The following is a 54,436-nucleotide window of genomic DNA, read 5'->3' on the forward strand; positions in this document are numbered from 1 at the left end:
CGCGGGGCCAGAACGACAGGTCCACCTGGAGCGACGAGTCGAGCAGGAACACCCGATAGCGCACGCCCTCGCGCGAGATCACGTCGAGAGTGTCGGCGACCCCGAACCTGTCGTCGAGCAATCGAGTCCACCGCGCGACGACCGCGGGCTCGTCCACGTCGTCGGTGAGCTGGAGGACGAGATCGAGGTCCGACCAGCGGTCCTCGACGCCGCGAGCAGTCGATCCGACAAGCGCGGCGCCGACGATGTCCACGTCACGGTGGGCCGCGGCGATCAGTTCGTCACGCACTCGGGCGCGTTCCTCGACGTCGAACATCAATCTCCCTGTACCTACTAGTATGTACGGCATGCATGCGATGCAGTACGAAATCACCCTCCCAGCCGACTACGACATGGGCATCATCCACGAGCGCGTCGCCACGCGCGGGCATCTGCTGGACGACTTCGGCGGTCTCGGGCTGAAGGTCTACGGGATCCGTGAACGCGGCGTCGACGGCTCGACGCTGAACCAGTACTCGCCGTTCTACCTGTGGCACGACGAGGCCGGGATGAACGCGTTCCTGTTCGGCGGCCCGTTCAGCGGCATCGTCGAATCGTTCGGGCGTCCCGCCGTGCAGCACTGGACCGTGCTCGGCTTCGAGGAAGGGCCCGCGTTCGGCACTCCTCCGGTCGCGGCGGGAAAGGACGTCGTGACGATCCCCGCGGAGACCGACCCGGTCGCCTTCCTCGGCGAAGCTCTCGATGGGCTTCGCGAGCATCTACGACAGGACGGCGCGCATTCGGGCGCGCTCGCCGTCGATCCGCGAACCTGGCAGGTGGTCCGCTACAGCCTGTGGGCCGGCGAGGCTCCGGAGTCGGACGAGGTCCGGTACCGGATCCTCCACCTGTCCTCGCCGCAGCTGGCCGAGCTGCGGCGAGGACGGCAGTGGGATCAGCCGAGCAGTGCGGCGAACAACGCGCCCGGATCGGCTTCGGGCGGCCCGGCGGGCCACTGATCCCGGTACGGGTACCAGAGCCCGTCCTTGCCCAGCCGCACCTGCACCCCGGTCCCGTGGACGGTGCAGTGGTTGCGTTCGACGTCCAGGCCCTGGCCGGGATCGTCCACCACCTCGGTGAACGCGGCCCGCGCGCGGCCCATCGCCTGCGACGGCGGTGTCCACGCGGTCTCCAGCACCTCGAGCCCGGCCCGGCCGCCGTGCCGCCAGGCGAGCACCGCGCGGTCGAAGTCCGCACCGTTCTCGGCCGGGCGCAGCCTGTCGGCGACCTCCGGACGAGTGGCGGCGAGGCGGACGGCGTCCTGTTTGCGGGTGAGCTTCGGCTGTGACGTCAGCAGCGCACCAGCCGCCTGTCCCGCGTTGGCGACCAGCAAGGCGAAGGTCTCCGACGGGATATCGGGCGCGCCGGGCACGGTCGGGCCTCCGGCGGGAACGAACGCGGCGAGGTCCGGCAACGGTCCCGGCTCGTCGGCGTAGGCCTGCTCGGCCGGGACGCCGTCGTCCCCGGTTCGCACGAACCGGGGAGCGTTGCGCCGCTGGAGCTCGTCGAGCAGTTCCCGCTCCCCCTTGCCGCGCATCAGCAGCAGCACGAAGGGATCCGCGTCGAGCAGCCACGATGCCTGGAACGACAGCGCCGCGGCATGGCGGCACGGCAGCTCCCAGCCGGGGCAGTCGCAGTCCGGGTCCAGGTCGCCGATGCCGGGCAGGAGATGCACCCCGGCGTCGTCGGCGGCCTCGACGAGGTCGTGCGGCATGTCCCGGTCCAGCAGCGCGGCGAGATGCCCGGCACGGGAGGCGACCCGGTCGAGGAACCGGTCCCATTCGTCCTCGGTCAGTTCCGCGAGGCGGACCTCGGTGCGGTACTGGCCTTCCTGGTCGTCGACCACGGCGGCGATCCGGCCGGGGCTGACCGTGATCGGGCCGACCCGGCCCCCCGCGGCGTACTTGCGACCTTGTTTGAGCTGCCGCAGGTCCAGCGCGGTGTCCTCCATCGCGTTGATCCACGCGCGGCCCCACCACGAGCGGGCGAACTGGCCGTGGCCGCCCTGCCGCCCGAAGGCGGGGAAGCCGCGGACGCGATCGTCGGGCGTACTCATCGGCGACTCCTCAACTCGACCAGATCGGCCAGTTCCGCGTCGGTCAATTCGGTCAGGGCGGCCTCGCCGCCGGCGAGCACCGCGTCGGCGAGCGCGCGTTTCTCCCGCAGCATCGCCGCGATCCGGTCCTCGACCGTGCCCTCGGCGATGAGCCGGTGCACCTGCACCGGCCTGGTCTGCCCGATCCGGTACGCGCGGTCGGTCGCCTGATCCTCCACCGCGGGATTCCACCAGCGGTCGTAGTGCACGACGTGATCGGCGCGGGTGAGGTTGAGCCCGGTCCCCGCAGCCTTGAGCGACAGCAGGAACACTGGCACCTCACCGGCCTGGAACCGGCGCACGAGATCCTCGCGTTTGGGCACCGGTGTGCCGCCGTGCAGCAGCTGCGTGCCGATCCCGCGCTGCGCGAGATGACGTTCCAGCAGCCGCGCCATCGCCACGTACTGCGTGAACACCAGCACCGCGCCGTCCTCGGCGAGGATCGTGCCCAGCAGTTCGTCGAGCAGTTCGAGCTTGCCCGACCGGCCGTCCAGCACCGCGTCGGACGGTTCCTTGAGGTACTGCGCGGGGTGGTTGCAGATCTGCTTGAGCCCGGTGAGCAGCTTGACGATCCGGCCGCGGCGCGCGATGCCCTCGCTGCCGGCGATGTCGGCCATCAGTTCGCGCACCGTCGCCTCGTACAGGGCCGCCTGCTCGGCCGTGAGCGTCACCGGCCGGTCGGTCTCGGTCTTGGCAGGCAGCTCCGGCGCGATCCCCGGATCGGATTTGCGGCGACGCAACAGGAACGGGCGGACCAGCCGGGACAGCCGCTCCGCGGCCTCGGGGTCCTTTCCGGACTCGACCGGTTTCGCCCACACACGGCGGAAATCGGCCATGGTGCCGAGCAGCCCCGGCGTCGTCCAGTCCAGGATCGCCCACAGTTCGGAGAGGTTGTTCTCCACCGGTGTGCCCGTCAGCGCCACCCGCGCCGACGACGTCAGCGTCCGCAACGCCTTCGCCGTGCCGGAGCGGTGATTCTTGACGTGCTGGGCCTCGTCGGCGACCAGCAATCCCCACTGGACACCGCCAAGGGGTTCCGGGTCGACGCGCAGGGTGCCGTAGGTCGTGAGCACGAAGCCGTTCCCGAGTTCGTCGAGCGAGCGTTCGGTGCCGTGGAACCGGCGCACCGGGACGCCGGGGGCGAACCGGGTGATCTCGCGTTCCCAGTTCCCCAGCAGCGAGGCCGGGCAGACGACCAGCGTCGGGCCGTCCGCGCGATGCAGGTGGAGCGAGATCAGCGTGATCGTCTTGCCGAGCCCCATGTCGTCGGCGAGACAGCCGCCGAGCCCGATCGACGTCATCGCGGTGAGCCACTGCAGGCCGCGCATCTGGTAGTCGCGCAAAGTCGCGGCCAGGCCTCGCGGCGGTGCCTGCGGTTCGGGCGGCGCGAGCAGCCGCTCCCGCAACGCGGCGAGCCAGCCGTCGGTGAGGACGTCCACGCGTTCACCGTCGACCTCGGCCGTCCCGCTCAAGGCGGCGCCGAGCGCGTCGATCGGTGTCAGCGGTTTCAGGGCACGCTCCCGTGCCTTCGCCGCCAGCGCCGGATCGACCAGCACCCACTGATCACGCAGCCGCACGACGGGACGGTGTGCCTCGGCCAGCGCGTCCATCTCGGCCGCGGTGAGCAGCGCGCCACCGAGCGCGAGCTGCCAGTCGAACTGCAGCAGCGTTCCCCCGGCGAAGAAGGACGGCAGGTCGTCCGGCGGCGCGGCACCGCCGCCGACGACGGCCTTCGCGCTCAGATCGCGGACGAGACCGGCGGGCCAGTGCACCTCGATACCCGCCGTGGCCAGCAGGGGCGCGGCCGTGGTGAGCAGTTCGGTGATGTCGGTGTCGCCGAGCACGACCTCATCGGGCACCGCGGCGCCGAGCAGGGGTTCCAGCGGTGGCCACAGTTGCGCGGCGCGGCGCAGAGTCAGCATGACGTCGATCCGCGCCCGCGGACCGAACCGGTCGTCACCCGACCAGAGCGCGGCGGCGTCGATCAGGACGCCGGGGTCGGCGAGGCTGTGCACCTGGACGACCCCGCTGAAGCGGCCGGTCGTGAAGTCGTCGCCCGGTGCCTCGATCCGCACCGAGACCCGGACCCCGGAGTCCAGCCCGGCCGCGACCTCGGCCGCCCAGTCCCGCAGCTGCGGGAGACGGTGCGAGGGTGCGGCGGCGAACGCCTTGACGCCCGCCGCCTGCGCGGCCGCGGCCGTGCGGGGAAGGGTGTCGGCCACGGCGTCGAGGAACGCGCGCAGCAACGGATACCGCGCGGGGAGCAGATTTCCCTCGCCCGGGATCGCTCGTGCCCGCGCCGGCATCGCTTCGGACAGCTCGCGCAGCCAGGCGGCGTCGGCGGGTTCCAGCGGGCCCGCGCGCCAGGCGTCCACATCGGACTCCGTGAGCCCGGGAAGCAGCCTGCCTGCCTCGGCGAGCTTCAACGCCGCCGTGGCCGCTGTGCTCCAAAAGCGCGCGGAGGGATCGTCGCTCTCACGAAGCCGCAGCAGCGCGGGGAGCGCCTCGGCCATCGGGAGCCGAACGCACGGCACCGTGACGATCTCGGGGAGGGCGACTGTCACCTCCCCTGCCCCCGACATGTTCCCATCGGCGTTCCAGAAGACGAATCCGCTGGTCCGAGGGGGATTCTTCGGTTCGAAAACAACACTGCCGAAACCGTCGTGAGACGCCACTCAACCCCAATCTCTGTACGGTGTACAGTTCAGGATAACACAACTCTGTACACCGTAGAGAGAACGTGATGACAGACGCGGACCACACCGGCACGGGCGATCCACGGCGGACCATCGAACTGCTCTGGGGTGTGCGCGAGAAGCCCCGTCGCGGCCCCAAACCGAAGCTCACCGTCGACGAGATCGTCACCACCGCGATCGAACTCGCCGACACCGAGGGCATCACCGCGCTCTCGGTACGCCGGGGCGCGGAGAGGCTCGGCGTCTCCCCCATGACGATCTACACCTACATCCCCGGCCGCGCCGAACTGCTCGACCTGATGATCGACCGGGTCCACGGCGAACTGACCGATCCGCCGGAGAGCCACGACTGGCGGGTCACGATGACGATCCTCGCCGAGGACGCCTGGGAGCTGTACCACCGGCATCCGTGGATGCTCCAGCTCACCACCGGCCGTCTCCCCCTCGGCCCGCACACCTTCGCCAAACACGAACGCGAACTGAAGGCCGTCGACGCGATCGGGCTCACCGACCTGGAGATGGACGCCGTGGTGGCGATGGTCAACGGATTCGTCCAGGGCATCGCGCGCGGCTCGGTCGAATCGGCGAGTCTCGTACGGCGATCCGGGCTGACCGACATGGAGTGGTGGACGGCCAGCGCGCCCGTACTGGCGGAGATCCCCGAAGCCGACGCCGGGCTGTTCCCGCTCGCGGCGCGGATCGGGCAGGCGGCCGGGGAGACACACGGTGCGGCGAGCGCGCCGCTGCACACCTTCCGGTTCGGGCTGGCGCGGATCTTGGACGGGGTCGAGCAGCTGGTGAACGGCGGCTCCGGCACCTCAGGGACCGAACTGCCGTCCTGAGCGCGTGAAGGTCACTCCCTCGGCTCGGACCTGCCGGGCCGAGCTCACTTGCCACGTCGTCGCAGCGACCGGTACAGCAGCCACAGTCCCAGCGCGACCGGGGTCAGGACCGCCGTGAACAGGATTCCCGCGAACATCCCGTAGCCATGCGGATCGGAGGCCAAGCCGGTCGCGCTGAGCACCGCACGGCCGACGAGCAGCACGATCACCGCGGCGACGCAGGCGAACGCGCCGAGCACGAAGCGTCGGAGCACTGTCCGCGATGTACTTTCCTGCGTGCCCATGTTCGCAACGTCACTTCGGGTCGGGAGTGCAGACGGTCAGGAACGACTTTCCGTTCTCACGTTGGACGTCGGCCGCGTCCATCCAGCCGCTCCGGCCGAACAGGTAGCTCCCGGACGGATGCTGGGCCGACTCGCGCAGCACCTGGGCGACGTCGGCCTTGGCGCCGTTCGCTTTCGGGCCGTCGACGGCGACGCTGACCGAGCCCGCCTTGGTCCAGTCGTACCCCGCGGGCAGCGGCGTCCGCACCTGGAGCGGGCCACCGGTGTCCGGGACAGATTCCCCGGCGGCTTTCAGCAGGTCCAGGTGCTCGACCCGCACTCCCGGCCGCGGCGCGGCCCACATCTGTTCCGTGCTCGCCTGGGTGCCGGAGTCGAACGTCAGCCTCAGGCCGGTGACACCCTCACACGGGGTGCCCGTCCACAGTTTCAGGACACCGTCGTCGACGCGGAGCCCGGCCTCCGGCGGCAGTGACGGCGCGAACTGTGCCTTGGTGTCGCACGCCGCGGTCACCGCCAGCATGAGCATGGCGGCGCAGGCGACGCGCGAACCCCTAGTGATATCCGCCATCGGTGAGTCCCGCGTCTTCCTCGGTTTCGTTGCCACCGGTGACCTTCTCCCACGCGTAGGAGGCGAGGAAGCCGGCATAGCCTTCGCGCGCCCATTGCTGGGAGTGGCGCTCCTCGTGGTGCAGCAACCGGTCCAAGTCGAGCGAACCCTGGGACGCGCCGTTGTCGCCCTCGTACCAGGCGTGGCCCGACTTCGCGACCTCTCGGAGTTGCTGCGCCGGATCCTTCGGGTCGTCGATGTTCAGCATGAACGTGTCGCCCCAGGCGGTTCCGCCTTGCTGACTGAACTGGTCCTGGATGAGGTTCCCGCCGAGGCCCATCATCATGCCGTTCGGGGTGGTCGCCAGCCGTCCGCCGTTGCCGTGCACGAAGCCCACGTCGTCGTAGCTCCAGGAGTTCTCCCGTTGCCGGTCGGTGATCCGCCGCAGTTCCTCGGATCCATACGGGGTCGGCGCGAAGTCGGTCTTCTCGCCTTCGGTGCCGTAGTCGGTGCCCGCGTTCATGATGTAGGTCATCCGCACCGCCTTGGCGGCGTCGTCCCCGGAGATGTCGGTCGGCATCAGGAAGTACGACTTGAAGGTCCCGTCGCCGTCCTCGTCCTCGCGGATCTCTTCCATGCCGTCGAGGACCTTGAAGTCCTCGGGCGTGATGTCGTGCTCGTCGGCGATCTTCTTGATGGTGTCGATCGAGACGCCCCGGCGTACGGCGTTCTCGAGCCACTGCCGGTAGTGGCCGGACGCGGGCGGCCCGCTCAGCAGACCTGCTTCGCGCAGGGACTGCTCCATCTCGACCACTTTGGCGTCGATCTCCCCGCCCTTTTTTGCGCCGGCCAGGGTCGTCGCTCCGTGGTCGCTGATCTCGCCGTCCTGCGCGAGCCGCATCACCCTGGCGAGGGCGGCGTCGATGTTGTTCGCCGCCGTGAGGATCGCCTTGGTTTCCTGCTCCAGCTGCTTCTTGATGGTTTCGCGGTGCCGTCGGGCCTCGGCGTACTCTTCGGCCTCGAACCGGGACTTCGGCGGCGGGTCGGCGGGTTTGTCGTCCACGATCGCGCCGTCGGCGGCGATGCGGAACTGGTAGGTGCCGGCGAGGGAGTCGTTGTTGGCGACCCTGGTCTTGAGCGCGGACACCTCGTCCGACGCGGTCTGCAGGGCGTTTTCGACGGCGGACAGTCCAGCGATCAGGATCTCGGCCTTGTTCCGCGTATCGCCCAGCGAACCGCGTGCGCGTTCACCGGCGGGGCCGTGCCAATCGGGTAGTTTCCTGGCGTCGTCGAGTTCGTCCTGCAGGCCGATGAGTTTGTCCCGCCGCCCACTCAGGTTGGTGGCCGTCGCCTCGAGCGCATCTGCGTCCCATTTGCGGACGTCGTCGTAGCCGACCGTCATCCCCCGAAAGCCTCCTCCGCGGACTTCTCGTTCTCGGAGTACGTGTTCGCGGCCGTCGTGATCGATTCGCTCCAGCGGTCGATCTCGCCGGCCCATCCCTTCGCGCGGTCGGTGAACGTCGACGCCAGCGTGGGCGCGTTCTTCGCGGCCTCGCCCCCTGGCAATGCCGTCGCGATCGCGTCCAGGCCGCTGCCCGGTTCCACGGCTCTGGCCTGGTCCGCGGCGGATCCCGCTGCCTTGGCCGCAGTCCGCAGCTGACCGATCTCGACCTCGTATCCGCTCACAGCCCGTGGCCCCCAACCCTGGATAGGTAGCGGACTCTACTTGAGCTCGGACGCCTCCACAGGCGATTCGCGCGAAGGAGCGGCCGCTTCTTCGACGACCGGAGGCCGGGCGAGCTCGGCCAGCTGACGGACGACGTCGTCGTACCGCGTCTGATCCGCGGCGGCACGGGCCTGTGCGCGCTCCAGTTCCTCGGCCAGCGCCGCCGCCCGGGCTTCGGCGAGGCTGCGGGCCGTGTGCTCCTGAGCGAGCTCGGCGCGGACGCGGTCCAGATCTCCACGCAGAGCGGCGGATTCCTCGCGTGCGGCGGCACAGTCCTTTTCGGACACCGTCGCCCTGGCCTTCGCCTCGTCGAGCCGGTCCAGCAAGGATTCGAGTTCGGCCACCGCCCGCGCCAGCGCCGTGTCCCGCTCGCCGAGCTCGGCTGTCAGCCGGGTTTTCTCCGCCCGCACGGCCGTGAAGTCCTCGCGCAGCGTCCGGAGATCGGAGACCAGCGCGTCGCGGGCGCGTTCGGCCGCCACGGTCGCGGCTTCCGCGGCGCCCCGGGCACGTTCGTGGGCGGCGACCTCGGTCCACGAACGCTGGCGGGTCTCCTCCGCGTCCTTCAGGGCCTGTTCGGCGGCGCGTTCCGCTTTGGCCTTCGCCATCTTGTCGTCCCGGGACGCGGCCAGCGCGGTCGCGCGCGCCGTGTCGGCCTTCGCCGCCGCCTGCTGCGCGTCTTCGGCCTCGCGGCGGGCCGTGGCCGCGTCGGTTTCGGCTTCGGTGACCCGCCCCAGGGCCGCCTCGGCGGCGTTGTCGAACCGCGAGCGCATCGCGTCCAGCAGTTCCACGAGCGACGCCGCGGCAGGGGTGAACTCGTCGGCGATCCGGCGGACCTCGAGCAGCGGGTCGGCCACGCTCGCCACCGCGGCCGCCCGCCGGGCGCGCGACGCGGCGTCGGCGTGCGTCTTACTGCAGTAGGCGGAGGGCCTGCCGCCCTTGCGTTTCCCTTCGGCGTCCACCGCGGGCGGGGGCAGAGGGTTCTCGCAGCCTTCCAGCGCGCACAGCCGGACCTCGTCGGCGTCCGTATCGATCACCGCAGCAGGGTAGCGCTGCCCCGCCGGGCGGGAAGCGAGGCAACGCCGGGAAAACCGTTGGTCCCGCCGATTAGGGTCGACCGCATGCGTGTCCTGTTCACCTTCGTGGGCGGCAACGGTCACTTCCGGCCGCTCCTGCCGATCGCCCGCGCGCTCGCCGACGCGGGCCACACAATCGTGTTCACCGGCGAGCCTTTGATGGTCCCGATCGTCGAGGCGGCCGGTTTCACCGCGTTCCCGTCGGGCCCGGACTTCGGCAGCGACGGCTCCCGTCGCCCGTTGCTCCCCGTCGACAGGGACCGTGAGGACGCCGACCTGCGCGACGGTTTCGTCCGCCGCGCCGCACCCCTGCGTGCGGCCGACGTCCTGGCGCTCTGCGCGGACTGGGCACCGGATCTGCTCGTCTGCGACGAAGCCGATCACGGTGCGATGATCGCCGCCGAGAAGCTCGGTCTCCCGCACGCGACCGTCCTGGTCATGGCGGCGGGCGTCCTCATCCGCCCCGACCTGGTCGACGACGCGCTCAACGAGGTCCGGGCCGCCCACGGGCTTTCCCCGCAGCGGAACCTCGAAATGGCCTATCGCCATCTCGTGCTCTCACCGTTCCCCGCGAGCTTCCGCGATCCCCGGTTCCCGCTCCCGCCGACCGCACAGCCCTTCCACAGTCCCGTACCCGGTCGTGGTCCGGCGCCGGACTGGCACGTCGGGGGCCGCCCGGCGCTCTACTTCACCCTCGGCACGATCTTCAACACCGAATCCGGCGACCTGTTCGCCCGGGCGCTGGCCGGGCTGCGGGAGGTCGAGGCGACGTGTGTGGTGACCGTCGGGAACCTCATCGACCCCGCCGAGTTCGGCCGCCAGCCGGAGCACATCCACCTCGCGAAGTACCTGCCGCAGGACGACGTCCTCCCGTACTGCGACGCGGCGCTCACCCACGGCGGCTCGGGCAGCCTGCTGGGCGCGATCGCCCACGGGCTCCCGATGGTGGTGCTGCCGATGGGCGCCGACCAGCCCCACAACGCCGACCGTGTCGCCGAACTCGGGCTCGGCACGGTCCTCGACGTCATCGCCGCGACGCCGGAGGACATCCGCGACGCCGTGACCACGGTGCTGCGGGAGCCGTCCTATCGGGACACGGCCGCGCGGTTGCGGGACGAGGTGACCGCGTACCCGCCGCCGGAGAAGGTCGTTCCGCTGCTGGAAGGGCTGCTCCGGTGACCACCGACCTCGGCGCCGCGATCACCCGGGCGTTCCGTGATGAGTCGGGGCAGGTGATCGCCACCCTGATCCGGGTCACCGGCGACTGGGATCTGGCCGAGGAATGTGTCCAGGAGGCGTTCGCGCTCGCGTTGCGCACCTGGCCCCGCGACGGTGTCCCGGCGAAACCCGGCGCCTGGCTCACCACGGCGGCGCGTAACCGAGCCACCGACCGGATCCGGCGAGAGGCGGTCGGCGTGGAGAAACTGCGGGAAGCCGCCGAACTGAACGCGCCCCCGGAGCCGGAATGGGACGAGAGCGGCGTCCACGACGACAGGCTCCGGCTGATCTTCACCTGCTGCCACCCGGCGCTGCCGATGGAGGGCCAGGTCGCGCTCGCGTTGCGGACCCTGGCCGGGCTCAGCACCGCCGAGATCGCCCGCGCCTTCCTCGTGTCCGAGGCGACGATGTCGCAGCGCCTGGTCCGGGTGAAACGGAAGATCCGCACCGCGGGCATCCCGTACCGGGTCCCGCCCGCGGAACTGCTGCCCGAACGCACGGCCGCGGTGCTGGGGATGCTGTACCTGCTGTTCAACGAGGGCTACTCGGCCAGCGCCGGCACCGATCTGCTGCGGCCCGACCTGTCCGCGGAGGCGATTCGGCTCGCGCGGCTCCTCGCCGGTCTGATGCCCGGCGAGCCGGAGGTCCTCGGCCTGCTGGCCTTGCTGCTCCTGCACGATGCCCGCCGGGCCACGCGGGTCGACAGTGCAGGCACTCTCGTCTCGCTCGAAGACCAGGACCGCGGCCGCTGGAACTCCGCCGAGATCGCCGAGGGCACCGAACTGCTGGAAACCGCGCTCCGCCGCAGCATCCCGGGGCAGTACCAGATCCAGGCCGCCATCGCCGCCTGTCACGCGACGGCGGCCCGCGCCTCCGACACCGACTGGGCGCAGATCGCGGGCCTCTACCGGGAACTGACGCGTTTCGTGCCCTCGCCGGTCGTCGAGCTCAACCGGGCGGTGGCCGTCGCGATGGCCGAAGGTCCGGAGGCCGGCCTCGAACTGGTCGAGAAGCTCACCGGCAGTCTCCCTGGTTACCACCTGCTTCCCGCGACCCGCGCGGATCTCCTCCGGCGTCTGGACCGGTTCGGGGAGGCCGCCGTCGCCTACCGCGAGGCGCTCGCGCTCGCCGCCACCGACGCCGAGCGCGCCTATCTCTCGGGGAAACTCGCCGAAATCTCCTGACTCCGGGTTGTCTGTCCCCGGCGACGCCATTCGTCGGTGGGGTGACAAGTCCCGAAAGAGGAAGGGGCCACCTCATGGCCGTTCTCGACGTCCCCGGCGCCCGGCTCCACCACACCGTCACCGGCAGCGGCCCCGCGCTGCTGTGCATTCCCGGTGGTGCCGCGGATTCCGCCATGTTCGCGCCGATCGCCGTCCTGCTCGCCGAGCACTACACGGTGATCACCTACGACCCGCGCGGGATCTCCCGCAGCATCCTCGACGATCCCGGCGAGGAGCAGCGGATCGAGGTCCACGCCGACGACGCGCTGCGCCTGCTCGACAGCGTGAGCGAGGAACCCGCGGCGATCTTCGCGTCCAGCGGCGGTTGCATGCAGGCGTTCGAACTCGTCACCCGCCATCCAGGTCGGGTGCGTACGCTCGTGGCGCACGAACCGCCGCTCACGGGACTGCTGGACGAGCAGCCCGGCGTCACCACCGACGAGCTGCTGCGCATCCACCGCGAGCACGGCATCGAGGCAGCGATGGGGAAGTTCATGGCCGATGCCGGGTTCGAGGCCGACGGAGAGGTTCTCCCGCCGGAGATGCGGAAGAACATGGAGTTCTTCGTCGTGCACCTGATGAAGATGATCGGCGACTTCACGCCGGACTACGCGGCGCTGAAGGCGTCGGGGACCCGGATCGTCGTCGGTGTCGGCAAGGAATCCGCCGGGCAGCCCGCACACGAGGCCGCGGTGCTCGCCGCCGGCCGTCTCGGGGTGGAACCGGCCTACTTCCCCGGTGACCACGGTGGTTTCGCCGCCGAGGCCGCCGCGTTCGCTCCGCTGCTCCGGCACGTCCTCGGCGTCTGAGGGCGGCCCTGCTGCGCTGCGAAGGACCCCTTCACATAAGGGTGCCGGATACGTGGCCGGGTAGTGAGTGACCGCGGTTTGCCACTTACGACCACTCTGGCCCACCGCGTCCCCTCCAGGACCCCGACACCCGGGCCGAAACGCTGCTATGAACGGTCCTTTACTTGCAAATTTTGCAAGTAAAGGACCGTTCATAGCGCGCCGCGAGGCGGATCAGGCGCGGACGTGCACGATAAGCCCGCCGACCAGAGCACCGAAGCCACCGATCGCGGCCAAGGTCCGGACCAGGTTCCAGCGTTCCCAGACACCCTCGAACTTGGCCCGCAACGCCTCGAAGTCGGTGTTGTCGCCGTCGAAACCGGCTTCGAGCGCGTTGTTCAGCGGCACGTTGACCGCCATGGTCACGATCAGCATCACCAGCAGCAGGACGAATCCCGCGATGATCCATGGCAGCGCGGACCGCAGTTCCGACCGGAAGTGCAGCGCCGCCGCCACCGCGGCGAGCAGCGGCGCGCCGCCGAAACTCAGCGCGAACCAGCCGTTGAGGATCGCGACGTTGATCTCCCGCATCCCGGTCACGTACGTCCGGGCGTCGGCCCGCGCCAGCCCCGGCATCACCGAGCACGTGTAGGCGTAGAACAAACCCGCGATCAACCCCGCCGTGATGACGGCCGCGATCAGGACGATCTCGCTCAGCGTCGCCATTCCTGTCGCCTCCCTTCCGATTCCCGCTCGTCTCATCGATTCCAGATCCCGGTGGCCGCGGCTTTCGCGGCGTAGTCGGAGAAGTCCCTCGCGGGCCTGCCCAGCACCTTCTCGACGTCACCGGTGAGTGACTCGTTGCGGCCGTCGAGGACTCGGGTGAACAGGTCGGTCAGGCCTCCGATCTCCTCCTCCGGCACGCCCTGTTCGGCCGCTCCCGCGGCGAACTCCGCGGCGGAAACCGGAATGTACTGGACCTCTCGCCCCGAAGCCTTGCCGATTTCCGCCGCCGCGTCCGCGAAACCGAGCAACCGGGGCCCGGTCAGCTCGTACACCCGGCCGCTGTGCCCGTCGGTGGTCAGCGCCGCCACGACGACGTCGACGATGTCCTCGACGTCGATGAACGGTTCGGTCACCTGGCCCGCGGGGAGCACGATCTCGCCGGCGAGCACCGGTTCCAGCAGGAAGTGCTCGCTGAAGTTCTGTGCGAACCAGCTGGACCGCACGACCGTCCACTCGGCACCGGAGTCGCGCACACCCTGTTCGCTGACCACGGCTTCCTCTTCGCCACGGCCGGACAGCAGGACCAGCCGCCGGACGCCGTGGTCCACGGCCAGCTTCGAGAAGTCGCGGATCGCCTCGGCGGCACCGGGGAAGGCGAGGTCGGGGTAGTAGGTGAGGTAGGCCGCGCCGATTCCGGTGACCGCCGCGGTCCAGGTCGATCGGTCATCCCAGTCGAAGGTCGGCCGCGAGGCCTTCCGGACCTCGATCCCCCGCTCGGTCAGCTGCTGCGCGACGCGGCTCCCGGTCTTGCCGGTAGCGCCGAGGACCAGGACCGTCTCGTTGTTCTTCGTCTCTGTCATGCCCTTAGTCAAGCGGCTCAGGATGAGACGGAACATAGTTCAAAGGCTCTCTTCCATGTTTCATCGTCTACACTTCTCGGCATGGATCCCCTCGCTGGTCTGCTCGACGGACCTCGTGCCCGCGGCGCTTTCCTGCTGAAGTCGGTCATGACCCCGCCGTGGTCGCTGCGCGTCGAGGACGAGGCGCCGCTGACGGTGATGGCGCAGGTTCGCGGCGACTCCTGGGTCGTTCCCGATCACGGCGACGCCGTCCGCCTCGGCACCGGCGACGTCGCCATCGCCCGTGGCCCGGACCCGTATCTCGTCGCGGACGACCCGGCGACGCTGCCGCAGGCGATGATCCTGCCGGGGCAGGAATGCCTGACCCCGGACGGACAGCACCTCACCGGGCTGTCCGATCTCGGCGTCCGCACCTGGGGCAGCGACCCGGACGGTCCTGTCGTGCTGCTCACCGGCACTTATCCGCTGGAAGGCGAGATCAGCAAACGGCTCCTCAACGCGCTGCCGTCCTTGCTGGTCGTGCGGGACGAGGAGTGGGACAACCCGCTCGTGCCGCTGCTCGCCGGGGAGATCGTCAAGGACACGCCCGGTCAGGAAGCCGTCCTGGACCGGGTGCTCGACCTGCTCCTGGTCGCCGCGCTGCGGACCTGGTTCGACCGGCCCGGCGCCGCAGCGCCCGCCTGGTATCGCGCGCACAGCGATCCCGTCGTCGGGCGGGCGCTGAAACTGTTGCAGCACAAGCCTTCCGAGCCGTGGACCGTGGCGAGTCTCGCCGCCGACACCGGAGTCTCCCGGGCCGCGTTCGCCCGCCGGTTCACCGCCGCCGTGGGCGAACCGCCGATGACCTACCTCGCGAGCTGGCGGATCGCGCTCGCCGCGGATCTCCTGCGCCAGCACCCCGACGTCACGATCGGCGCGGTAGCCCGGCAGGTCGGCTATGGCAGTTCGTTCGCGCTCAGCGCCGCGTTCAAACGCGAACACGGTGTCAGCCCGCAGGGTTACCGCACCGGGGCGGCGTAGCGCTCGACCAGTTCCGCGCCGATCCGAGCGAGTTCCTCCTGGACCGACGGCGGGCCCAGCACTTCGATCATCGAGCCCCAGCCCGCGAGCTGCTGGGCGATCATCCACGCCACCGGCGCCGACACCGTCACCCGCACGCGCCCGTCGTCGAGCGTCTCCTCGACGCGGGCCTGCCGTCCGAAGTGGTCCTGGAGGATCGGCAGATGCCGCTCGGCGATGAGCACGGTCGCGTCCAGCCCCGAACGCCGTTGCTCGACCCGGTCGACGATTTGCTCCCATGCGCGGGAAAGTTCGAAGTCGTCCGGGCGCCCGGCAGGCAGATCGCTGACCTCGGCGGCGGAGATGCGGTCGACGCGGAAGGTGCGCTGGCCCTTCTCGGTGCCGGCGATGAGGTACCAGATGTCGTCCTTGTCCACGAGCCCCCACGGATCGACGACCCGCTCGACCGGTTCCGCACCTTTTTTCGCGTAGCCGAACCGGACTTTGCGGCGCCGGACGATCCCGGCCTGCAGCACGGTGAGCAGTTCGGGCCGTTCCTTCTCGCGCTCACCCCACCGAGACGGGTCGATGACGACCGCGTCCGCGGCGGCCTGCGCGTCGGCGCGGAAAGTGTCGGGCAGGGCCCGGACCAGCTTCCGCAGCGCGGATTTGACCTCGGGCGAGATCGACGCGGCCGGACCGGCGAGCAGGAACAACGCCTGCGCCTCCGACGCGGACAGTCCACTGAGGTCGGTCCGCGCGCCGCCGATCAGCGACCAGCCGCCGCCCCGGCCGGGTTGCGGATACACCGGCACGCCCGCCGCGGACAGCGCTTCGAGGTCACGCCGGGCGGTGGCGACCGAGATTTCGAGCTCGTCCGCCAGTTCGGAAGCCGTGACGCGGCCACGGGCCTGCATCAGCAGGAGGGTGGCCACCAGGCGATCGGCACGCATGGGCCCAGTCTCGCAGGCAAACCGCTCACCCGATGCGCACTTTGTCCCCTTCGCGTTTCGTCATCTGGATGCGGTAGTTCGCGTCGCATCCAGATGACGAAACGCGAGGTCACCAGTGCGCGGGGTGGAAGAGCGACTCCGGCAGCTTCGTCGTTGAGTCGCCCTTCGCCGCGTCCAGTTGGGACTGGATGAGGAAGAGGGTGTCGCGGAAGTCCGCGCCGCGGATGTCGGCGTCGCGCAGGTCCGCCCCGGTGACGTCGGCCTGCCGGAGATCGGCTCCCCGCAGGTCCGCGCCGATCAGGTACGCGCCGCGCAGCAGCGCGCCACGCAGGTTCGCGCCCTTGAGCTTCGCACCGATGAGGTCGGCACCGCGCCGGTCCTTCTTCTTGCCCGGCGCCTCGGCGCGGGCGAGTTCGCTCGCGCGCACCAGCAGTCCGTTCACCGCGCCCCGATGCGTCTGGACGTCCAGTGTCCGCAGCACCCCGGGCGTCTCCAGCGTCATCCGCTCCGTCCGGTCGATCATCTCGGCCAGGTCGTCACGGATCGGCGCGGACGTCGGCAGGGAGGCCGCCTCGGTGAGGTAGTAGAGCAGTTCCTGCAGATCCCGCACGACCGGGAAGACCGCGAACATCGTCCTCGCCGTCTTCGGCGCTTTCCGCCAGTCCTCGCCGTCGAAGGTGACCTGGGAGACCTTCTGGCCCGCGCCGAAGCAGTCGTAGACCGTACAGCCGGTGAAGCCCTTCTTGCGGAGCTTGTCGTGGATGCCGCACCGGGAATCCTCACGCAGGTTCGGGCACGCCTGTCCCGCCGGTTTGGTGATCGCGAAGTCGGCCGACGCCGCGAAGGCCGGGACGACACAGCACAGGCCGAAGCAGTTCTCGCAGTCGGCTCGCAGGCTGGAAAGGGCTGGCACGGTGGTTCGGACTCCAGATGCTCGGCAGGGTGTTCCATCCCAGGGTACGGCGGGGCCGAGATGCACTTTCCGTGCAGGGCACCCGCCGCAAATGGCCGCCAGACGAAGGTGGGGTGCTGCCCCGTTCAGTCGATATCGGGCCTGTCAAGCGCTCAATAACCTCGATTTTCGTGGGCTTCGGCAGGTGCCGTCCCATGCGGTCGAGCTGGACCGTTTCCGCCGCTGTGGTCTTGACCGGCCGGTCCCCTGCGAACGACAGGACGAACATGCGAGAGACGAGACAAGCGCGTTGGCTGTCCCGTGCCGGAATGGCGAGCGCGGTCGCGGTGGCGATCAGCGTGACCGCCGCTCCCGCGCAAGCCGCCGAAGGACAGATCCTCGCCGCCGGATCCGCCGAAGCGATCCCGAACAGCTACATCGTCACCCTCAAGGACACCGGCGTCGTGGGCGCGCTGGCGAACCGCTTCGGCGCGAAGGTGGAGCAGGTCTACAGCAGCTCGCTCAACGGTTTCTCCGCGACGCTGTCGGAGCGGCAGGCCAAGCGGCTCGCCGCCGACCCCTCGGTGGCGTCCGTCGAGCAGAACCAGGTCGTCCGCGCGGACGCGACCCAGACCAACCCGCCGTCCTGGGGACTCGACCGCGTCGACCAGCGCAACCTCCCCCTCGACAAAAAATACAGCTACACCAGCACCGGCGCGGGCGTGAACGTCTACGTCATCGACACCGGCGTGCGGATCAGCCACCAGACCTTCGGCGGCCGCGCCCGCAACGGCTACGACTTCGTCGACAACGACGCCGTCGCGCAGGACGGCAACGGTCACGGCACCCACGTCGCCGGCACCATCGCCGGTTCGCAGTACGGCATCGCCAAGGCCGCCAGGGTCTACGGCGTCCGCGTGCTCAACAACTCCGGCAGCGGCACCACCGCCGGCGTCATCGCGGGCATCGACTGGGTCACCAAGAACCACGTCAAACCCGCCGCGGCCAACATGAGCCTCGGCGGCGGCGCCTCCACCACCCTCGACGACGCCGTCCGCCGGTCGATCGCCGCGGGCGTCACCTACGGCGTGGCCGCCGGGAATTCCAACTCGGACGCCTCGGGCTTCTCCCCCGCCCGCGTGACCCAGGCGATCACCGTCGGCTCGGCGACCAACACCGACGCGCGCGCCAACTCCTCCAACTACGGCAGCCTGGTGGACATCTTCGCGCCGGGTACCGGCATCACGTCGTCGTGGCACACCAGCGACACCGCGACCAGCACGATCAGCGGCACTTCGATGGCGACCCCGCACGTGGTCGGCGTCGCGGCCCGCTTCCTGCAGAACAACAAGACCGCCACCCCCGCGCAGGTGGCCACCGCGCTGATCAACGCGGCGACTCCCGGCAAGGTGACCAACCCGGGCTCCGGTTCCCCGAACCGGCTCCTGTACTGGGCGCCGACCGCCTGATCACCCTCCCCCCCCCCCCCCCGGAGCGCTAGGAAAGGACCTTTCCTTGCAAAATTTGCAAGGAAAGGTCCTTTCCTAGCGTCGGCGGCGGCTACAGCACCTTGCGAATGCTCGGCACCACGGCCGCGAGTCCGGCGGCGTTCGGGTGCAGCGGGGCGAAGCTGTTGTTCACCACCGAAGGGATGAGCCCTTCGATCCATTTGACGCCGATCGGCTGGCACGCGTCGTGACCGATGCTCGGCGTCCGGATGTCGACGTACTTCGCGCCGTGCGCGGCGGACTGCTCGGCCATCCGCGCGTTGAGCCGGTCGATGTTGGCCTGGATGTAGTCGGCGTCCTGCGGCAGGACCGGGACCAGCGGCCAGCAGCCGCCGGATTTGATCCCGGTCGGGTAGCCGACCATGACGATCTCGGCCCGCGGCGCGCGCTGGCGGATCTGCTCGATGACCGTGCCGTAGGTCGCGGCGAAGGCGTCGATCTTGGTCGCGTACTTGTCCACCCCGCCCGTGGTGTTGGCGGCCTTGCACGAGGCGCCCACGGGAAGCAGGTTCACGCACGACGTCGCGAGCCCGACCAGCCCGATGTCGTTGCCGCCGATCCCGACGGTCACCAGTGTCGTGTCGGCCGAGAGCGCGTCGTACTGCGGCGGGTTGGTGCCGGAGATGATGCCCTTCTGCGGGTTGGTGAAATGGGTCGTGGTCGCGGCGCCGCAGGTGACGTCACGGAGTTCGTCGACGTCGATCTGCTTCGCCAGCAGACCGGCGTAGTTGATCGCGGACCGGGCGCAGGTGAGCAGATCGGACTGTGGCAGGACCACGGAGCCCGCCGAGAACGAGTCGCCCATCGCGACGTACACCTGGCGTTCCGCCGCGGCGAGTGCCGGTGTCCCGATTCCGACGAGGGTCAGTGCGGTGCCCGCCACCGCGGCGATCCGGGCGAGTCTTCCCCAGCGCGTACGTGTCACTGCCGCCTCCTGCATGCGTCGTCGAATGCTGCTGGTCAGCGTCCGCTGAACAGAGGAAGACCACTAGAACGGAGGCGCGCGTTCCTGATCGGAGTTTTGTAGGTTCCCTCTATGACGAAGGCGTCGGCACAGCCATGGCGCAGGCTGGACGCTTCGGTGCTGACCCGGCTGGAGCCGGACACCGCCGCGATCGCGTCCGCCGCGATGGATCAGGTCCGCGCCGGGCTGCGCACCCCGCTGGACGACCGGACGGCGGCGAACCTCCAAGTCACCCTCGACGTCGCCCTGCACGCCTTCTTCAGCGAGATCGGCCATCCCGACATCACCACCGACCGCCAGGTCTACCGGGCGCAGGGCCGGGCCCAGCACACCGCCGGCCGCAGCCTCGAGGAGATGCTCGGCTTCTACCAGTCGGCGGCGCTGGGGGTCTGGCGGCAGCTCACCTCGGCGGCACCGGCCGTGGACCTGCCGACCCAGGCGATCGTCGAACTCGGCGAGGCGCTTTTCGCCTTCATCGCGGAACTCTCGGCCGCGGCCGCCGACGGGTACGCCGAAGCGCGGTCACAGGCGGCGCGGGCCGGGCAGGCGCGTCGGGACCGGCTCCTCGGTCTCCTCCTCGCCGAACCGGCCGCCGCCAGGGAGGTGCTCGACGACGCCGCGAGCCAGGCCGCGTGGATACTGCCCAGCCGTCTCGTCGTCGCCGTCACCAGCGCTGATGCCGCCCCGCAACTGCTGGACCGGATGCCGGGACGGGTGCTGATCGGCCGTCACCACGACCTGACCGCCGTGGTCATGCCCGCCGACCGGCTCGAGTGGTATCTCGGCCGGTTGCGGGACCTGCTCGGCGAAGACCAGGCCGGGGTGGGGCCGGTCGTGCCGCTCCACTCGGCCGCGCTCAGCGCCCGCCGGGCGAGCGCGTTGTGGCGGCTGACCCGCACCGGCGCCCTCGGCGGCGACCCCCTCGTCCACACCACCGATCACCGCATCGACCTGCTGCTGACCGCCGATCCCGAACTCGCCGCCGAATTCTCGAAGGAGGTCCTCGCCCCGCTGGCCGGTCTGCCCGAACCGGCGAGGCAACGGCTCACCGCGACCCTCGCGGCGTGGCTCGCGCGGCCGGACCAGCCCCAGGCGATCGGTGTCGAACTGCACGTCCACGTCCAGACCGTCCGGTATCGCATCCGGCAGTTGCGGACGCTGTTCGGCGGCACGATCGACGATCCGGCGGGCCGGTTCGCGCTGGCGATCGCACTGAGGATCGATCCACTGGTATCGAGGGAACCTACAAAGCGCTCAGAGCGGGGCGTCCATCCGCTGCGTCCCGACGACCGATAGCAGCCGCAACGCGTTCTCCGACGGCGTACCGGGGTCGGCGGTGTAGATCAGGACCTGCTGATCGCGGTCGCTGATGTCGAGGACGTCGCAGTTCACGCTGACCGGGCCCACCACCGGATGCCGGAAGGTCTTGCACAGGGTCGGCACGGCACAGACGTCGTGCGCGGCCCACAACCGGGCGAATTCCTCGCTGCCGTCGAGGAGTTCCCGGATCAGCGCGGTGACCTCGGGATCGTCGGGGTAGCGGCCGGCGGTGGCCCGGAGGTTCCGGACCGCGCTCGCCGAGAACTCGTCGGCGTCGGACACCCCGTAAAGCCGTCTCCCTTCCGGCCGGGGCCCTAGGAACGCGCGGCGCAGAAGGTTGCGGTCACGCCGTGGCAGGGCGGAGAAGTCCTCCATCAGGGCCGCGGCGAGATCGTTCCAGGCGAGCACGTCGTAGGTCGCCGAGAGCACGATCGCCGCCGCCTGCGGAAGACGCTGCAACAGCGCGAGAATGCTCGGCCGGACCTCCCTGGACGGGCCGGGCGGTGGCCCCGGCGGCGCGCCTGCCAGGTGGTGCAGGTGATCGCGTTCCGCGTCCGACAGCCGTAGCGCCCTGGTCAGCCCGGCCAGCACCTCACGAGACGGCCGGGGACCGCGGGCCTGCTCCAGCCGCGTGTAGTACTCGGTCGAGATGAACGCCAGCTGCGCCACCTCCTCGCGACGCAGGCCCGGCGTGCGGCGGCGCGGCCCGGCGGGAAGGCCGACGTCGGCGGGGGCGATCCGCTCGCGCCTGCTGCGCAGGAAGTCCGCCAGTTGTCCTCTGTCCACCACTCCAGTGTGGACGATGCCGGTACGCGAGCCAGGTACCGCCGATGCCTGGATAGCCGTCGAGAGCGGGTGAAGTCTCGGTGCCATGACCACGACGACAACTTTTTCGGGCCTGCTGGACGGCAAGGTCGCCTTCCTCACCGGTGCCGGCCGCGGTATCGGCGCCGCCGCCGCACGGCTGTTCGCCAGGGAGGGCGCGCGGGTCGTGCTCGCCGCCCGCACGGAGTCCCAGCTCAAGGCCGTAGCCGAGGAGATCCGCGCGGAGGGCGGCGTCGCGGACCACGTGGTGTGCGACCTCGGCGACGCCTCCAGCGTCCGCGCGGCCGTCGACCGCGCCGTGGAACTGCACGGCAAGCTCGACGTCGCCTTCAACAACGGCGCGACGAACGTGCCACCCGGCCCGATGGACCAGGTCACCGAAGCCGACTTCGACCGCATCTACGCGGTCAACCTCAAGGGCCCGTGGCTGGCGATGGCCGCCGAGATCGAGGCGATCCGTGCCACCGCGAAGACCGGGGCCATCGTCAACAACACCAGTGTCGGCAGCCTCATGGCCAACCCGGAGCTCCCCGCGTACGGCGCGATGAAACGCGGCGTCAACAGCCTCACCGCCTCGGCGGCCGCCACCTACGGCCCGGAGGGGATCCGGATCAACGCCGTCGCACCCGGCACGACGATGACCGAGATGTTCAACGAGTGGGTCGAGAGCTCGCCGGGCATCCTCGACCGGCTCAACGCGAGCACTCCGCTGGGCCGGGTGGCCGAACCCGAGGAGATCGCCCAGGCCGCGGCGTGGCTGCTGAGTGACCGCGCCTCCTACGTGACCGGCACGGTCCTGCGGGTGGACGGCGGCATGCTGTCCTGAGCGGTGGCGGGGTGGGTGATGCGCGGGAACCGGTGTCCGCCTGGCGGCGTCTGAACGCGCACGACCCACCCTGACCAGGGGTTGCCCGAGGAGAAGCCGATGCCGTTCCTGGATCCCGAACCGCTCTACGCCAAGCTCACCTCGGGCGACGCGGCAGGCATCGCCGAGGTCGGCGCCACCATCGCCGACGCGAAGAAGTCGCTGCAGACCGTCGCGAACGGGATCTCCGACGGCGCTCTGCGAGCGGCGCGGTCCTGGCGCGGTACGGCGTCGGCGGAGTTCGTCGGCAAGGCGAAGGAGTCCTCGCGAAACCTCGCCGAGGTGTACGCCCAGCTCAGCACCGCGGAGGCGGCTGTCAAAGGCGCCGCGCAGGCGTACTCCGCGCTGCGAAACTCGGCGGAGACGGCCATCGCGCCGTGGCGGAAGCTCGGCCTGAGCGATCTCCTCGAAGCACCGGAGATCGCGATGAAGACCGTTCACGCTCTGACCGCCGCGCAGCAGACCTACGAAGGCAAGCTGAACGCGCTGGCGGCCACGACAGGCGACGGCTGGGACAGCGACGGCAATGCCGACATCAGCGGCGTCAACCCCGGGCAGCCGTGGACCTCCCAGGGATTGGCCTACGACGGCAAGAACCTGCTCGTCGGCTCGTATCACGACGGCGACGGAGACGGGTCCGGCGACACCCCGCTCGGTCCGGGGCTGACACCGAGCAGGTTGACCTACGTCGACTACGAGACGGGCCAGGAAGCGGGGAACGTCTATCTCGACGGCAACGGAGAGGTAGGCGCGCCCACGCACACCGGCGGCGTCGCGACGGACGGCGAACACGTCTGGGTGTCGTCCAACGAACACGTGTACGTCTACGACAAGGCCGAACTCGACGCCGCGCAGGACAGCGGCAAACCGGTCAACGCCATCGACGTGGTTCCGACGCCCGCACACAGCTATGTCACCTACGCCCAAGGCAAGCTTTTCGTGGGCGACTACAAGAACAACAGGCTCTACGAAATCCCCGTCGGCAAGAACGGCTCACCCGAGCCGGACAAGGCCGGAGAGCCGATCGAGACACCGAACAACGTCCAGGGTGTCGTGGTGCGCGACGACGAGTTCATCTTCTCCTCCTCCGACGGGCACAGCGGCAAGTTCTACCGGCAGGACCGGACGCCGGAGTGGTACGACTTCAACGATCGCGAAGAGCTCGAGCTGAAGGGCGGCGAGCCGGGCAACGACGACGGCTATGACTCGCACGGTGTCGAGGAAGCCGTCGAGATCGACGGTGAGATCGTGCTGGCACACGAATCCGGCGCCTACGGCTACCAGAAGAACCCGGGCGAGAAGTGGGACGAGCCCGAGCTGACGAGGATCTCCCTGGACGAGCTGGGCCTCGACCCGGACGGCGCGCTCTCCCCCGGTGACGCCGGGTACGAAACCGACCCCGACTCGCTGGTCGGCGCCGCGGGTGTCCTGGACGGGGCGACGTCCACCTTGAGCGGCGCGGCCGGCGCCGTGTCGCGGCTGCAAGTGGTGTCACGTCTGCTCGGCGACGTTCCCGCCGCGGCCACCTTCAGCGACACGATGACCAAGCACCTCACCGCGGCCGGCGATCGGCTGACGGTGGGCGTGGAAACGGTGGGCGGTATCGCGGACAGCCTGGTCACCGGAGCCGACACGTACCGGCGCGTCGAAGATGGAATCACCGAGGGCCTGGACAAGCTCGGCAAAGTCCTTCCCTGACCCGGCCGAGATCAGGGGCGCTTCGCGAGCGCGTGGGCGAGTGCCGGGACGAACTCGCCGGCACGACTGGCGGGAGCCTCTCCGCACGGTCCGTCGGAAACGCCTGGAGTGGTGAGCCAGAGCAGGTGCAGCTTGTCGCGCTCGGGCCTCAGGACCTGGTTCTGTCCCACACGGGCGTCGGCCGGATTGCAGTCCCCGGAGGTCGGTGCTCCGCCGCGGCTGCTGTCGGCCACCATGAGGTAGTCGTTCCTGCCTGTGGCGGCCAGTAGGTGGTGGCGGATGGCGCTCGCGTTCGCGTTCGCGGTGGTCTCGTCGGCGTAGCCGCGAACGTTGACCGCGAATCCGTCCACGTCTCGCCCCGCCGAGGCGATCTTCTCCGAGGCGACCGCCGCGGAGGACGAGTCGGAGACATCGAGAAGGACGATGGTCCGAGCGAGCGCGCCGAGGATCTTCGCGGCCGCGGTCGAACACCCCTCGTCCACTCGGACCACCACCAAGGCGGGCGCCTCCCCGATAGCGGCCGCGATCCCGTCGAGCCACGCGCGGTGGCCCGTCCCGCACGCTTCCGCCTGCTTCGGGTCGACCAGGAGGATCGGCATCGTGTTGGTGCCGGCAGCCCGGGCGACGGTCTGTTTCACCTGGCCTGGTGCGCGAACGACCTGAGCGGCCGGACGTGAGGCGATCTGGTCGCGAATGACGTCGGCTTCGGGACCGGGCGGCGCCGAGCGCGCCCAGACAGCGGCCGGGTTGTCCTCGTCGACGTAGAAGTCGCTCGCAGACCCGAGCAAGGGAAACGGCGCCGCGACGACGGGCGGATCGATCGCATCCCCCTCCGGCCCGCACGCCGGGACAAGGGCGAGCAGGACGATGAGCGCCAACTGACGGCCGCGGCACCCGCCGACGTTGTCCCTCCTCATCATCCTCATCTTTCGCTCGTATTCACGGGATCGCTAGTCCGTTTTGCCCGTTTACGCGATACGCGTAACTAGTTTCGCGATCGCCATGCGCGAAACTGAGCTCAGATTGAGGCACCGTGATAATGCCCCTTATGACTGAGTACTCCGGAAGTGGGATCGAATGACGGCGCGAACGGCCCCGCCGGGATGCGAAGGAGGCCGACCGGAAGACACCAGGAGGGACGAGTTAGGCGCCCAGCGGCCAACTGAGAGCGTTTTGCCTGGTCAGCGATACCTTTTCGGCAGAGCGAAAAGGTCTGGAGCCGTGTTCCCCCGGCCCATACGTTCGGACGGACGGATAACCGACCGTTTCGAGGGGACATCATGAGGAACTTGCTTCGGAAAACCTTGCTCGTACTGCCGGGCGTCGCCGCGGCGACACTGCTCGGCGCCGGCGGCGTGGCGGGGGCAGCGCCCGCGGGCATGCAGACCGAACCGGTCCAGACGATGAGCTGCAGTCATTCGCATTCGAACAAGGACAGCGGCGAGGGCAGGGCGAAGACGGACCTGCGTTACCGGACCGGTCCGCACACCAGCTGTGCCGCGCCGGGACAGGTCGGCAAGGGCACGTTGATCTACTACCACTGCTGGACGGCCGGCGGTGAGGCCGGCGGGAAACACACCTGGACGTGGGGACGTATCGCGGGCACGCAGACCGCGGGCTGGTTCGCCGACGCGTACCTCAGCGACGGCGGTGCCACGAAGCAGTGTTGAGCTGAGAAAGACGACGTGGCCTGTCCGGTGAGCCGGACAGGCCACGTCCTGTCATACGGCTTCGAGGGCGAAGAACAGGAAGCCGATGAACGCGGTCTTGCCCGCGAGTTCCTCGGGAAAACGCTCGTGAGCGCCCGGTGCCGGGTAGGGCTCGCTGACGACCGTCGTCCGGAATCCTGCCGCGGTGAAGGCGTCGGTCATCGCGTGCAGTGGCCGGTGCCAGAACGTCAGCACGGCTTTCTGGCCGCTGAAGGTGTACTCCTCGGACCACTGGACGGTTTTGAAGTAGTCGGCTTCGGGGTGGACCAGTTTGAAGATGGTGGGATGGTTGACGGCCATGATCAGCCGGCCGCCGGGCTTCAGCACGCGCCGGATCTCGGCCAGCGGCGCGGCCCAGTCTTCCAGGTAATGCAGCACCAGAGCGGCGATGACGTCGTCGAACGCGGCGTCGGGATACGGTAGCGGGCTACCCGCGTCGGCGACCTGAAGAGCGGCGTCCGCGCCCAGCCGCTTTCGGGCCAGCTCCACCATTTTCGCGCTGGAGTCGAAGCCGGCCACGATCGCGCCCCGGTCGCGCAGTGCCTCGAACAGCGGGCCCGCTCCACAGCCCGCGTCGAGAATTCGCCTGCCTGTCACGTTTCCGGCCAGCTCCAGGATCGCCGGCCGCGTGTAGTAGGCGTTCATGAGACTGGTCTCGTTCTCGGCCGCATACGCTTCGGCGAAGGCGTCGTAGTCGGTTTCCGCAAGGCTTTCGGGACTGATCGGCATATGGCCCAATATGGCACAGGCGGGGCTATCGGAATTCGAAAAGGCGCATCGCCGGTCCGATGTCCCCAATGTCGCATTAGGGACGCTGAGCGTCTCCAATGCGACATTGGGAACCCGATGACTCAGCACGTCAGATTCGCGTTACCAAAGCAGGTGCCGGGCGCCGTCTAGGTCAGCGCGCTAGCGAGAAGCGGCAGCAGCCGTTCCCAGTGGCGCTTCGATCCGGCCGGGTCATAAGCGTCGGTGTCGGACATGGTGAAGCCGTGGACAGTGCCTGGATAGATCTCGCAGCTGTAGCCGACACCGGCGGCGTCGAACGCGTGGCTGATCTCGGTGATGGCTTCGGGTGTCATGTCGTTCTCGGCGAGGCCGAGGTGGACTTGCGCGGTGAGGTTCGGGATCTGTCGATGCGCGCTGTCGGGTTGGTCGGTGACGAGGGCGCCGGGGTGGAATCCGGCGACGGCGGCGACCTTGTCGGGGTGGGCTGTCGCGGTGCGCATCGCGAGGACGGCGCCCATGCAGTAGCCGATCGTGGCGATCGGTCCGGCGCTCACCTCGGGCTGTGCGGTGAGGAAGCCGACGTAGGCGCCGGCGTCACTCAGGGCGTGTTCGGTGGTGTGCGCCTCGATGAGGGGCATGATCTGGCCGAAGAGCGCCGGCCGGTCTTCGGCGGTGATCCGCTCGGGAAGGTCGAACACCGGTGCCGGGCGGTGCCGGTAGAAGACGTTGGGGACGAGTACGTAGTAGCCGTGTCCGGCCAGTTCGCGGGCCATGTCCCAGAGGACGGGCCGTGGCCCGAAGGCGTCCGGGTACAGGAGGACGCCCGGATGCGTTCCGCCTTCGTCTGGGTATGCGGCGAAGGCGTCGGACTGACCGTCCGGCGTGGGGATGCTGAGTGTGGTGGCGGAAATGGCGATGCTCCCTTTTCTTGTCTGCATGCCCTTTCGAACGTAGCCACGTTTTCGATCACGTGCCGCCACACCGGCGATGGATCACCGCAGCCGATCGGCCAGACCGGCGGCGGTGAACGCGGCCACCAGGTCTTCGCGGTCTTCGGTGAAGTGGCCCCAGCTGTCGATGTGCACGGGTACGACCGTGCGGGCACCGAGGATCCGCGTCGCCTCCGCGGCCAGTGCGCTGTCGAGGACGAGCAGTGCGCCGTCGAAGACCGGCTTCAGTCGCGGGGCACCGGCGAAGAGCACGGCGGTGTCGACCGGGCCGAACCGGTCGGCGACCTGCCGGACGACGTCGAGCGAGGCGTTGTCGCCGCTGACGTAGACCGTCGGCAGGCCCTGGCCGGTGAGCACGAAGCCGACGACGTCGCCGGTGATCATCTCCGCGCCTTCCGGTCCGTGGAGCGCGGGCGCGGCGGTCACGGTCACGGATCCGAGTTCGACGGCCTCCCAGGTCGCCAGCCCTTTCGCGGTGCCGCCCAGCCTGCTCGCACCGCTGGGCGTGGTGAGGGTCAGTGGCACGTCGGCCAAGAATCGACGACCGGAATTGTCGAGGTTGTCGGGATGCTCGTCGTGGGAGAGCAGGACGGCGTCGACGTGGCCGAGGTCCGCGGGTTTCACCGAGGCCGGGGCGGTCTTGGTGAGGCCGGGCCTCCCGTCGGGCCTCGCGTAGTCGCCGGGCTCGTCGAAGGTCGGGTCGGTCAGGAACCGCAGGCCGCCGTACTCGATCAGCGCGGTCGGCCCGCCGATGACCTGGACGGAAAGCTGTTCGCTGATCTGGGTCATCTTCCACCTCACGGATAGGTATTGTTCTTTCCGTGATCGACCTTAGTCAGCTCTCACGGAAGAGTGCAACTAATTCCGTGAGGATTCCTCATGGTTGAACCTAGCGCCTACCATGAGAACGTGGACGACACCGCTGCCCTTCCCCCTGCCCCGGGCGCCGAGCAGTACGTCGCGCTGGCACTCGCCAACACCACCATCGCGCTGCCCGGCGGCCAGTTCACCGACCTCCTCGGCACTCCGGCCGCCGCGACGGACTGGCTGGCCGCGCACGGGCTCGCCCCGGTCGACGCCGGTCTGCGGGAGATGTGCGCGGGCCTGGTCCGGTCGTTGCGTGAACAGGTCCGGGTGCTGCTCGCGGCGAGGTCCTGCGCGGATCCGGCTCCGCAAAGCGCACTCGACGCCGTCAACGACGCGCTGAGCAAGGCCCCGACCGCGGAACTTCTGCGCTGGGACCCCGTGCGGGGGTTGCACCGCACGGCGTCGCATCCGGTCACCCAGATCGTCGAGCACGCGTTGGCGACGCTCGCCGCCAACGCCGCGGACCTGCTGACCGGGCCGGACGCCGAGCGGATCGCCGCCTGCGGGTCGCCGCCGTGCACCCGGTTCTTCCTGCGCAATGGACGGCGTCAGTGGTGTTCCGTGCGCTGCGGTGACAGGGCCCGCGCCGCCCGCGCCTACGCCAGGCGCTCGCAGCCGACCGGGGTTTCGTAGTTACCGGGCGGCAACGCGGGACGGCGGTGATGCTGCCGGAAACCGAGCAACGTCGTCCCGATGCCGAGTACGGCGTAGGCGATCAGCCAGCCGGTGAACCCGGCGGGAGGCCCGTCGCCGAGAAGCGGGTCGTACAGGACGACCACCGCGTAGACGCCGGGTATCGCGTACTGGCTGTCCATGACACGCAGCTCGGTGTCGACGGCCATCGAAGCCCTGTCTTCGGCGTGGACGGGCCGCCGCAGTGCGCTGAGGAGGATCACCGAGCAGCACAGGGCGGCCCAGCCGAGCGCGAGGAGCCAGCCCGTCGCGTATGCCTTCGCCTTCGCCGGGGTGCTCAGGTAGACCGCGAGGGCGAGAGCGACGCCGCCGCCGAAAGTGATCACGAACGAGGACGCGTACCAGCCGCCGAGGATCCCGAGGACCGGCGGCCGTCGCCCGGACCGTTGATCCATCACCGGCAGCGGGCCCAGCTCCCGTTCGCGGCGCAGGTACGACCACCAGAGCGCGACCTGCAGGGCGCCACCGACGAAGCAGAAGTAGACACTGACCGGTGCCTCGCCGTCACGAAAGTCGAAGAACCCGTAGGCGATGCACAGCAGGACACCCACCGCCAGCGCGGCGGCAAGCCAGCGGAACCGGCCGGGAACAGTCCGGCTGAGGCGGGGGCCGACCCGGGCGGCGAGCAGCCACGACGGTGTCACCACCTCGACACCGCGTTTCGCCAGCCACCTCCTCGTCACCGCGATCTCTTCGAAGCTGAGTGCGCCCTTCGCCACTGTTCCCCCTAGCTCGTCTGCCGGGTTCACGCCCGGCGCCGCGCGATGGTTGCCTCAACGGTAGGACGCGAACCGTTCCAGCAAGGGCTTCGGGGAGTCTTCGGCGAAGCACAGGACAAGGCTTTCGGCGGATTCGGCCGCGGAGGCCTCGCTGCGCGGGAACAGCGCCGTCTCGTATGCGCTGAGAGCGGCTTCGGCGTCGCCGGGGTGAGCTGCGAGTGCCAGGCCGAGTTCGGCGCCGTCGAGCATCGCCAGGTTGGCGCCTTCGCCGGCGAACGGCGACATCAGGTGGGCGGCGTCCCCGAGAAGAGTGACGCCGGGGACGCGATCCCAGCGGTGGCCGACGGGCAGCGCGTGGATCGGCCGTGGGGTCAGTTCCCCGTCGGCGTCGGTGATCAGCGCTCGCAGGCCCGCGTCCCAGCCGTCGAAGTGGTCCAGCACGGCGGCTTTCGCGGAGGTGGTGTCGCTGAAGTCGACAGTGGAGATCCAGTCCTCGTCGGTCTTCACGGCGACGTAGACGTGCAGGCTGCCGGTGGTGTCGTGATGCGCCAGGAATCCTTTGGCTTCGCCGAGTGCGAAGAACATGCCGCTTCCGACGAGCGCGGCGCTCGCGGGGTGGCGGTTCTCGGCGTCGTTCAGGTGCACTTCGACGAAGGAGATGCCCTCGTAGGCAGGCTCGGCGGCCGAGACCAGGGGGCGGACCTTGGACCACGCGCCGTCGGCGCCGATCAGCAGATCCGTGGTGAATGTCGTGCCGTCGGCCAGGGTGACCTCGTGTCCGCCGTTGTCGTGCGCGCGTGCGCCGGTGACCTTGGCGCCCCAGCGCACGGTGCCTTCGGGCAGGGATCCGAGGAGCAGGTCGCGCAGGTCGCCGCGGGCGACTTCGGGGCGTCCGCCGTCGCCGTCGTCGGTTTCCTCGCGGTGCACGACCGCGTGCCGGTCGAGGATGCGCAGGGCCTCGCCACCGGGATGCACGAGCGCGCGGAATTCGTCGTGGAGTCCGGCGGCCCGGAGCGCCGACTGTCCGGATTCCACGTGGATGTCGAGCATTCCGCCCTGCGCCCGCGCGGACGGCGACGCGTCCAGGTCGAAGACCGCGGACTCGATGCCGTTGACGTGCAGGACGCGGGCGAGGGTGAGGCCGCCGAGGCCGGCGCCGATGATCGCGATGGGGTGGTGCGTGGTCATGTCAGGTTCCTTTCGGATGGCAGGCCGGTGTGCGTGATTCCGGTGATCAGCACCCGCAATCCCCACGACATCCGCTGTTCGGGCTGTCCGGTGAGCAGGTCGGCCGCGTGCGCCGCGATCTGGGGATGGGTGGTCTCGTCGGCGTCCCGTACGGCACGGGCCAGCGCGTCCCAGTCGTCCGGCGAGTCCTGCTCGGCGTGCTCGGCCGCGGTCGCCGTCGCGTGCTGGAGGAGGATGTCGATCCCCCACGCGCGCCGCTCGGCCGGCACGTCGCCCTCGGCGAGGAGGGCGAGCAGGTTTTCGACCAGGCGGAGGTAGTTCTCGCCGCTCGGGCGGGCCACCAGTGCGGACAGGGCGAGGCCGGGGTACTCGAGCAGGGTCGCGGTGTAGCCGGTGAGCAGCTGTTCAAGCCGGTCGCGCCAGTCGCCTTCCGGCGGCGGCGGGGCGATCGTGCCGAGGAGTTCGTCCAGGATCGCCGCGTGCAGCTCGGCGGTGTTGCGGACGTAGACGTAGAGCGAGGCCGCGCCGGTGTCGAGTTCCTGCGCCAGGCGGCGCATCGTGACCTTCCGGAGTCCTTCCTCTCGCAGGATCGCGACCGCGGCGGCGACGATGCCGGCGCGGGTCAGCGCGGGTTTGGCCGGTCGTTCCCGGCGGCTCTTCTCGGGTGCCATGCGACCACTATAGCGAACATGTTCGTAACGAACGCGTTCGACACGGCCACGGCGAACCAGACTGCTTCCAACGGGGGTTTGTCCGTCCACTGCGGACTGAAATGACGAAAGCAGGGAGAACGACGCTCCCTGCCACTTCTAACGTATAGCGCACCCGGGGGCTTGCGGCAAGACCCCTGTCGTGCCGCAGAATCTCCCGCCGGACACCACGAGCTCGACAATCGGGGGAACTCTTGATCGACGTGATCATCGCGGGCGGCGGACCGACCGGCATGATGCTGGGCGCCGAACTGCGACTGCACGGCGTCCATGTGGTCGTCGTGGAGAAGGACGCGGAACAGACCAAGGTCGTCCGCTCCATGGGCCTGCACGCACGCAGCATCGAGCTGATGGACCAGCGGGGCCTGCTGGAGCGCTTCCTCGAACACGGCACGAAGTACCCGGTCGGCGGCTCCTTCGCGGGCATCCTGAAGCCGGCGCCGCCGCTGGACAGCGCCCACGCCTACATCCTCGGCATTCCGCAGACCGTCACCGACCGCCTGCTGACCGAGTACGCCATCGAGGTGGGCGTCGACCTGCGGCGCGGCCGGGAACTGGTCGGCCTGAGCCAGGACGAGGACGGCGTGGACGTCGAGCTCTCCGACGGGACGTCACTGCGCTCGCGCTACCTCGTCGGCTGCGACGGCGGCCGGAGCACGGTGCGCAAGCTGCTCGGCATCGACTTCCCCGGCGAGCCCGCCACCGCCGAGACGCTGCTGGGCGAGATGGAACTGACCGAGGACTGGGAAACGGTGCTCGCTGTGATGACCGAGGTCCGCAAGACCCAGTTGCGGTTCGGTCTCTCCCCCATCGGCGACGGGGTGTACCGGGTGGGCGTGCCCGCCGAAGGGCTGGCCGAGGATCCCCGGATCCCGCCGACCTTCGACGAGGTCAAACGACAGCTCAAGGCCGTCGCCGGCAGCGACTTCGGCGTGCACTCGCCGCGCTGGCTCTCCCGCTTCGGCGACGCCACCCGGCTGGCCGAGCGCTACCGGGCAGGGCGGGCGTTCCTCGCGGGCGACGCGGCGCACATCCACCCGCCGGTCGGCGGGCAGGGGCTCAACCTCGGTGTCCAGGACGCGTTCAACCTCGGCTGGAAACTGGCCGCCGCGGTCAACGGCTGGGCACCGGAAGGCCTGCTGGACACCTATCACGCCGAACGGCACCCGGTGGCCGCCGCGGTACTGGACAACACCCGCGCGCAGATGCAGCTGATGTCGCTCGATCCGGGTTCCCAGGCCGTCCGGCGGCTGCTGACGGAACTGATGGAGTTCGAGGACGTGAGCCTGTTCCTGACCGAGAAGATCACCGCGACCGCGATCCGCTACGACTTCGGCGAAGGGCACGAGCTTCTCGGCCGCCGGATGCGGGATCTTGACCTCAAGCAGGGACATCTCTACGGGCTGACCCGTGGCGGTCGCGGCCTGCTGCTCGACCAGACCGGTGCGCTCTCGGTGCGGGACTGGGCGGACCGGGTCGACCACGTCGTCGACGTCAGCGAGGAACTCGAGGTACCGGCGGTGCTGCTGCGGCCGGACGGGCACGTGGCGTGGGCGGGCGAAGACCAGGAAGAGCTGCTCACGGCCTTGCGCCGGTGGTTCGGCGAAGGGCTTTAGCGACGTCCGCGGGGCCCGGTCACGGGCCCTGCGGACCCCGGTAACGCAACGTCTGGTTGTAGACGATGTTGGTGTTCGTGCTCCCGAACAGCGCGAGCTCGTTGACGATCTCCTCCAGCCGTCCCATCGACGGCGCCGCGATCTTCAGCGAATAGCAGTCGTCACCGGTCGTGCGGAGGCATTCGAGGATCTCGGTCCGCTCCGCCAGGAGCTTGTGCAACGGCGCGTGCTTGCTGCCCGGATACTTCAGCCGCACCACCGCGAGCACCACATACCCGGCCTTCTCCAGGTCGACCTCGGCGCGATAGCCGGTGATCACCCCGGCCGACTCCAGCCGCTTCACCCGCTCCGTCGTCGCCGACGCGCTCAAGCTGACCCGCTTCCCCAGCTCGGTGAGCGGAAGCCGCCCGTCGTTCTGGAGCTCCACCAGGATCGCCCAGTCGGTCGCGTCGAGAGTCTCGGCCATCGGGGCAGAATACCGGCAGATCCACGGCGGAAGTGCCCGTACGCCGGGAAAGATCTCTTCCCGGGTTACTCGCCCCGCCGATAGCCTTGACCTGTGCGAATAGGTGTCAACGTCCCGAATTTCGGACCGGGGACCGACCCCGGGATCCTCCGCGGCTGGGCCACCACGGTCGAAGGCCTCGGCTACGACCTGCTCGTGGTGTCCGATCACGTCGCCATCACCCCCGACGTCGCCGAGCAGTATCCGGCGCCGTTCTACGAACCGTTCACGACGCTGTCCTGGCTCGCCGGCGTGACGAACGAAATCCGGCTGGGCACCACCGTGCTCATCGTCCCGTACCGGCATCCGCTGCTGATCGCCCGCATGGCCGCGAACCTGAACCAGCTCAGCGGCGGACGGCTCGTGCTCGGCGTCGCGTCCGGCTGGGCCCGTCAGGAGTTCGAAGCGCTCGACGTCCCGTTCGAGAAACGAGGACGGCTGACCGACGGCCATCTCGACGCCGTCCGGAAGGCCTGGGCCGACGACGCCGACTACCGCGCCGGTGACATCCCGATCTGGGTCGGCGGCAACAGCGACGCCGGGATCCGCCGCGCCGTCCGGGTCGGGGACGCCTGGCATCCGCTGCGGGCAACCCTCCCCTGGCTCACCGAAGCGCTCACCAGGGTCAAGACCATCGCCGACGCGCAGAACCGGCCCGTCCCCGCGTTCACCCCGCGGATCCTGTTGAACATCACCGGCCGTCCGGTCACCGGACCCGGCCGCCTCGCCGGGGAAGGCACGATCGAGCAGATCGTCGACGACCTCGACCGGCTACGCCACCTCGGTGCCGAGACGGTCGTCCTCGACCCGTTCTCCGGTGACCCCGAGGAGACACTCCGCCCGGAAGCCGCCTGGCAGGCGCTGGCGACCGTGGCCGCACACTGGGAACTGGGCCGCTACCGAACCGAACAGGACCGACCATGACCGAAGAAGACGAGAAGTTCCTCCGCCGCGCCATCGAACTGGCCGCGAAATCCCGCACGGACGGCGACCCGCCCTTCGGCTCGCTGCTCGTCGGCCCCGACGGCACGGTGCTCGCCGAGGACCACAACACCTCGGTGTCGCAATCGGACATCAGCCTGCACCCGGAGCTGAAACTCGCCGTCTGGGCCGCGCGCGAACTCGACCCCGCGGCCGCCGCGGCGACCACGATGTACACCAGTTGCCAGCCGTGCGGGATGTGCCAGGGCGCCATCGAACGCTCCGGCCTCGGCCGGGTCGTGTTCGCCCTTTCCGGCGACCAGGTCACCGCGCTCAAGCCGCCGTCCACCGCGCCGCCCGTCCGGCTCGAAGGCCCGGCGTTGTACGACGAGGCCCGCGTCCCCGTGGAGGGCTACTACACCTGAGCGGCGGCGAATCGGAATTCCGGCGGGGCCAGAATCGGCCCCATCACCGGATTCTCTTTCCACAGCTCGATTTTCGCGGCCGGCAATTCATCCCAGCATTCCAGGACCCGTGCCGTTGCCTGGTTCACGAAACGCGAACCGACGCACGCGGCCGCCCCGAAGCCATAGGGAAGATAGACCGCTTTATACCCGTCTGGCGGATTTTCCCAGCGCGCGGGCAGATACTCGTCGGCGTCATTCCACACCCGTGGATCACGGTGCAGGAGGAAAGTGCACAGATAGAGCCGCTCACCGGGCGACAACGGCACTCCGCCGACCTCGACCGGGCTGGTGACCTTCCGGGACATCAGCCAGGCCGTCGGCCACAGCCGCAACGCCTCGCGCACCCGGTTCTCCACCGGATCGCGCGGTTCTCCCCTGGTCAACGTCGCACCGGTGGGTATCCCGAGCCGCCAGCCGCTGTCGAGCAGCACACACCAGGACAGGACCATCGCGGTCGCCCGGCAGAGCGCCCCGATCAGGCCGTGCAGCACGAGCGCGACCTCGTCCATCGACTTGACCGCGTCGTGGACGGCCTTCTGGAAACCCGTGTCGCCGTCCCGATCCGACGCCCACCGGTAGAGCGCGGCCTCCGCCCGGCTGTGCGCGATCCGGCGGCGAAGCGCGAGAACGGCGGACTTGTCCCGGTCACGCCGGTTCGAGAACGACAGCGCACGGTGCAGCGCCTTGCGAGCGGACGGCGACAGATCCGGCAGCAGCCGATCACCGAACAACCGCAGGTACAGGTCCGAGACCGCCGACGGCCAAGGCTCGCCACCCATCGATGCCCGCAACTCCTCGGCGATGTGCTCCTTGGGCAGCGAACGCAGCACGCCGTCCAGTTCCCGCGCGATGGCGGCGTTCACCGGACGGCTCTTCTCCGAACCCGGGATCCAGTCCGCGACCGCGCCCAGCGTGGCGGCACGGGCCTCGAAAGGCTCGGTCGTGCTCGCGAGGACCGTACGGACGATCTCCGCGTCGGAGACGAGATGACGACCCGGTTCGAACAGGACCACCGGCGGTTTCCCCGCCCGATCCCACGTCAGGAGATGCCGCAACGGATCGGCCAGTAAACCACCAGGAACGCCCTCGGCGACCGTATGCATGATTCCCCCAGAACAAGACGGTTGCGGCGACGGCCCCGAGACCGCCGCCGCAACCGAAAACATTCAGACTCAGTAATCCATGTAGTAGATCACCCAGCCCGACTCCTTACTGCGAATGCTGCGCAGCATCGAACGCGTGAAGAAACGAACGGCCTTCATTGTGGTTCCCCCAATCCCCAGTGGTCATCGACGTGACGAAAAGAAAAATATGGCGCCGATTACGACCCTGTCAATAGCGGAACGAGACGGGTCGCCGACGACCGACTTCGGCTAGGATGATCACGATGTCCGCCGAACTCGTGCCCACCGCGCCGGAAGCACCGACGGCCCGGCTGCCGGAGACCAGGGCCGAGAACCGGCGACAGATCCTCGCCGAAGCCGTCGCGCTGCTTCCCGCGCTCCCGCCCGCCGACCCGCTCGACCGGTACGCGATCCGGCACATCACCACGCTCTGGCTCGAGACCGACAAGACCGACCACACCCGCCGCGCCTACTACGCCGACCTCTCCGCCTGGCTCGGCTGGTGCGCCCGCACCGGGCTCGACCCGCTGACGGCCCGCCGCGCCGACGTCGACGCCTGGAAGAACACCCTCACCGTCACCGGCAGGGACGGTCTGCCCCGGCCCGCCGCCGACTCCACCGTCGCGCGCACCCTCGCCGGCATCTCCAGCTGGTACCGGTACCTGCAGTCCAACGACATCGCCGACCGCAACCCGGTCTCCGCGGTCAACCGGCCCAAGACCGGCAAGACCCCGCCGCTACCGGCCCTCGGCGGCGAGTCGACGGCGAAACTGCTGAACCACATGGAGAACCGAGCCCGCACCAACGACACCGAAGCGTCCTGGCGCGACGCCGCCGTCGTCGCGATCCTGTTCTACACCGGCCTGCGTGTCTCGGGCCTGACCACCGCGACCGTGCGCGACCTCGACACCGACGCCGGGCACACGATCCTGCGCTACACCGCCAAGGGCGGCCATCGCGACTTCGTCCCGCTCGTACCCGCCGCCCTGCACCCGCTGCACCGCTACCTCGACCTGCGCGCCGCCCGCGCCGGAGTCCGTCCCGACGAGCTGACCGGGCCGCTGCTCGCGACCATGCCCCACCGCTACGACAGCACCAAACCCGGCGGAAAACCGTTGGCGCAACGGGACGTCTGGTTCCTCCTGCGGGCACAGGCCCGCGCCGCCGGACTCGCCGAAGCGAACACCATCTCCCCGCACACCGCGCGGCGCACCACCGGCACCCTGCTGCTGGCCAACGACGTCCCGGTGCAGAAGGTCCAGGATCTGCTGGGCCACGCCGACATCCGCACCACCCGCGACCGCTACGACGCGCACCGGCACAAGCTGGAGACCTCCCCCGTGCACGCGCTCGCGCAACTGCTCGCCGACGCGCGCCACCGTCAGAGCTGAGCCTGCCCCAGCTGGGACTTCGTCGCCCCGATCACGACACCGTCGACCCGCGTGAGCCAGCTCCCGCACAGACACCGGACGTACTCCAGCCTGCCTTGAGACACCCGCTGGGTGTTCCGCACGCTTCCCGGCAGTTCCGCCAGCGGCCACCCGCACCGCGGGCACATGTTCGCTTCCATACCCCGATCGTGCTGTAATGAGTCAATGCACTTCAACCCTTACGGCGGAGCGGCGGCGCAGATCGCCGCCGAACTGGTCAATCTCGGCGACGCCGCCGGACCAGCCACCCTCACCGCGATCTTCAAAGACCGCATGACCGTCCCCGCCGTACAGGAACACGAATCGACCGAGATCATCACCTGGACCCAGAGACTCCGGCACGTCTTCGAAGCCGCCCCGGCCACACGCGTCGACCTGGTCAACGCGCTGCTCCACGACTCCGCGTCCAAGCCCTACATCTCCACCCACGACGGCAAAGCCCCCCACCTGCACTACGTCGACGCGCACGCCGGCACCGTCTCCCGGGTCCGGGCCTACACCGCGGGCGGGCTCGCACACCTCGTCTGCGACGCCCCGGACCGCTTCGGTGTCTGCTCACGCGAAGGCTGCGAAACCGTCTACGTCGACGTCTCCCGCAACGGCCGACGCCGCTTCTGCTCGACCCGCTGCGCCACCAGGGTCCACGTCGCCGACCACCGCACCCGGCAGGCCGGCTAGACGCCACCCGCGAGAGTTCGGCTTCCGATCACGCGAGTCCGGTCTAGATCGCGTACCGCCAGGCCGTCAGGGCATGCGCCGAGAACCACGCGCCCAGGACCACCCACGCCGCCGCGGCCGCCACCGCCGTCACCGTCCGCCGCTTCGACAACCCGATCGCGATCGGGATCAGCACCGGGAAAGCAGGCAGGATGAACCGGATCTTCGCGTCCGGCAGCCCCCGCGTCCCGATCGCCAGCAACAGCACCCCGACGCCGTACAGCGTCAACGGCCACGGCACCCGGATCAACGCCGCCACCACGGCCAACGCCACCGCTCCCAGCAGCAACAACACCGTCAGCGTGCTGAACACCGACTCGTCCCCGGTCAACCGCGCCAGCACCGAATCCGCCGTCTCCGCCCCGAAATCGAACTCGGTGTTCCAGCCCCGCAACTCGATGTCCTGCCAGCCGGTCCAACTACCCGTCCGGTACGCGACGAACCCCAGGTAACCCACGACCCCCAACGGCGCGACCACCGCACCCGCCAACGCCCCCCAGCGCTTCTCCGTGCGCCGGAAGACCGCGATCAACGCCGCCACCACGACCACCGCGACCAGCACCACCGCCGTCGACCGGGACAACCCGGCCCCGAAAGCACACAACCCGGCCAGCATCCAGCGCCGCTCCAGCACCCCCACCAGCGCCCACACCGCGAACGCGCAGAACACCGCCTCCGTGTAAGCCATCGAGAACACGATCGCCATCGGCGCCCCGGCCCACAACGCCACCAGCAGCAACCCGGTCCGGTCACCCCGATCCGGCGACACCGCCCGCCCGATCCGGATCAGCCCGCACGCCAGCACGAGACCGGCGATCACCGACACCGTCAGCGCCGCGGTCACGACATCGGGCCCGAGCCACATCACCGCGCCGACCAGCTTCGGATACAGCGGGAAGAACGCCATCGGAGCGTCCGAATACGGCTGCCGCGCCGCGTCCAGCGTCCCCGGCAGATCCGCGTACCCGTGCACCGCCAGCCGCAGGTACCACTGACCGTCCCACGCGGTCAGCCGATCGGTCAGCGTCGCCCCACGCCGGGAGGCCAGCAGATCCAGCAACTGGACACTCGCCGTGCGGATCACCAGATACAGCGCGATCGCCCTTGGATAAGGCGACCAAGCCAGTCTGTCGAGAACTCTCTCGAACACACGCGCCGGACGCCCCTGCCGGGGCGCCGTCTCGGGAACGGCGGGTTGATCAAGGTCGTCGACTTCTCGAAGCACGATCAGAGTGTCCACAATGTGAGGTCATTTCGCCGTTCGATCCCGAAGATTCACAGCTCGAAAGCAGGTGGGGAAGGCCACAAGCCAGGCTTGTGGGCCCACCTCGATCTTGTGTTTCCCAGCCCCCGCCCACGGCTCCTACGGTCGGAACCATGAACGAACAGAACCTCAACGACACGGTCGCGATCATCGCCGGCGGCGCGAAGAACCTCGGCGGACTCCTCTCCACCACCCTCGGTGAGGCCGGCGCCAAGGTCGTCGTCCACTACCACGGCGACACCTCCGCGGCCGACGCCGAGAAGACCGTCGAAGCCGTCCGCGGCACAGGCGCCGAAGCCGTCGCCGTCCAAGGCGACCTGACCAGGGTCGCCGACGTCCGCCGCCTCTTCGACACCGCGATCGACAACTTCGGCCGCGCCGACATCGCGGTCAACACCACCGGCATGGTCCTGCGCAAACCGATCCTCGAAACCACCGAGGAGGAGTACGACCGCATGTTCGCGGTCAACGCGAAAGCCGCCTACTTCTTCATCCAGGAAGCCGGACGACGTCTCTCCGACAACGGCAAGATCATCAGCCTCGGCACCTCACTGCTGGCTGCCTTCACCGACGGCTACTCCACCTACGCCGGCGGCAAAGCGCCGCTGGAGCACTTCACCAGGGCCGCCGCCAAGGAGTTCGCCGACCGCGGCATCTCGGTCAACGTCGTCGCCCCCGGCCCGATGGACACCCCGTTCTTCTACCCGCAGGAAACGCCCGAACGGGTCGAGTTCCACAAGTCGCAGGCCATGGGCGGACGCCTCACGAAGATCGAGGACATCGTGCCGATCATCCGGTTCCTTGCCACCGACGGCGGCTGGTTCACGGGCCAGACGATGTTCCCGAACGGCGGCTACACCACCCGCTGACCCCTACGCTGACCGAGACGCCGCAGACCGAACACGAAGGGGAACCCCGGGGTGGGCCTGGACCTGTACAAGCTGAACCACCTCATCGCCGTCGCCGAAGAAGGCAGCTTCACCCGCGCGGCGACCCGGCTGCACCTGAGCCAGCAGGCGCTGTCGACCTCGGTGCGCACGCTCGAGCGGGAAGTCGGCGTCCCCCTGCTCGAGCGGAGCGCCACCGGCGTCACCGTCCTCCCCGCCGGACAGGCACTCATCGCCGACGCCCACCTCCTGCACGGCATCGCCGACTCCGCCGTCCAGCGCGCCCGGCGCATCGGCCGGAGCGAACCGGAACGACTCCGCGTCGGCCACACCCCCGCCGTCACCGGCGACGAGGTCACCGCCCTGCTCCGGAAGCACCAGCCCGACCCCCGGCTGATCATCGACGTCAACCAGCGCTATCCCGACGAACTCGTCTCGCAACTACTCGGCGGACAACTCGATCTCGGCCTCGGCCGCGCCCTGACCCTCGCGCACGGCCTCGTCGGCACCACCCTGATCCGGCAGCCGCTCAACGTCGCCGTCGCGGCCGGCCACCGGTTCGCCGGACGCGAGGAGCTCCAGCTGAGCGACCTCGCCGACGAGGAGATCACCGTCTGGGGACATCCAGGCCGCTCCGGGTACACCGATCTACTCGTCAATCTCTGCCGTGACGCGGGATTCGAGCCACGCGTGCACCGCAACCCCATCCAGGGAACACCACCGGTCACCGCCGTACTCGACACCGACGGCGTCGCCTTCGTGACCGCGCCGCCCGGACCGGCGGCCGGCGGCGCCGTATGCGTCCTGCGGCTGGAACCAGCGGTCCACGTCCCGCTTCAGGCCCTTTGGCCCCAGCACAGCACTTCCGACGCTCGCCAGGCCTTTCTCGCGTCTGCCCAGGGTTTCTCCTGAGGCGCACGGGCCCGTGAAGGACTCCTGGGCGGCAAGGTGGTCGTGCGTGCTGCCTGAAGTACATGAAGGACCCCTTCCTGTACCTAGGCGCAAGGATGGGGTCCTTCATGTACTCGACCTTCACGCGCTGTCGCTGTAGCGCTGAGACTCCAGGTGGTGTTCCTGCCCGCCCCCAGCCTCGGCTCGGGCCCGAGCTGAGGCCCGCATGCCATAAGGGGCCCCTTCCCTACTCTCAGGGTAGGGAAGGAGGCCTTCACGGACTTGCGATCCCGGCCCGCCCGACGTAGGCACCTAGAACACGGTTCGCTCTAACCCGAATCTCCACTCACGAGGCCTCGCCGGTTCGCCGATCATGGTGATCCAGCAGCTTCGACAGCAACTCGCTGAACTGCTTCCGCTCGCCGGGTGACAGCGGTTCCAGCAGTTCGTCCTGGCGCTCGGCCAGCTGTTTCTCCAGCCTCCGCAACTGCCGCTTCCCCGCGGTGGTCAACGAGATGACGTTGCGCCGCCGATCGGCGGGATCGGGGGCACGCTCGACCAGTTCGCGTTCGGCGAGTTCGTTGATCGTGGCGACCATCTCGCTGACGTGGATCCCACTGCGACGGCCCAGTGTCGCCTGACTGGCGGGCCCGTACTCCTCCAGCGTCGCCAGCACGCGGTAGTGGTAGCCCCGGGCGTCGACGGCGGAGAACCCGTCGGTCACCAGGCGATGGGCGTGGTTCGCGGTCTGCGTGAGCAGCCAGCTGGGCAGACCGCGCCATCGGGCAGGCGGCTCTCCGGACGAGTTCTCCATGTGACGAGTCTAACCAATCGTTGGGAGCCCGAACGATTGCAGTATCGTTCGGAGACCAAACGTTAGTCGCCTGAACGTTTAGGCGGCGAATGACTCTCCGGGAGCCAAGACCGTGATCAAGCCCTTCCGCATCGACATCCCCCAGGCCGACCTCGACGATCTCCACGACCGCCTGTCCCGCACCCGCTGGCCCAACGAGATCACCGACGCCGGCTCGGACTACGGCTTTCCACTGGCCCGCCTCAAGGAACTGGCCGAGCACTGGCGCACCGGTTACGACTGGCGCGCGCACGAAGCCGAGCTCAACGAGCTTCCGCACTTCACCACCGAGATCGAAGACCAGAACATCCACTTCGTCCACGTCCGGTCCGCGAACCCGGACGCCCTCGCGCTGATCCTCACCCACGGCTGGCCCGGTTCGTTCCTGGAGTTCCTCGACGTGATCGAGCCGCTGTCACACGACTTCCACCTGGTCATCCCGTCCATCCCCGGCTACGGATTCTCCGGCCCGACCCACGAACGCGGCTGGGACCTCACCCGGATCGCGCGAGCTTGGGCCGAGCTGATGCGCAGGCTCGGCTACGAGCGCTACGGCGCACAGGGCGGCGACTTCGGCTCGGGCATCTCGATCGCACTCGGCACGGTGGCCCCCGAACAGGTCGTCGGCGTACACGTCAACTACCTGCCGACCCGGCCGGACGCCGCTGTCGAACTGTCCGAAAAGGACGAAGCCCGGCTGGACAAGGTCCGGCGGCTGATGGCGAACCGGCCGCCGTATCAGGCACTGCAGGCCGCGACCCCGCAGACCATCGGCTACGCGCTGACCGATTCGCCGGTCGGCCAGCTGGCCTGGATCGCCGAGCGTTTCGCGCAGTGGACGGATCCCCGCTCGCCGGTCAGCGACGACCGGATGCTCACCGACATCTCCCTGTACTGGCTGACCGCGACCGCGGCCTCCTCCGCGCGACTGCACCACGAGGCCGCGCGCGGCACCGAGCCGTGCCCGGTCCCGCTCGGCGTGGCGGTGTTCCCACACGACATCACGCAGTCGGTGCGACCACTGGCCGAGCGGCTGTACGACATCCGGCACTGGTCGGAGTTCGAGCGCGGCGGGCACTTCGCCGCGATGGAAGTACCGGACCTCTTGGCCGCCGACATCCGGACTTTCTTTCTCGGCCCACCCACGTCCTAGCCGTGTTTTCTGATGGAGCTGATGATTTTTGAAGCCAGCCCCAACGTATAGGCCGTTATACACTTGAAGAAAGGTCAGCGAACGGTCGGGAGTTCCGCCGCCTCGACCGACTTCCGGTCTTCCAGGACGCGCTGCTTGGCGTTCTCGATGTGCCGGCGTATCCGAGCGGCCGTCTCGTCGGGCTCCCCCGCCACCAGGGCGTCGTACACGGCGCGATGCTCCTCCGCCGCCAGCCCGGGCGCTCCCCTGGCGGACCCGAGCTTCGCGAAGAACCTGAACCGCTGCACCTGTCCCCCGAGCGACCGGTACGCCTTCTCCAGGAACGGATTGTCCGCCTGGGCGGCGATGAGCAGGTGGAATCGTTCGTCGATGGTCCAGTACGCACTGAAGGCCGCGGTGTCCGGCGAGGTGGCCGCCCGTGCGAGGTTGTCGACGCTCTCCAAGACCTCTTCGAGGAACTCGGGCGTCGTCCGGCGGGCGGCCTCGTAGGCGAGCGCGGGTTCGAGGACCAGCCGCGCGTCCATCAGCTTGACCAGCTCGAACTCGGTGAGCAGCGGGGCGACCCGGTAGCCCTTGAGTGCCTCGCGGCGGACGAGCCCGGTGTGTTCCAGCCGCGCCAGCGCTTCCCGCAGCGGCGTCTGACTGACGTCGAGTTCCCGTGACAGCGCGCCGATGTTGACCGGCTCGCCCGCGGACCATCGGCCGTCGGTGAACTGCCCCAGCAGCACCTCGTACATCCGGTCGGCGAGCGGCTGTCGTCCGGACCTCCGCGGGGAAGTCATAGGTCCCTCCTTAGTCGCATCACGATATCCCGCACGCCGGATCGGTTCGATCTTGCCTGGCTATAGTATTGACACGAATCCTATAGTATTTCCATCAGGCAGCTTCGAACAGGAGAAACGAACCGGATGACCATGCGCGTACTCGTGACGACCTCGTATCTGAAGCCCGGCGGCGAGGTCGACAAGCTGCTCTCGGACGCGGGTTTCGACACCGTCTTCACCACCCCTGCGCAGCGCGAGGCCACCGGCACTCCCCTGGCCGACCTCGTCCGTGAGGCCGACGGGATCGTCGCGGGCACCGACGCCTTCCCCGCCGCCGTCATCGAGGCCGCGCCCAGGCTCAAGGTTTTCGGCCGCTGCGGTGTCGGTTACGACAACATCGACCTCGACGCGGCGACCCGCCATGGCGTGGCCGTCACCTACACCCCGGGCGCGAACCGCCGCTCCGTCGCCGAACACGTCCTGGCGCTCATGCTCAACTGCGCACGGCTGATCCCGCAGAACATCGCGAGCGTCCGGGAAGGTCGCTGGGAGCAGCGCAGCGGACGGGAACTCGACGGCGCCGTGCTCGGCCTGATCGGGCTGGGTTCGATCGGCAAGACCGTCGCCCGGCTGGGGCTGGCGCTCGGAATGCGGGTCGTCGCCCACGATCCGTACCCGGACCGGGACTTCCTGGCGGAGACCGGCGTCGAAGCCCGCACCTTCGACAAAGTACTGGCGGAGGCCGACTTCCTCAGCCTGCACATCTTCCTCGACGACTCCACCCGTCACCTGATCGACGCGTCCGCGCTACGGAAGGTGAAACCCGGGGCTTTCCTGATCAACACGGCACGCGGAGAAGTGGTGGACGAGGCAGCCCTCGCCGACGCGCTGGAGAACGGCGCGCTGGCGGGCGCGGCCCTGGACGTGCTCACGGAGGAGCCCTTGCCACTCGACAGCAGGCTGCGCCGGCTCGACAACGTCCTGGTCACCGCCCATATCGGCGCGGCGACGGAACAGGCCCGGTCCCGCTCCAGCCTGATGGCCACGCAGCAGGTGATCGACGTCCTGCGGGGACGCACTCCCGGCAACCTCGTCAACCCCGGATACCGCCGATGATCCTCCACAATGGACTCCAGCTCGACGCCAACCTCAAGTGGCTGTTCACGGAACTCCCCTTCGAACAGCGCTTCGACGCGGCCGCGGCCGCCGGTTTCACCGCCGTCGAGTACGCCTCGCCGTACGCCTTCCCCGCCGCCGCGCTCATCCGCCGCCTCGCCGACGCGGGACTGACCCAGATCCTCATAAACTCCCCCACCGGCGAACCCGGCTCTCCCGAACGGCTCGGTTACGCCTGCCTGCCCGGCCGTGCGGCCGAATTCCGCGCAGGAGTGGAACTCGGCCTCGAGTACGCCGTGGCCTTGGGCAGCACCTTCCTGCACTTGCCCGCCGGGATCCGGCCTGCCGGCGTCTCTCGTGATCGTGCCTTCGCCCAGTACGTCGCGAACATCGCCTGGGCGGCGGATCAAGCTCGCGGCAGCGGCATCCGGCTACTGCTGGAGGCACAGAACGAACAGGACGCTCCGGGCTTCGTCCTCGACGACCAGGCACACGCGGCAGCGGTGGCCGACGCGATCGACGAACCCCACTTGTCTCTGCTCTTCGACGTCTACCACGCCTCCATCGACGAGAAGGACGTCGTCACGGCGCTGCGAGAATTCCTGCCCCGCGCCGCCCACCTGCAGATCGCCGACTCACCCGGCCGGAGCGAACCCGGTACCGGCGGCATTCCCTGGGCCGACGTCTTCGACACCCTGCAGTCCGAGGGCTACGACGGCTGGATCGGCTGCGAGTACAAGCCCGCTACCAGCACCGAAGCAGGTCTGAACTGGATCGAGGAGCAGATCCGATGAGCCCACGTATCGCGTTGATCAGCGCCACACCCGCCGCGATCCCGCCGGCGGTGAACGCGCTGGCGGCCGGGTTCCCGCGGGCACAGCCATGGAACATCCTCGACGACCGGCTGCTGGCCGACGTCGGGGAAGACGGCCGCACGTCCGCTTTGGACGACCGGATGCGCCGCCTCATCGACTACGCGGTCACCGGCGGCGCCGACGGCGTGCTGCTCACGTGCTCGCTCTACGGCGAGGTCGCGAAGCAGGTCGACGCGCCGGTCCCGCTTCTCGCGCCCGACGAAGCGGCCTTCGACGACGCACTATCCAGCGGTCACACCCGGATCCTCGTGGTCGCCTCGCTGGCCTCGGCGCTGAGCGACTCCACGGCGCGTTTCGAGCAGGCGGCACGCGACAAGGGGATCACCGTCGAGGTCTGCGGAGTGCTCGCGCCGGACAGGCTTGTCGAAACGTGCCGGGCGCGAGCAGTCGGATGGGATCTCGTCCTGCTCGCCCAGTACTCCCTCGCCCCCGCCGCGGAAGAGCTGTCAGCCGCACTCGGCGTACCCGTCGTGTCCGGGCCTCGCAGCGCCGCGGCGAGACTGAAGGCGGTGATCGGGGAATGACCGGCACGCTCGGCGCGATCGCCGACGACTTCACCGGCGCGACCGACGCCGCCGCGGCCTTCCGCCGGGGCGGACTACGCACCCTGCTGTTCTTCGGCGTACCACCCGAAGACGAGGCGACACCACCGCACGACGCGATCGTGATCGCCCTCAAGAGCCGCGCGATCCCGGCAGGCGAAGCGGTTGCGGCGTCCTTGGAAGCGGTGCGGTGGCTGCGAAACCGGCAGGCGGAGCAGATCTACTTCAAATACTGCTCCACTTTCGACTCGACGCCGCGCGGCAACATCGGCCCGGTGCTCGACGCGCTGTCGCAGGCGTCGCCGCCCGGCGGTGTCGTGATGACCCCGAGCTCACCGGAGCACGGGCGCACGCAGTACCAGGGCCATCTCTTCGTCGGCGACACCCTGCTCGCGGAATCACCCATGCGCGACCATCCCGCGACCCCGATGACGGACTCGCATCTACCCCGGCTGCTGCGGGCGCAGACCGATACCCCGGTCACCCTGATCACGCACGACGTCGTCCGGCGCGGGGAAACCGCCGTGCGCGCGGCGATCCAGAGCGAGACCGGCTACGTGCTCGTCGACGCGCTCACCGAAGACGATCTGCGGCTGCTGGGCCGGGTCGCGGTGAACTCGCCCCTCGTCGCGGGAGCGGCAGGTCTCGCGGCCGGACTCGCCGCCGCACGAGCCTCCAGCGCTCCTCCGGTCGCCGAGGCGCCCACCCCGACCGGCCCGGCGGCCGTCCTGTCCGGAAGCTGCTCGGCACGAACGCTCGAACAGGTCGCCGTCATGACGAGTCTCGGCCGGCCCGCGTACCGGCTCGACCCGGTGGCGACACCGGATCCGGACGCCCTCGCGGCCGAAGCGCTCGCTTGGTACGACTCCCAGACCGCACCCGGACCGCTCGTCTACTCGTCGTCGAGCCCGGCGGATCTCAAGCGCACCCACCAAGAACTGGGCGTGGTGAGATCCGCCGAAATCCTGGAGAGGGCGACCGGGCTCATCGCCGTCGGGCTCGTCCAACGCGGTGTACGCCGGCTCGTGGCGGCCGGCGGCGAGACCTCCGGCGCGATCGTCACCGCACTCGACGTCCACGGCGGCGTCATCGGGGCGGAAGCCGCACCCGGCGTGCCGTGGATCCATCCCGTGGGCGACGACCGGCCCGCCCTGCTGCTCAAGTCGGGCAACTTCGGCGATCCGGACCTCCTCGCGGCGGCGTCCGGCTCATGAGTGCCGACCGGCTCCACCGCGAACGCGTCATCGCCGCGGCGCGATCCCTCTACGACCGGGGTCTCACCCACGGCCGCACAGGCAACATCTCCGTGCGCCACGGCGAGCAGATCCTCGTCACGCCCACCGGGGCCTGCCTCGGCACGGTGCGACCGGGAGATCTGTCCGTCGTCGACGCCGACGGAAACCACCTCGCCGGACCGCCACCGTCGAAGGAAGCCTTCTTCCACGCGATCGTGCTCCGGCAGCGTCCTTCCGACAACGCGGTCGTGCACACCCACTCGCCCCATTCCGCCGCCGTCTCGTGCCTGGACGGTCTCGACCCGGACGACGCCATCCCGCCACTGACCGCGTACTTCGCGATGCGGGTCGGCCGCCTCCCGCTGCTCCCCTACCACCCGCCGGGCGACCGCGGCGTCGCCGAGCCGATCGCTCGCGCCGCCGTCGACCATCCGGCGCTGCTGCTCGCCAACCACGGCCCGGTCGTCGCCGGGACGAACCTCGACACCGCCTTGGACACGCTCGAAGAACTCGAGCACACCGCGGAGATCTTCCTGCTCCTGCGAGGCCGTCCGCCCCGGCCGCTGACCGACCGTCAGCGCGACGCCCTCCACTCCCCACCCGCCCGAAGGGACACCCCATGATCAGCCTCTTCACCGCCCTCTCCGTCAAGAAGGCGCTCGACGACGTGCTGCTGCACGCGTTCACGAAGAAGCACGGCGTCGACGTCGACGTCACGTACGACCCCACCACCATCCTGGTCGAGAAGATCAAGGAGGGCGCCAAACCGGAGGTCGTGATCGCCGTCTCCGGCGCCTTCGCCGAACTCGAGGCGCTCGGCGCGGTCACCGCCGAATCCCGCGTCGTACTGGCGAAAAGCGGGATCGGCATCGCGACCGCGCCGGAACTCGACAACCCCGACATCGGCACGGTCGACGCCCTTCGCACGGCCCTCACTTCCGCGCGATCCGTCGCGTACTCCCGCAGCGGCGCGAGTGGCATCTACTTCGCCCGGCTGCTCGAAGACCTGGGCATCGCCGACGAAGTGAACGCTCGGGCCACCATCGTGGATAAGGGATTCACCGCGCTCGCCGTGACCGACGGTCGCGCCGATCTCGCGGTCCAGCAGCTCAGTGAGCTGAAGTTCGTCCCGCAGGCCCGCATCGTCGGACCGCTTCCGGACGGGGCCCAGCACTACAGCGAACTCTCGGCCGCACTCGGCCATGCGGCCCCGTCCGAAGCCGCGGACCTGCTGCGATTCCTCGCGAGCGCCGAGGCGATGACCGCTTACCACGACGCAGGCCTCGTCACCGGCGACACATCCCGGATCCGCGCGTGAACGCGATCCTGGCGCTGGTCGCGTTCATCGCCGCCATCGTCGTGTGGAACGCGATCTTCAAACGCAACATCGGCGAAGCGATGGTCGTCGGTTTCCTGGTCACCGCCGCCTTCGCGGGTACGGACTTCTTCGCCGTCGCCTGGGAAAGCCTCCTCGACGGCCTCAAGTCCGAGATCACCTTCGCCGCGCTGGCGTTCGTCTTCGTCAGCGAACTGCTCACCAGGACCGGGCTGGTGCAGCGGATGGTCGACATCCTCAGCTCGTTCCTCGGCCGCCGCCGAGGTGGTTCGGCCTACGCGGCGACTGTCGCTTCCGGACTGTTCGGCGCGGTCGCCCACAACGGCGCCGCGATCGTCGCCACGGTCGGGTCGATCACCATCCCCTGGATGAAACGGTCCAAGGCCAGTGGCGAGACCGCCGCACTGGTCCTGTCCGGAAACGCCGGTGTCGGCGCCACTTTCCCCTTCAGCGGCGCGTTCTTCATCCTCCTCGCCGCCCCGACCGTGCTGCCGGTGCTCAGCGCGGGCGACATCGTCCCGACGATCTTCGTCACCGGCGTGTGGATGGTGGGGATGCGGCTGATCATGGCCTACGTCATCGTGAAACGCCGTGGTGTGCAAGCGATGGAGCCACAGGACATCCATCCGCTGCGGGCGTCGTTCAAGGTCGGTTGGCCGTCACTGGTCGTCCTCGGCTCGATCGCCGTCCCGATCCTGCTCACCGCCCCGCCGACCGCGGACTTCGTCTCGGCTCGCATCGGCATCGACGCCCCGGACGCGATCCCGCTGCTCATCTGGCTGCCGATCGTCATGCTGCTGGTCGGCCTGCTCGTCGAACGGAAACTGCTGCCGAAGGGGCGGGCGCAGTGGTGGGATCTCTTCGGGGCGGTCGGGCCGAAGCTCGGTCTGGTCGGCGTCACGATGATCTCGGCGTTCGCCGCGTCGAACGTGCTGAAGACACTCGGCCTGGACGATCAGCTCAAGCCCTACCTGGAAGGGCTCACCGGGGTCTCCCCGCTGGTGGCCGCCATCGTGGTCGGCGTCGTCATCGTGGTCGTCGCCGGACCGCTCAACACGACGTCCACGGTCGCCGCCGTGGGCCCGGTGGCGTTCGCCGCGCTGACCGCCGCCGGCATCCCTCCGCACGTCGCCTTCGCCGCGATCCTCGTGTGGGCCTCCTCGGAGGGATGCTCACCACCGGGCGCCGCACCGCTTTACGTCGCGGCCGGCATCGCCGAGATCAACCCGGTCCGGATCTTCGTGCCGGTCGTCCTCTACTACCTGTTGCCCACCCTGCTGTTCGGCGTCCTCATGGCCGTCGGGCTGCTGTGGCTCCCTGGAGCGTGATCACCGTGTATCGGATTCTGCTGGCCGCGACCCGCGTCTGCCTCTTCGCGTTCCTCGTCGGCGGCTTCGTGGTCGTCGCCGGGCAAACCCTCGGCATCGTCGTCGGTTCCGGCCCGATCGTGACGGCCTTCGGCACCGATGTCGCCGACAGCGTCTGCGTTGTCGCTGGGATCGCGGGCATCTTGGCGTTTCTTCTGTTCTATACGCGCGAAGGGCGAGAAAACGTTCGAGACGCGGACGAATGATGGGCGTCGCCCCGGCGTATATAGCGTTATACGTCGGGGTAGGCGGGTGAGTCCCGCGAGGAGAAGGCAGATCAGATAGGCGTTGCCGATCAAGGCCTCCGCGAGGTTCCAGTCGCGCTCCGCTCCCCCGCCACCTGGAACCACGGCGACCGTCCATCCGGTGAACAGGACGGCGACCATCAGCGCCACCCCGCGGCGTCCCCGGGCGGCGAGGAAGCCGATCGCGGGCACCACCCAGACCCAGTGGTGGGTCCACGAGATCGGGCTGATCAGCAGGGAGCAACCCGCCGTCACCAGCACCGCGGCTCGGTCGTCACCCGCTCGGTGGAGGCGGTGCACGAGCCACATCGACACCGCCGCGAACGCCACGCCGCAAAGCACGATCAGCACCGTGGCCGTCCGTCCTTCCTGGCCGGTCCGCGCGACGAATCCCTGCCATGACTGGTTTCCCACCCAGCCCTTCATCTCGGCGAAATGGTCGTTGAAGATCGCCGAAGTCCAGAAGTGAACGGAGTCGGCAGGCAGGACGACCATCGCGAACGCCGTCGCGCCGAGAAAGGCCGCCAGCGCGCGTGCCGCGTCGGCGGTACGCCGCACCACCAGGAGATGGGCGATGAAGATCAGCGGGATCAGTTTGACGGCCGCGACGAACCCGATCGTGATCCCGCGCCAGCGCGAATCACGCAGGAGGACCAGGTCCGTCACCACGGCGGCCATCAGCACGAGGTTGACCTGGCCGAGGCCGATGGTCTGCCACACTGGCTGGAGCGCGAAGGCGCCGAGCAGCAGAAGCGGCAGGTGGGCCCGGTCGGCGAACGGCCGGAGCGCGAAGTAGAGCGACGGCGCGGCCGCCAATGCCAGCAGGCCCCAGCACAGCTGGGTGGGCAACGCGGTCAGCGAGGTGAACAGGAGCGCGGCGAACGGCGGATAGGTGAACGGCAGCTCCGGCGCCCATTCGGGAAGCGCCCGCAGTGGTGAATAGAGACTTTCCCCTTCCACCACGGCGAACCCGCCCGCCCGGTACACCGCCGAATCGACGCCGAGCGGCAGATCCGTGATCCACCAGCCGAGCGCCACCAAGGCGCATACGGTCATCGCTCCGCCGACGACGATCAGTGCCGGGTCGACGCGTCGCCCTCTTGACCACTCCATGGGGAAACGATCTCCGGAACCACGACGGGAAACATCGCCCCGGGGAACCGTCTTGGCGCCACTACCCCGGTACCCGCTTTGGCACCTACCCCTACTCCGGTATCAGGGCGTGGCTCCCGGCACGACGAGCCCCGCCTCGTACGCGACCATGACCGCTTGCGCGCGATCACGCACCCCGAGTTTGGCGAAAACCCGGCTGACATGGGACTTCGCCGTCTGCTCCGCGATCACCAGCGCTTCGGCGATCTCCGTGTTGGAGAGGCCGCGGGCGACCAGCCGGAGCACTTCCGTCTCACGCGCGGTCAGCTCGGCCACGAGGGCGTGACCCGCGTGCGCCGAGGCGTGGGTGCGAGTGAACTCGCCGATCAAACGCCTGGTGATCGCCGGCGCGAACAACGCGTTGCCGGCGGACACCACCCTGACCGCGGTGACCAGGTCGTCCAGCGGGGAGTCCTTCAGCAGGAAGCCGCTGGCGCCCGCCCGCAGCCCGCCGAACACGTATTCGTCGATGTCGAAGGTGGTGAGGATCAGTACGCGGACCTCTTTCCGCCCCGCGACGATCCGCCGGGTCGCCTCGATCCCGTCGAGTTCTGGCATGCGCACGTCCATCAGCACGACGTCCGGTTCGAGTTCGGCGCACAGCGCGACGGCGGTGGTCCCGTCCGCGGCCTCCCCCACCACACGCAGATCGGGCTGCGCGTCGAGCACCGCGCGGAAACTCTGCCTGACCATGGTCTGGTCGTCGGCGATGACCACCGAGATCACGGTTGCGGATGCCCCTCACGATCGAGCGGAACGGTCAGCGCGACGAGGAAACCGCCGTCCGGTCGCTCCCCCGCCTCAAGATCAGCCGCGAGCATAGCCGCCCGCTCCCGCATGCCGACCAAACCGTGTCCGCTGCCGGTCTGTTCCGTCCTTTTCGGACCGTCGCTGGGCCCGTTCTCGATGCGCAGCCGGACGGAGCCCGGCCCAGCCGCGAGTTCGACCGAGATCGGCGCCCCGGGCGCGTGCTGGATCGCGTTGCTGAGGGCTTCCTGCACGATCCGGAACACCGACAACGCGACCCCGACCGGGACGGCGTCGAGATCACCCCGCAGCTGGAGTTCGCACGCGGTGCCGGCGGCCTTCACCCCTTCCACGAGTTCGACCACCTTGCCCAGCCCTGGCTGCGGCGAAGTCGGCAGGGCGTGATCCTCGGACCGGAGCACGCCGAGCAGCCTGCGCAGCTCGGTCAGCCCTTCACGGGCGGTTCCGGCGAGGTCGGCGAACTCCTGCCAGATCTCGGCTTCGCGACCGGCTTTGGCCGGATCGGCGAACCGGAACCGCGCCGAGTCCGCACGCACCGCGAGTACGGACATGTGGTGCGCGACCACGTCGTGCAGTTCCCGCGCGATACCGGCCCGTTCTTCCAGCAGGGCCGCCCGTGCCTCCTCGGCGAGCCTGCGTTCCTGTTGTGCCACGCGTTCCTCTTCGGCGAGCCTGCGCTGCCGGACCGTGTTGCCGAGGAAGAACGCGATCCCGCCCAGCAGGACGAGCAGTGCCGCGTCACGCCAATCACCCAGGAAGGGCGTGGCGGCGCCGAACGAGATGAGCCCCGCCCAGGTCAGCTCCGCTTGATCGTTGCTCTCCCCCACCAGGTAGAAGACGAGCGCCGCCGTGAGCGCGAAGCCCGGCGCCCACGGCCAGCCCCAGGTGGCGGCGATGCCGGGCAAGGTCAGCGGGGTGCTCACGACGCCGACGATCAGCGTGCGCCATCCCCACAGCGGCGAACGCACCGCGAGCAGGCAGGGCAGCACGGTGATGATCACGTTGAACGTCTTCGCGGGCGGCGACACCGAGACGGTCGAGAACGTGACGAAACCCGCCCAGAGTCCGCATCCGACGATCGCCAGCGTACGCAGCCAGCGCAACCCCGCCGAACGCTTCGGCGGGGCGTCGGTTCCGGCGAATGCCGTGTAGCGCAGGGCATCCCACCACGCCCGCAGGCGCTGTCGGGTGATCATCAGACGTCACCCTACCTTCGGATCGCCTCATGGCACTGAGTGCCAGAACCGGCTAGGGCTCGTTTAAAGCGGCGTTCACCTTGGCGATGACGGTGTGCAGCGGTGCCGCCGTGGTCAGCACGGCCACCACCGTCTTTTCGGCGCCGTCCGCCGCGGCGGGTTCGGCCCTGAACGCGTCGATGACCAGCGCGAAGGCCTCCGCCGCGCTGGCCGCGATGTCGTCCTGCCCGCCACTGCGCAACCAGCGCCGGAGCACGTGGTTGTTGGCGGCCGCGATCGCCGCGGCGGCCACGGCCGCCCGCAGGCTCG

58 protein-coding genes (2 of these 58 cut by a window edge) are annotated in these 54,436 nt (G+C 69.5%); 27 read left to right on the forward strand and 31 right to left on the reverse strand.

What is annotated here, in order from left to right; translation table 11 throughout:
• Positions 1–316: the beginning of a nucleotidyltransferase domain-containing protein gene (locus tag ACLJO0_RS16785; RefSeq protein ID WP_410579440.1), read on the reverse strand. The gene continues 434 nt to the left of window position 1, outside the view; the window shows 316 of its 750 coding nt (coding positions 1–316); its start codon is at positions 314–316; the stop codon falls past the left edge of the window.
• 31 nt (positions 317–347) lie between these two features.
• Between ACLJO0_RS16785 and ACLJO0_RS16790 the strand changes: the two genes are divergently transcribed.
• A complete protein-coding gene (locus ACLJO0_RS16790; protein ID WP_410579441.1) occupies positions 348–995 on the forward strand; it encodes a DUF4865 family protein in 648 nt (215 codons plus the stop codon).
• Here the strand turns inward: ACLJO0_RS16790 and ACLJO0_RS16795 are convergent.
• On the reverse strand, positions 932–2,092 hold the full coding sequence (locus ACLJO0_RS16795) for an SWIM zinc finger family protein (RefSeq protein WP_410579442.1): 1,161 nt from the start codon (positions 2,090–2,092) through the stop codon (positions 932–934). The two genes, ACLJO0_RS16790 and ACLJO0_RS16795, sit on opposite strands and share 64 nt — an antisense overlap.
• Positions 2,089–4,806 carry a DEAD/DEAH box helicase gene (locus ACLJO0_RS16800; protein ID WP_410579443.1) on the reverse strand — a complete coding sequence of 906 codons (2,718 nt, stop codon included), beginning with the start codon at positions 4,804–4,806 and terminating at the stop codon, positions 2,089–2,091. Before ACLJO0_RS16800 ends, ACLJO0_RS16795 begins: the two co-directional genes overlap by 4 nt.
• Before the next feature lie 68 nt (positions 4,807–4,874).
• Here ACLJO0_RS16800 and ACLJO0_RS16805 point away from each other — a divergent pair, with 68 nt between their 5' ends.
• Positions 4,875–5,669: a TetR/AcrR family transcriptional regulator gene (locus tag ACLJO0_RS16805; RefSeq protein ID WP_410579444.1), complete on the forward strand. Its 795-nt coding sequence runs from the start codon at positions 4,875–4,877 to the stop codon at positions 5,667–5,669.
• A 44-nt stretch (positions 5,670–5,713) separates the two neighbouring features.
• Here ACLJO0_RS16805 and ACLJO0_RS16810 read toward each other — a convergent pair whose 3' ends face one another.
• The 5 genes from ACLJO0_RS16810 to ACLJO0_RS16830 are packed head-to-tail and all read right to left on the reverse strand — an operon-like array spanning position 5,714 to position 9,260.
• Positions 5,714–5,923 (reverse strand): hypothetical protein, encoded by a 210-nt coding sequence (locus ACLJO0_RS16810; RefSeq protein WP_410579445.1) that lies wholly within the window; start codon positions 5,921–5,923, stop codon positions 5,714–5,716.
• A 40-nt stretch (positions 5,924–5,963) separates the two neighbouring features.
• A complete protein-coding gene (locus ACLJO0_RS16815) occupies positions 5,964–6,521 on the reverse strand; it encodes a hypothetical protein (RefSeq protein ID WP_410579446.1) in 558 nt (185 codons plus the stop codon).
• A complete protein-coding gene (locus ACLJO0_RS16820) occupies positions 6,505–7,902 on the reverse strand; it encodes a WXG100 family type VII secretion target (protein ID WP_410579447.1) in 1,398 nt (465 codons plus the stop codon). The genes ACLJO0_RS16815 and ACLJO0_RS16820 overlap by 17 nt, the downstream gene beginning before the upstream one ends.
• Entirely contained in the window at positions 7,899–8,186 is a 288-nt protein-coding gene (locus ACLJO0_RS16825; RefSeq protein WP_410579448.1) for a hypothetical protein, read from the reverse strand. Before ACLJO0_RS16825 ends, ACLJO0_RS16820 begins: the two co-directional genes overlap by 4 nt.
• 36 nt (positions 8,187–8,222) lie before the next feature.
• Entirely contained in the window at positions 8,223–9,260 is a 1,038-nt protein-coding gene (locus tag ACLJO0_RS16830) for a hypothetical protein (RefSeq protein ID WP_410579449.1), read from the reverse strand.
• An 84-nt stretch (positions 9,261–9,344) separates the two neighbouring features.
• Here ACLJO0_RS16830 and ACLJO0_RS16835 point away from each other — a divergent pair, with 84 nt between their 5' ends.
• The 3 genes from ACLJO0_RS16835 (at position 9,345) to ACLJO0_RS16845 (ending at position 12,549) form a co-directional block, all read left to right on the forward strand.
• Positions 9,345–10,478, forward strand: a complete 1,134-nt coding sequence (locus tag ACLJO0_RS16835) for a glycosyltransferase (protein ID WP_410579450.1) — start codon at positions 9,345–9,347, stop codon at positions 10,476–10,478.
• Positions 10,475–11,701, forward strand: coding sequence for an RNA polymerase sigma factor (locus ACLJO0_RS16840; RefSeq protein ID WP_410579451.1), 1,227 nt, complete (start codon positions 10,475–10,477; stop codon positions 11,699–11,701). Before ACLJO0_RS16835 ends, ACLJO0_RS16840 begins: the two co-directional genes overlap by 4 nt.
• A gap of 74 nt (positions 11,702–11,775) precedes the next feature.
• A complete protein-coding gene (locus ACLJO0_RS16845; RefSeq protein WP_410579452.1) occupies positions 11,776–12,549 on the forward strand; it encodes an alpha/beta fold hydrolase in 774 nt (257 codons plus the stop codon).
• A gap of 213 nt (positions 12,550–12,762) precedes the next feature.
• Here ACLJO0_RS16845 and ACLJO0_RS16850 read toward each other — a convergent pair whose 3' ends face one another.
• Positions 12,763–13,254, reverse strand: coding sequence for a DUF1772 domain-containing protein (locus ACLJO0_RS16850; protein ID WP_410579453.1), 492 nt, complete (start codon positions 13,252–13,254; stop codon positions 12,763–12,765).
• 32 nt (positions 13,255–13,286) lie between these two features.
• On the reverse strand, positions 13,287–14,114 hold the full coding sequence (locus ACLJO0_RS16855; protein ID WP_410579454.1) for an NmrA family transcriptional regulator: 828 nt from the start codon (positions 14,112–14,114) through the stop codon (positions 13,287–13,289).
• 81 nt (positions 14,115–14,195) lie between these two features.
• Between ACLJO0_RS16855 and ACLJO0_RS16860 the strand changes: the two genes are divergently transcribed.
• Complete coding sequence (locus ACLJO0_RS16860) at positions 14,196–15,134, forward strand: AraC family transcriptional regulator (RefSeq protein WP_410579455.1); 939 nt, start codon at positions 14,196–14,198, stop codon at positions 15,132–15,134.
• Here the strand turns inward: ACLJO0_RS16860 and ACLJO0_RS16865 are convergent.
• Both ACLJO0_RS16865 and ACLJO0_RS16870 read right to left on the reverse strand, forming a co-directional pair.
• Complete coding sequence (locus tag ACLJO0_RS16865) at positions 15,113–16,066, reverse strand: helix-turn-helix transcriptional regulator (protein ID WP_410579456.1); 954 nt, start codon at positions 16,064–16,066, stop codon at positions 15,113–15,115. The genes ACLJO0_RS16860 and ACLJO0_RS16865 overlap by 22 nt on opposite strands.
• A 109-nt stretch (positions 16,067–16,175) precedes the next feature.
• Positions 16,176–16,979 (reverse strand): pentapeptide repeat-containing protein, encoded by an 804-nt coding sequence (locus ACLJO0_RS16870; RefSeq protein WP_410579457.1) that lies wholly within the window; start codon positions 16,977–16,979, stop codon positions 16,176–16,178.
• Positions 16,980–17,245: 266 nt separating this feature from the next.
• Here ACLJO0_RS16870 and ACLJO0_RS16875 point away from each other — a divergent pair, with 266 nt between their 5' ends.
• Positions 17,246–18,427 carry a S8 family peptidase gene (locus tag ACLJO0_RS16875; protein WP_410579458.1) on the forward strand — a complete coding sequence of 394 codons (1,182 nt, stop codon included), beginning with the start codon at positions 17,246–17,248 and terminating at the stop codon, positions 18,425–18,427.
• Between the two features lie 91 nt (positions 18,428–18,518).
• On the opposite strand, the gene ACLJO0_RS16880 is transcribed toward ACLJO0_RS16875, so the two are convergent.
• The gene (locus tag ACLJO0_RS16880; protein ID WP_410579459.1) at positions 18,519–19,391 is read right to left on the reverse strand and encodes an SGNH/GDSL hydrolase family protein; all 873 of its coding nucleotides are present in this window, start codon (positions 19,389–19,391) and stop codon (positions 18,519–18,521) included.
• 111 nt (positions 19,392–19,502) lie between these two features.
• Between ACLJO0_RS16880 and ACLJO0_RS16885 the strand changes: the two genes are divergently transcribed.
• Positions 19,503–20,726 carry a helix-turn-helix domain-containing protein gene (locus ACLJO0_RS16885; RefSeq protein ID WP_410579460.1) on the forward strand — a complete coding sequence of 408 codons (1,224 nt, stop codon included), beginning with the start codon at positions 19,503–19,505 and terminating at the stop codon, positions 20,724–20,726.
• On the opposite strand, the gene ACLJO0_RS16890 is transcribed toward ACLJO0_RS16885, so the two are convergent.
• Complete coding sequence (locus ACLJO0_RS16890; protein WP_410579461.1) at positions 20,685–21,536, reverse strand: helix-turn-helix transcriptional regulator; 852 nt, start codon at positions 21,534–21,536, stop codon at positions 20,685–20,687. The genes ACLJO0_RS16885 and ACLJO0_RS16890 overlap by 42 nt on opposite strands.
• A gap of 85 nt (positions 21,537–21,621) precedes the next feature.
• On the opposite strand from ACLJO0_RS16890, the gene ACLJO0_RS16895 reads away from it, so the two are divergent.
• Positions 21,622–22,401, forward strand: a complete 780-nt coding sequence (locus ACLJO0_RS16895) for an SDR family NAD(P)-dependent oxidoreductase (protein WP_410579462.1) — start codon at positions 21,622–21,624, stop codon at positions 22,399–22,401.
• Positions 22,402–22,500: 99 nt separating this feature from the next.
• The gene (locus ACLJO0_RS16900) at positions 22,501–24,138 is read left to right on the forward strand and encodes a hypothetical protein (RefSeq protein ID WP_410579463.1); all 1,638 of its coding nucleotides are present in this window, start codon (positions 22,501–22,503) and stop codon (positions 24,136–24,138) included.
• A gap of 11 nt (positions 24,139–24,149) precedes the next feature.
• On the opposite strand, the gene ACLJO0_RS16905 is transcribed toward ACLJO0_RS16900, so the two are convergent.
• Positions 24,150–25,055, reverse strand: a complete 906-nt coding sequence (locus ACLJO0_RS16905; RefSeq protein ID WP_410579464.1) for a glycoside hydrolase family 6 protein — start codon at positions 25,053–25,055, stop codon at positions 24,150–24,152.
• Between the two features lie 363 nt (positions 25,056–25,418).
• Between ACLJO0_RS16905 and ACLJO0_RS16910 the strand changes: the two genes are divergently transcribed.
• The gene (locus tag ACLJO0_RS16910; protein WP_410579465.1) at positions 25,419–25,808 is read left to right on the forward strand and encodes a hypothetical protein; all 390 of its coding nucleotides are present in this window, start codon (positions 25,419–25,421) and stop codon (positions 25,806–25,808) included.
• 51 nt (positions 25,809–25,859) lie between these two features.
• Here ACLJO0_RS16910 and ACLJO0_RS16915 read toward each other — a convergent pair whose 3' ends face one another.
• From ACLJO0_RS16915 to ACLJO0_RS16925, 3 genes are all read right to left on the reverse strand, one after another.
• Positions 25,860–26,576 carry a class I SAM-dependent methyltransferase gene (locus ACLJO0_RS16915; protein ID WP_410579466.1) on the reverse strand — a complete coding sequence of 239 codons (717 nt, stop codon included), beginning with the start codon at positions 26,574–26,576 and terminating at the stop codon, positions 25,860–25,862.
• Positions 26,577–26,743: 167 nt separating this feature from the next.
• Positions 26,744–27,514 (reverse strand): dienelactone hydrolase family protein, encoded by a 771-nt coding sequence (locus ACLJO0_RS16920; RefSeq protein ID WP_410579467.1) that lies wholly within the window; start codon positions 27,512–27,514, stop codon positions 26,744–26,746.
• Positions 27,515–27,568: 54 nt separating this feature from the next.
• Positions 27,569–28,315: an MBL fold metallo-hydrolase gene (locus ACLJO0_RS16925; protein ID WP_410579468.1), complete on the reverse strand. Its 747-nt coding sequence runs from the start codon at positions 28,313–28,315 to the stop codon at positions 27,569–27,571.
• Positions 28,316–28,405: 90 nt separating this feature from the next.
• On the opposite strand from ACLJO0_RS16925, the gene ACLJO0_RS16930 reads away from it, so the two are divergent.
• On the forward strand, positions 28,406–29,026 hold the full coding sequence (locus ACLJO0_RS16930) for a CGNR zinc finger domain-containing protein (RefSeq protein WP_410579469.1): 621 nt from the start codon (positions 28,406–28,408) through the stop codon (positions 29,024–29,026).
• On the opposite strand, the gene ACLJO0_RS16935 is transcribed toward ACLJO0_RS16930, so the two are convergent.
• Genes ACLJO0_RS16935 through ACLJO0_RS16945 form a run of 3 tightly spaced genes read right to left on the reverse strand, consistent with a single transcriptional unit; the run spans position 28,990 to position 31,664 of the window.
• Positions 28,990–29,805 carry a hypothetical protein gene (locus ACLJO0_RS16935; RefSeq protein WP_410579470.1) on the reverse strand — a complete coding sequence of 272 codons (816 nt, stop codon included), beginning with the start codon at positions 29,803–29,805 and terminating at the stop codon, positions 28,990–28,992. The two genes, ACLJO0_RS16930 and ACLJO0_RS16935, sit on opposite strands and share 37 nt — an antisense overlap.
• 54 nt (positions 29,806–29,859) lie before the next feature.
• The gene (locus ACLJO0_RS16940; RefSeq protein WP_410579471.1) at positions 29,860–30,993 is read right to left on the reverse strand and encodes an FAD-dependent oxidoreductase; all 1,134 of its coding nucleotides are present in this window, start codon (positions 30,991–30,993) and stop codon (positions 29,860–29,862) included.
• Positions 30,990–31,664, reverse strand: coding sequence for a TetR/AcrR family transcriptional regulator (locus tag ACLJO0_RS16945; RefSeq protein ID WP_410579472.1), 675 nt, complete (start codon positions 31,662–31,664; stop codon positions 30,990–30,992). Before ACLJO0_RS16945 ends, ACLJO0_RS16940 begins: the two co-directional genes overlap by 4 nt.
• A gap of 233 nt (positions 31,665–31,897) precedes the next feature.
• On the opposite strand from ACLJO0_RS16945, the gene rox reads away from it, so the two are divergent.
• Positions 31,898–33,319 carry a rifampin monooxygenase gene (gene rox, locus ACLJO0_RS16950; RefSeq protein ID WP_410579473.1) on the forward strand — a complete coding sequence of 474 codons (1,422 nt, stop codon included), beginning with the start codon at positions 31,898–31,900 and terminating at the stop codon, positions 33,317–33,319.
• Positions 33,320–33,338: 19 nt separating this feature from the next.
• Here rox and ACLJO0_RS16955 read toward each other — a convergent pair whose 3' ends face one another.
• Positions 33,339–33,785 (reverse strand): Lrp/AsnC family transcriptional regulator, encoded by a 447-nt coding sequence (locus tag ACLJO0_RS16955; protein ID WP_125795890.1) that lies wholly within the window; start codon positions 33,783–33,785, stop codon positions 33,339–33,341.
• Positions 33,786–33,878: 93 nt separating this feature from the next.
• On the opposite strand from ACLJO0_RS16955, the gene ACLJO0_RS16960 reads away from it, so the two are divergent.
• Positions 33,879–34,748 carry an LLM class flavin-dependent oxidoreductase gene (locus tag ACLJO0_RS16960; protein ID WP_410579474.1) on the forward strand — a complete coding sequence of 290 codons (870 nt, stop codon included), beginning with the start codon at positions 33,879–33,881 and terminating at the stop codon, positions 34,746–34,748.
• The gene (locus ACLJO0_RS16965; RefSeq protein WP_410579475.1) at positions 34,745–35,170 is read left to right on the forward strand and encodes a nucleoside deaminase; all 426 of its coding nucleotides are present in this window, start codon (positions 34,745–34,747) and stop codon (positions 35,168–35,170) included. The genes ACLJO0_RS16960 and ACLJO0_RS16965 overlap by 4 nt, the downstream gene beginning before the upstream one ends.
• Here ACLJO0_RS16965 and ACLJO0_RS16970 read toward each other — a convergent pair.
• Positions 35,161–36,315: a cytochrome P450 gene (locus ACLJO0_RS16970; protein WP_410579476.1), complete on the reverse strand. Its 1,155-nt coding sequence runs from the start codon at positions 36,313–36,315 to the stop codon at positions 35,161–35,163. The two genes, ACLJO0_RS16965 and ACLJO0_RS16970, sit on opposite strands and share 10 nt — an antisense overlap.
• 284 nt (positions 36,316–36,599) lie before the next feature.
• Between ACLJO0_RS16970 and ACLJO0_RS16975 the strand changes: the two genes are divergently transcribed.
• Positions 36,600–37,727: a tyrosine-type recombinase/integrase gene (locus tag ACLJO0_RS16975; protein ID WP_410579477.1), complete on the forward strand. Its 1,128-nt coding sequence runs from the start codon at positions 36,600–36,602 to the stop codon at positions 37,725–37,727.
• On the opposite strand, the gene ACLJO0_RS16980 is transcribed toward ACLJO0_RS16975, so the two are convergent.
• Positions 37,718–37,906, reverse strand: coding sequence for a hypothetical protein (locus tag ACLJO0_RS16980; protein WP_125795894.1), 189 nt, complete (start codon positions 37,904–37,906; stop codon positions 37,718–37,720). The genes ACLJO0_RS16975 and ACLJO0_RS16980 overlap by 10 nt on opposite strands.
• A 25-nt stretch (positions 37,907–37,931) precedes the next feature.
• Here ACLJO0_RS16980 and ACLJO0_RS16985 point away from each other — a divergent pair, with 25 nt between their 5' ends.
• Complete coding sequence (locus ACLJO0_RS16985; RefSeq protein WP_410579478.1) at positions 37,932–38,444, forward strand: CGNR zinc finger domain-containing protein; 513 nt, start codon at positions 37,932–37,934, stop codon at positions 38,442–38,444.
• Between the two features lie 43 nt (positions 38,445–38,487).
• On the opposite strand, the gene ACLJO0_RS16990 is transcribed toward ACLJO0_RS16985, so the two are convergent.
• The gene (locus ACLJO0_RS16990; RefSeq protein ID WP_410579479.1) at positions 38,488–39,708 is read right to left on the reverse strand and encodes a hypothetical protein; all 1,221 of its coding nucleotides are present in this window, start codon (positions 39,706–39,708) and stop codon (positions 38,488–38,490) included.
• Positions 39,709–39,860: 152 nt separating this feature from the next.
• Between ACLJO0_RS16990 and ACLJO0_RS16995 the strand changes: the two genes are divergently transcribed.
• Positions 39,861–40,616 carry an SDR family oxidoreductase gene (locus tag ACLJO0_RS16995; protein ID WP_410579480.1) on the forward strand — a complete coding sequence of 252 codons (756 nt, stop codon included), beginning with the start codon at positions 39,861–39,863 and terminating at the stop codon, positions 40,614–40,616.
• A gap of 51 nt (positions 40,617–40,667) precedes the next feature.
• A complete protein-coding gene (locus ACLJO0_RS17000; protein ID WP_410579481.1) occupies positions 40,668–41,546 on the forward strand; it encodes a LysR family transcriptional regulator in 879 nt (292 codons plus the stop codon).
• A gap of 325 nt (positions 41,547–41,871) precedes the next feature.
• Here the strand turns inward: ACLJO0_RS17000 and ACLJO0_RS17005 are convergent, their stop codons facing one another.
• Positions 41,872–42,339, reverse strand: a complete 468-nt coding sequence (locus ACLJO0_RS17005; protein WP_125795899.1) for a MarR family winged helix-turn-helix transcriptional regulator — start codon at positions 42,337–42,339, stop codon at positions 41,872–41,874.
• Between the two features lie 112 nt (positions 42,340–42,451).
• Between ACLJO0_RS17005 and ACLJO0_RS17010 the strand changes: the two genes are divergently transcribed.
• On the forward strand, positions 42,452–43,531 hold the full coding sequence (locus tag ACLJO0_RS17010; RefSeq protein WP_410579482.1) for an epoxide hydrolase family protein: 1,080 nt from the start codon (positions 42,452–42,454) through the stop codon (positions 43,529–43,531).
• A 74-nt stretch (positions 43,532–43,605) separates the two neighbouring features.
• Here ACLJO0_RS17010 and ACLJO0_RS17015 read toward each other — a convergent pair whose 3' ends face one another.
• On the reverse strand, positions 43,606–44,313 hold the full coding sequence (locus ACLJO0_RS17015; RefSeq protein ID WP_410579483.1) for a GntR family transcriptional regulator: 708 nt from the start codon (positions 44,311–44,313) through the stop codon (positions 43,606–43,608).
• Positions 44,314–44,439: 126 nt separating this feature from the next.
• Here ACLJO0_RS17015 and ACLJO0_RS17020 point away from each other — a divergent pair, with 126 nt between their 5' ends.
• Genes ACLJO0_RS17020 through ACLJO0_RS17050 form a run of 7 tightly spaced genes read left to right on the forward strand, consistent with a single transcriptional unit; the run spans position 44,440 to position 50,727 of the window.
• Positions 44,440–45,411, forward strand: a complete 972-nt coding sequence (locus ACLJO0_RS17020; RefSeq protein ID WP_410579484.1) for a phosphoglycerate dehydrogenase — start codon at positions 44,440–44,442, stop codon at positions 45,409–45,411.
• A complete protein-coding gene (locus ACLJO0_RS17025; RefSeq protein ID WP_410579485.1) occupies positions 45,408–46,205 on the forward strand; it encodes a hydroxypyruvate isomerase family protein in 798 nt (265 codons plus the stop codon). The genes ACLJO0_RS17020 and ACLJO0_RS17025 overlap by 4 nt, the downstream gene beginning before the upstream one ends.
• Entirely contained in the window at positions 46,202–46,810 is a 609-nt protein-coding gene (locus ACLJO0_RS17030; RefSeq protein WP_410579486.1) for a hypothetical protein, read from the forward strand. The genes ACLJO0_RS17025 and ACLJO0_RS17030 overlap by 4 nt, the downstream gene beginning before the upstream one ends.
• On the forward strand, positions 46,807–48,042 hold the full coding sequence (otnK, locus tag ACLJO0_RS17035) for a 3-oxo-tetronate kinase (RefSeq protein ID WP_410579487.1): 1,236 nt from the start codon (positions 46,807–46,809) through the stop codon (positions 48,040–48,042). The genes ACLJO0_RS17030 and otnK overlap by 4 nt, the downstream gene beginning before the upstream one ends.
• Complete coding sequence (otnC, locus tag ACLJO0_RS17040; protein ID WP_410579488.1) at positions 48,039–48,686, forward strand: 3-oxo-tetronate 4-phosphate decarboxylase; 648 nt, start codon at positions 48,039–48,041, stop codon at positions 48,684–48,686. The genes otnK and otnC overlap by 4 nt, the downstream gene beginning before the upstream one ends.
• Entirely contained in the window at positions 48,683–49,381 is a 699-nt protein-coding gene (locus ACLJO0_RS17045) for a molybdate ABC transporter substrate-binding protein (RefSeq protein ID WP_410579489.1), read from the forward strand. The genes otnC and ACLJO0_RS17045 overlap by 4 nt, the downstream gene beginning before the upstream one ends.
• On the forward strand, positions 49,378–50,727 hold the full coding sequence (locus tag ACLJO0_RS17050) for a TRAP transporter large permease subunit (RefSeq protein WP_410579490.1): 1,350 nt from the start codon (positions 49,378–49,380) through the stop codon (positions 50,725–50,727). The genes ACLJO0_RS17045 and ACLJO0_RS17050 overlap by 4 nt, the downstream gene beginning before the upstream one ends.
• On the opposite strand, the gene ACLJO0_RS17055 is transcribed toward ACLJO0_RS17050, so the two are convergent.
• The 4 genes from ACLJO0_RS17055 to ACLJO0_RS17070 form a co-directional block, all read right to left on the reverse strand.
• A complete protein-coding gene (locus ACLJO0_RS17055) occupies positions 50,658–52,124 on the reverse strand; it encodes a glycosyltransferase 87 family protein (RefSeq protein ID WP_410579491.1) in 1,467 nt (488 codons plus the stop codon). The genes ACLJO0_RS17050 and ACLJO0_RS17055 overlap by 70 nt on opposite strands.
• A 102-nt stretch (positions 52,125–52,226) precedes the next feature.
• Positions 52,227–52,889, reverse strand: a complete 663-nt coding sequence (locus ACLJO0_RS17060; protein WP_410579492.1) for a response regulator — start codon at positions 52,887–52,889, stop codon at positions 52,227–52,229.
• A complete protein-coding gene (locus ACLJO0_RS17065) occupies positions 52,886–54,127 on the reverse strand; it encodes a histidine kinase (RefSeq protein WP_410579493.1) in 1,242 nt (413 codons plus the stop codon). Before ACLJO0_RS17065 ends, ACLJO0_RS17060 begins: the two co-directional genes overlap by 4 nt.
• A gap of 52 nt (positions 54,128–54,179) precedes the next feature.
• Positions 54,180–54,436, reverse strand: partial view of a TetR family transcriptional regulator gene (locus ACLJO0_RS17070; RefSeq protein WP_410579494.1) — the 3' portion only. Its footprint extends 478 nt past the window's final position; 257 of the gene's 735 nt are visible here — the last part of the coding sequence; its start codon lies off the right edge, out of view — the gene reads right to left on this strand; the stop codon is at positions 54,180–54,182.

It is taken from the genome of Amycolatopsis sp. lyj-108, from assembly GCF_046549005.1.
In the GTDB taxonomy this organism is placed as follows: Bacteria; Actinomycetota; Actinomycetes; order Mycobacteriales; family Pseudonocardiaceae; genus Amycolatopsis.

Coding starts and splice junctions, on each gene's coding strand:
- ACLJO0_RS16790 (WP_410579441.1), top strand. CDS start 348: ATGCATGCGATGCAGTACGAAATCACCCTCCCAGCCGACTACGACATG.
- ACLJO0_RS16795 (WP_410579442.1), bottom strand. CDS start 2,092: ATGAGTACGCCCGACGATCGCGTCCGCGGCTTCCCCGCCTTCGGGCGG.
- ACLJO0_RS16805 (WP_410579444.1), top strand. CDS start 4,875: ATGACAGACGCGGACCACACCGGCACGGGCGATCCACGGCGGACCATC.
- ACLJO0_RS16815 (WP_410579446.1), bottom strand. CDS start 6,521: ATGGCGGATATCACTAGGGGTTCGCGCGTCGCCTGCGCCGCCATGCTC.
- ACLJO0_RS16820 (WP_410579447.1), bottom strand. CDS start 7,902: ATGACGGTCGGCTACGACGACGTCCGCAAATGGGACGCAGATGCGCTC.
- ACLJO0_RS16835 (WP_410579450.1), top strand. CDS start 9,345: ATGCGTGTCCTGTTCACCTTCGTGGGCGGCAACGGTCACTTCCGGCCG.
- ACLJO0_RS16845 (WP_410579452.1), top strand. CDS start 11,776: ATGGCCGTTCTCGACGTCCCCGGCGCCCGGCTCCACCACACCGTCACC.
- ACLJO0_RS16850 (WP_410579453.1), bottom strand. CDS start 13,254: ATGGCGACGCTGAGCGAGATCGTCCTGATCGCGGCCGTCATCACGGCG.
- ACLJO0_RS16855 (WP_410579454.1), bottom strand. CDS start 14,114: ATGACAGAGACGAAGAACAACGAGACGGTCCTGGTCCTCGGCGCTACC.
- ACLJO0_RS16860 (WP_410579455.1), top strand. CDS start 14,196: ATGGATCCCCTCGCTGGTCTGCTCGACGGACCTCGTGCCCGCGGCGCT.
- ACLJO0_RS16865 (WP_410579456.1), bottom strand. CDS start 16,066: ATGCGTGCCGATCGCCTGGTGGCCACCCTCCTGCTGATGCAGGCCCGT.
- ACLJO0_RS16875 (WP_410579458.1), top strand. CDS start 17,246: ATGCGAGAGACGAGACAAGCGCGTTGGCTGTCCCGTGCCGGAATGGCG.
- ACLJO0_RS16885 (WP_410579460.1), top strand. CDS start 19,503: ATGACGAAGGCGTCGGCACAGCCATGGCGCAGGCTGGACGCTTCGGTG.
- ACLJO0_RS16895 (WP_410579462.1), top strand. CDS start 21,622: ATGACCACGACGACAACTTTTTCGGGCCTGCTGGACGGCAAGGTCGCC.
- ACLJO0_RS16900 (WP_410579463.1), top strand. CDS start 22,501: ATGCCGTTCCTGGATCCCGAACCGCTCTACGCCAAGCTCACCTCGGGC.
- ACLJO0_RS16905 (WP_410579464.1), bottom strand. CDS start 25,055: ATGAGGAGGGACAACGTCGGCGGGTGCCGCGGCCGTCAGTTGGCGCTC.
- ACLJO0_RS16910 (WP_410579465.1), top strand. CDS start 25,419: ATGAGGAACTTGCTTCGGAAAACCTTGCTCGTACTGCCGGGCGTCGCC.
- ACLJO0_RS16915 (WP_410579466.1), bottom strand. CDS start 26,576: ATGCCGATCAGTCCCGAAAGCCTTGCGGAAACCGACTACGACGCCTTC.
- ACLJO0_RS16920 (WP_410579467.1), bottom strand. CDS start 27,514: ATGCAGACAAGAAAAGGGAGCATCGCCATTTCCGCCACCACACTCAGC.
- ACLJO0_RS16925 (WP_410579468.1), bottom strand. CDS start 28,315: ATGACCCAGATCAGCGAACAGCTTTCCGTCCAGGTCATCGGCGGGCCG.
- ACLJO0_RS16930 (WP_410579469.1), top strand. CDS start 28,406: ATGGTTGAACCTAGCGCCTACCATGAGAACGTGGACGACACCGCTGCC.
- ACLJO0_RS16940 (WP_410579471.1), bottom strand. CDS start 30,993: ATGACCACGCACCACCCCATCGCGATCATCGGCGCCGGCCTCGGCGGC.
- ACLJO0_RS16945 (WP_410579472.1), bottom strand. CDS start 31,664: ATGGCACCCGAGAAGAGCCGCCGGGAACGACCGGCCAAACCCGCGCTG.
- ACLJO0_RS16955 (WP_125795890.1), bottom strand. CDS start 33,785: ATGGCCGAGACTCTCGACGCGACCGACTGGGCGATCCTGGTGGAGCTC.
- ACLJO0_RS16965 (WP_410579475.1), top strand. CDS start 34,745: ATGACCGAAGAAGACGAGAAGTTCCTCCGCCGCGCCATCGAACTGGCC.
- ACLJO0_RS16970 (WP_410579476.1), bottom strand. CDS start 36,315: ATGCATACGGTCGCCGAGGGCGTTCCTGGTGGTTTACTGGCCGATCCG.
- ACLJO0_RS16975 (WP_410579477.1), top strand. CDS start 36,600: ATGTCCGCCGAACTCGTGCCCACCGCGCCGGAAGCACCGACGGCCCGG.
- ACLJO0_RS16980 (WP_125795894.1), bottom strand. CDS start 37,906: ATGGAAGCGAACATGTGCCCGCGGTGCGGGTGGCCGCTGGCGGAACTG.
- ACLJO0_RS16985 (WP_410579478.1), top strand. CDS start 37,932: ATGCACTTCAACCCTTACGGCGGAGCGGCGGCGCAGATCGCCGCCGAA.
- ACLJO0_RS16995 (WP_410579480.1), top strand. CDS start 39,861: ATGAACGAACAGAACCTCAACGACACGGTCGCGATCATCGCCGGCGGC.
- ACLJO0_RS17005 (WP_125795899.1), bottom strand. CDS start 42,339: ATGGAGAACTCGTCCGGAGAGCCGCCTGCCCGATGGCGCGGTCTGCCC.
- ACLJO0_RS17015 (WP_410579483.1), bottom strand. CDS start 44,313: ATGACTTCCCCGCGGAGGTCCGGACGACAGCCGCTCGCCGACCGGATG.
- ACLJO0_RS17020 (WP_410579484.1), top strand. CDS start 44,440: ATGACCATGCGCGTACTCGTGACGACCTCGTATCTGAAGCCCGGCGGC.
- ACLJO0_RS17025 (WP_410579485.1), top strand. CDS start 45,408: ATGATCCTCCACAATGGACTCCAGCTCGACGCCAACCTCAAGTGGCTG.
- ACLJO0_RS17030 (WP_410579486.1), top strand. CDS start 46,202: ATGAGCCCACGTATCGCGTTGATCAGCGCCACACCCGCCGCGATCCCG.
- otnK (WP_410579487.1), top strand. CDS start 46,807: ATGACCGGCACGCTCGGCGCGATCGCCGACGACTTCACCGGCGCGACC.
- otnC (WP_410579488.1), top strand. CDS start 48,039: ATGAGTGCCGACCGGCTCCACCGCGAACGCGTCATCGCCGCGGCGCGA.
- ACLJO0_RS17045 (WP_410579489.1), top strand. CDS start 48,683: ATGATCAGCCTCTTCACCGCCCTCTCCGTCAAGAAGGCGCTCGACGAC.
- ACLJO0_RS17055 (WP_410579491.1), bottom strand. CDS start 52,124: ATGGAGTGGTCAAGAGGGCGACGCGTCGACCCGGCACTGATCGTCGTC.
- ACLJO0_RS17065 (WP_410579493.1), bottom strand. CDS start 54,127: ATGATCACCCGACAGCGCCTGCGGGCGTGGTGGGATGCCCTGCGCTAC.